Below are 57,671 nucleotides of genomic sequence, written 5' to 3'. Positions count from 1 at the left end.
GAATCCGTGCTCGATCCTGCCTATCGCGGCAAGGGTATCGGTCACCGGTTCTTTGACGAGCGCGAGGCGCACGCCAAACGCCTCGGTTTCACCCAGGCCGTATTCTGTGCCGTCATCCGCCCGGACGATCATCCTATGAAGCCCGCACACTACCGGCCGCTGGATGCATTCTGGGGCAAGCGCGGCTATGAGAAACTGGAAGGTGTGATCGTCCGGTTTCCCTGGCTCGATATCGGCGACAGTCAGGAAACCGAAAAGCCGATGCAGGTCTGGTCCCGGTTTCTGGAAAACGATCCGCCCTCACAGGGGGCACCATGAGGGCGGAAAGGTACTTGAAGCCGAATTCAGACACTCGTCGCGATTGATGTGCGACGTGGCCAGGCCTCTTACAGCAGCGACTGAGAAGCTTCCCTGACACTGCGGGTCGCAGCATCGATCTGGGCAGTTGCCGTGGAGATCGTCTGCATGTTCGTCGTGATAAAGTCGACGCCCTGGGCGGCGGTCTGCATGTTGGAGGAGATTTCGGTGGTGACCGAAGACTGCTCTTCGACGGCCGTGGAGATGCTGGTTGCGATTTCACCGATATTTGTGATGACCGACAGGATCGACTGGATTGCCTCCACGGCATTTTCGGTCGTTTCCTGAACCGAATTGACCTGGGCGGAGATCTCTTCCGTTGCCTTGCTGGTCTGGGAGGCGAGGCTCTTGACCTCCGACGCAACGACCGCAAAGCCCTTTCCGGCCTCTCCGGCCCTTGCTGCCTCGATGGTCGCATTGAGGGCCAGGAGATTTGTCTGGTCGGCAATGCCGTCGATCAGTTCGATCACGGAACCGATGGTCTTGGCATCTTCCGAGAGGCCGGACATGATTTCGCTGGAACGCTCCGCCTCGCCGATCGCATTGCTGGAGACTTCCATCGCCGTTGCAACCTGGCGGCTGATTTCCGAAATGGAGGCGACCAGTTCTTCGGCCGCCGCAGCGACGGTCTGAACGCTCGATGAGGTCTGCTCGGAAGCCGCGGCGGAGTTGGTTGCCTGTTCCGCGGCGGCGGAAATCGACTGGGAGATTTCAGACAAATCCTGATCGATCCCCTCCCGAATGCCCTTGCGTCTGTGGTCTTCCAGCACCCGCTCGGTGATGTCGCTTGCGAATTTCACCACCTTGAACGGGCGGCCGGAGGCGTCAAGGATCGGGTTGTAGGTTGCCTGGATCCAGATTTCCTTGCCGTTGTTGCCGATGCGCTTGTATTCGCCCGCCTGGAACCTGCCTGCGGCAAGATTTTCCCAGAACTGGCTATACTCGCTGCTGGCCCCATACTCGGGTTCCACAAACATGCTGTGCTTCTGGCCCCTGATTTCGTCCAGAGAATAGCCGACAGTGGCAAGGAAATTCTCATTGGCATCGAGAATGGTGCCGTCGAGATCGAAATGGATGACAGCCTGCGAGCGGTTGATGGCGTCCACCTGGCCTTCGAAATCCGCGTTGCGTTTTTTCTGTTCCGTGATGTCGGAGGCGATCTTGACGACCTTGACGACCTTGCCGCCGGCGTTGAGGACAGGATTGTATGACGCCTGGATCCAGACCTCCCGGCCGTCCTTGGAGAAGCGCAGAAACTCCGCTGACTTGAACTCGCCGCGCGCGAGAGAGCTCCAGAAATTCGTGTAGTCCGGGCTGTTGGCGAGCTCGGGATCGACGAACATCCGGTGATGCTTGCCCTGAATTTCCTCGAGCGTATACCCGAGGGCGTTCAGAAAGTTTTCGTTCGCGGTCAGGATCGTCCCGTCCGGTGTGAACTCGATCATTGCCTGCGAGCGACTGAAGGCTTCGACAATCGCTTTCCAGGAATTGGTGTTAAAAATGGACATCGGTTCTCTCCGGCCGGTTCCTGCAAAAAAATACTGCAGATAATTAAAGCAAAAAAAGTAAATAAAAGCCTCATGAGAAGGTAAGTGCAGTTACGTAATTAAAAGTGCATATCCAAATTTCATACTATAAGTTGAAGATTTGTCTCTGTAGATAAGCAGGGTTACAACAAGTACTGTCAAAAATTACCAATGAAAGAGATGGGTCTTGCAATCCAGGCTGGAAATTCCTGGTTATTCTTTAAATGGGCCAGAGTTGATGGCCGGTTGTTTTGGTTGGAAAAAGGCAAGCTTTCGAATTGATCCGGTTCAAGGATTCCGCCTGATCGGGCGGAGCGGATGCGGCTTGTGCCGCATCCGTTTGCGTTTATTTCAGCAACCAGCGAATGGTGACGTTGGCGGCGATGGTTTCTTCACCGGCCTCGACCGGCACTGGCGCACCCTTCGACATCAGCATGCCTTCCGCGCGCATCATCAGCGGCTGCGGCATCTGGATGCCGGTTTCGGCGATAGACGCGATCTGTCCGAGTTCGACACCGGCGGCAGCGGCGAAAATCTCCGCCTTGTGGCGTGCTGCTTCAACGGCTTTTTTGCGGGCCTCATCCAGTTTGTCCTGCGGGTCGCTGACTTCGAAGCGGATATTGTCCACCGAATTGGCGCCGCTTTCCACCACCAGGGTCAGAAGGTCGCCGAGGCGGTCAAGATCGCGCACATTGACCTCGACCCCGTTGCGGACCTCATAGCCGACGATATTTGGCTGGCGGTCGGATGCATTGTCGAACCGTTCATAACGAGGCTGGATGGAGAACCCGCGGGTCTGGATGTCCCTGGCCTCGATGCCATCGGCCTTGATCGCCGCGATGACCTTGGCGATGGCCGCCGAGTTCTGTGAAAGAGCTTCTGCCGCGGTGTCTGCGCCGGTGATCACGTTGGTGCTGATGACGGCCATGTCCGGCGCGACGGAGACTGTTCCCTGGCCTTCCATGGTGATGCTGCCCATTGTGATGCTGCCTGTGGCCGACGCCGTTTCCTGGGCAAAGGCCGGGGCGTGTACCGCAAGGGCAGCGGCAAGGCCGGCGGCGAGCGCGACACCGCGTGCAAAGCCGAAGCTGCGCCGCGGCAGGCGGGAGCGCGAAATGGTCATGATAATTTCCTTTTCCAGAAAGCCATATCGGGCGGAAACATTGTCCTGCTTTAAGGCAGGGTCAAGGCCTGACGGTTCAGCCTGCGTTCATGTTTCAAACGGTCTGCCGGGCGCGCCGGATCACTCGCCGGTCGATGGCTTGGCCACGTCGTTCAGACCGATTTCGCCCGTCTGCGACAGGAGCACGGCAACCGGCCGGGACGCCTCGAAACGGGCGCAGACGATGACGATCATCACGGTGAGCGGCACGCACAGAACCATGCCGACCACGCCCCAGATAGCGCCCCAGAAGGCCAGCGACAGCATGATCACCAGGCCGGACAGATTGAGGTTGGACCCCATCAGCCGCGGCTCGATAAAGTTGCCGACCGAGAACTGGATGAGGCCGAGCCCGGTGGCGATGGCAATGAAGGGGCCGAGCGTATCGTAGTAGACGATCGCCAGCAGACTCGGGAAAATCACCCCGATGAGGGACCCGATCGTCGGGATGTAGTTGAGCACAAAGGCAATGAAACCGAACAGGGCGGCGTAGGGCAGTCCGATGACGATCAGCACCAGACTGGTCAGCAGGCCGGTGGCGAGGGAGACCGTCGTCTTGATGGAGAAATAATGCATGATCGACCGGTTGATCTCGGCCCGCATCGCGAAGGCTGCCCGGGCCTTCTCCGGATTGGGGAACAGCTTTTCGAACTTCCTGTCGAATGTCGATTGTTCGAGAAGCAGGAAGAGAACGTAGATGAAGACGAGGCTGGCGGAGCTCGCAAGCGCGGTGACCAGACCGGCGCCGGCCGTGACCATGCGCGGCACGATGGAATCGGGAAACAGGTCCTTGAGCTCTATCGGATCGTTGAGCTTGAAATAGGAAGATGTCTGATTGAAGACATCCTCCAGCCGCCTCTGGTAGGTGGGAGCGTCCTGGGCCAGCTGGGTGAGGTTGACGGTGACGATATCCAGCACGAAGGTGCCGATCGCGAATATGCTCAAAAGGGCCAGCGGAAAGGCGATGAAGCCCGGCAGGCTCCAGCGGCCGATGGTCAAGCGTCCGAAGACATGTGAGAGGGCGTTGATCATGTACCAGACGATGAGGGCAATGACGAAAGGCAGCAGCAGCGAACGGCCGACGACCAGCAGCCAACCGATCATGCTCACAAGCATGAGGCTCAGCGTGAGGGAAAAGAGCGGTGATCGCATGAGGGCTCCGGCAGGTGATTCAGTCATTGCTTTCAACGCCATTTAGAACGGAAACCGCCGGCAAACGGAACCGGTTTTTGTCGCCGGACCCGGGCAGACGCGCCCGTCCACTGCCCCGCGTGCCGCTTTCCCGGACTTTTTCCCTCAAAGACCGCAAAGCTCTTGCCCCGGAAAACTGCCGTGGTATAGGAAAACCTGACGCGCAAATCGCCCCTTTCGGCGACGAAGCGCTCCGGAGTGTCCTGTCTTTCGCACGCGTGCAGACAAGATGCACCGGCACCTGAAAATCGATCAGCTCCCGCGCTTTCATATGGCTGCATATGAAGCGGAGTTGGTCCAAGGGCCTGTAGCTCAACTGGTTAGAGCCGTCCGCTCATAACGGATTGGTTGGGGGTTCGAGTCCCTCCGGGCCCACCACTCCACTTTTGGGGTGTTGATTTTCCTGCATTTTGTCTTACTCAATTTGTGGCCGGGAGAAGGTGGGACATTTTCTGTTTTGTTGAAACTTCGGGACGGTTAAAGGCGCCCTTCGCGTCCACCTCTCTTCAGCCTTTTGGTTCAGGTTCTGACCTATTCCCCAGCATGCCCTCGGCCAAATCAGGGGCCCGCACTCCCCCTTCGAACAAAGTCCGGGAGTTTGCGTGAACTTCCGGTAACCGCCTCTGCGTGCCAGGCCGCTGCAATCATGCTGTCATGCAACTGTTTTCTTGTCTGCGCCCGGAAGCCGGGATGGTTCCGGTGAGCAGGTGGAGAAGACAATGTTGAATGCGTTTCAGGCGCCGGGGCGTTTCCGGAAGGGCAATATTCATGGCCATTCGGACATGTCCGACGGTCGGGTGACGCCGGAAGAGGCCTGTGCCCGCTACAGGCAGGCCGGCTACGATTTCATCGCCCTGACCGATCATTTCATGGAAAAGTACGATTTCCCGCTGACCGACACGCGGCCTTTCCGGGACGAGGCCTTCACCACGATCATCGGGGCTGAGCTGCATGCGCCGGAAACGTCCAGAGGCGAGATCTGGCATGTTCTGGCGGTCGGCCTGCCGCTGGATTTCGCGGCGCCTGCCGAAGACGAGACCGGTCCCGAGCTGGCGCGGCGGGCGCGCGCGGCGGGCGCTTTCGTGGCGATTGCCCATCCGCACTGGTATCAGCTCCAGAAGGAGGACGGACTGGCTCTGGACGCCGCCCACGCCGTCGAGGCCTACAATCACACCAGTCATGTTCGCTGCGACCGTGGCGACGGTCTGGTGATGCTGGACACGCTGCTGTCCGAAGGGCGGCGGTTGTTCACTATTGCCGTGGACGACAGTCACTGGATGAGCAACGATGCCTTCGGCGGCTGGGTGATGGTCAAGGCGGAGGAAAACACGCCCGAAGCCCTGCTTGCCGCGCTCCATGACGGCGCCTTCTATTCCTCGCAGGGGCCCGAGATCCACGACATCCGTATCGAGGGGGATGAGCTTGTGGTGAAGACGTCACCGGCGGTTGCGGTCGTGGCGGTCGGGGCGGTCGCCAAAAGCCAGCAGAAACATGCGCTCTCCGAAGAGGAGTTGCTGACGGAAACGCGTCTGTCGCTGGAGCCCTTCCGGGGTGAATGGTGCAGGGTTGCGGTCGCGGACGAAAACGGTCGCCGGGCCTGGACCAATCCGCTGTGGCTCGACTGACGCGCCAAGGCCGGTATCATGAACAGGACCCCGCGAAGGATTTCGCGGGGTCCTTTCGTTTGCAGCGGTGAGAAACCGGCCTCAGGCGGACAGGGATTGCGGTATCCGGAGGGAGGCCGTCTCGTCTTCGCCACCGCGCAGATGAGTGCCGGCGGCTGCCAGCAGGCGCCGGGTGTAGGCGTTGGACGGGGTGTGCAACACGCTGTCGCGGTTGCCGATCTCGCGCAGCTGGCCTTTTTCGAGCACGGCGATGCGATGGGAAACGCGGGCGATCACGGCCAGATCATGGGAGATGAAGATGCATGTCATGGCCCGTTCGCGCTGGACCTTCAGGAAAAGCGACAGCATGTTCGCCTGGATCGTGACATCGAGAGCCGAAGTCACCTCGTCGCAGATCAGGAGATCCGGTTCGGCGGCCAGAGCCCGGGCGAAGCCGACGCGTTGCTGCTGTCCGCCGGAAAGCTGGCGCGGGCGCCGGGAGAGGAACTCCGGTCCGAGCTCCATTTCCTGCAATGCCGTGGCGGCCTTTTCGCGCGCGGCTGCCGGCGACAGACCGAAGTGGAGACGCAGGGGCCTGACGAGGATTTCCTCGACGGTATGCGCGGGATTGAGCGCTGACAGGGGATCCTGGAAAACCATCTGAATCCGGCGGCGCATGTCGCGCGAGCGCTTGCGTGCCGCCCCGGAGACAACTTCCCCGTCGAGAATGATCCGGCCCTCGTGACCGGAGACCGCACCGGCAATCAGCGAGGCGACCGTCGATTTTCCCGAACCGCTTTCGCCCACGAGACCCAGCGTTTCGCCCTTGCGCAGGGACAGGGAAATGTCATCGAGCGTCGGACGCGTGGCCGGGGCTTTCCGGAACGGGAAACCCGAGGGACGGTGATAGGAAAAGCCGAGGTTTCTGACCTCGAGCTGGATGGGCGATGCGGCTGCCGGCGGGAGAGGGCCTTCTACGTCGATCCGGGGAATCGCATGGATGAGCGAGCGGGTATAGGCATTGCCGGGCGCGTTGAAGATGCGCTCCGCATCGCCCTGTTCGATGATGACGCCATCCTTCATGACGACAATCCTTGAGCACAGCGCGCGGATGACATTGAGGTCGTGACTGACGTAGACCAGGGTTGCGCCGAGGTCCTTCTGAACATCGGCGACAAGCTGGAGCACTCTTGCCTCCACCGTCTTGTCGAGCGCGGTGGTCGGTTCGTCCAGGACGATCAGCTCGGGCTTGCCGATGAGGGCGGCGGCGATCACCGCACGCTGGCGCTGGCCGCCGGAAATCTCGTGCGGATAGCGCCTGGCAAGCAGTTCGGGATCGGGCAGGCCGGTCCGCTCCATCAGGGAAAGCGCATGCGCATGCACCGCCCTGCCGGTCAGGTCCGTCTGCAGCCGGACAAGCTCCTCCAGTTGCGCGCCGATTGTCATGTGCGGGGTCAGCGACGACATGGGGTTCTGCGGAACCATCGCCGCCCGGCCACCGCGGAAACGGCGCAGGTCCCGGCCCTCAAGGGCGAGAACATCGGTGTCGCCCAGGTGTACGGACCCGGTAGCGAACCTTGCACCGGCGCGCGTGTGCGCGAGAAGGGACCGGGCGAGCGTCGATTTTCCGGAACCGCTCTCGCCGACAATGCCGAGGGTTTCGCCCCGGGCCAGTTCAATCGTGGCGTCCCGAACCGCCGCGGTTTCCTCGCCGGCATCGTCACGATAGGTGATCGTCAGGCCGTTGATCTTGACATGGGCGCTCATAGGTCGGTCTCCGTTCCGGTCACGCCATAGGCGCGGGCAAGGCCGTCGACGGCAAAGTTGATGCCGATGATCAGCGACGACAGGGTGATCGCCGGCAGGATGAGGAACCAGGGGTCGGTGAACACCACCGACATCGCCTCCTGGACCATCAGGCCCCAGTCCGGCGTCGGCTGGCTGATGCCCAGTCCCAGAAAGGACAGGGCCGAGATCTTCAGGATCGCCGAGGAAACGCGGATCGCGAATTCGACGGCCAGCAGCCCCAGCAGGTTGGGCGCGATCTCCCGCATCAGGACAAAGCCCAGCCGTTCGCCGCGAAGCTCGGCCGCGCGCACGAAATCCAGGGATGCGATCATGATTGTCTTTGCCCGCACGACGCGCACCACACCGGGCGTGTAGACGATGGCGACGATCAGCGACAAGGAGCCTATTTCCTTGCCGAAGGTGAGCACGAGGATGGCGATCAGGAGCAGCTCAGGAATCGCCATCAGCGCATCCGTCAGGCGCATGATGGCATCATCGAGCCAGCCGCCCACATATCCGGCCAGAAGACCGAGGAAGGTTCCGATCAACACGGATCCGCTGACGCCCGCAAGGGCGACCAGCAGGGCCACCCTGCCGCCGGACATCAGCCGGGACAGGTAATCCCGCCCGATCTGATCCGTGCCCAGCCAGTGCTGGGCGGAAGGCGGTGTCAGACCGTCGGTCAGGATCGCGGAAATCGAGTAGGGCGCAATCAGCGGTGCGAAGAGGGCGAGAGACAGATGAAAGGCGACCAGCACCAGGCCTATCATCGTCAAAGGGGAGGCCAGGACGCGCCGCAGGGGACGGTTGCGGGCAATGGGAGCCGCTGGGGCGGCAAGGGGCATGGGAGCGAAGGATTCAACGGTCATTTCTGGCCCTCCGGACTCTCGGGTCGAGTGCAAGGATGGAAATGTCAGCCAGCAGGTTGCTGGCAATCACGGCGAAGGCGGCGAGAAAGGTGATCGCCTGGACGGTCGGAACCTCCCGCTGGGAGATGCTGCGGATCAGTTCGATGCCGATGCCGGGGAACTTGAAGACGGCTTCGATGACAACGACGCCGGAAATGATGCCGGCGACGAACTGGGCGGTGCCGTTGAGCATCGGAACGAGCGCGGCGGGAAGCGCATGGGTGATGACCAGCCGCCACTCGGGCACGCCGGATAGGCGCGCCCGTTCGATGAACTCGCTGCCGAGCGCCTCCACCATGCCGGCGCGGAGCAGGCGGAACTGATAGGCGACGCCGGAGACCGTCAGGGCGAGAACGGGCAGGACCGACACGGCGAGGATCTGGTACCAGGGGGCCGATTCCGTGATCATCAGAACCGCGGGGGCCAGGCCCAGCCAGATGGCGAAGACGATGACGAAGACGTTGCCGACCACGAAGTCGGGCATCGAATAGGCAAAGAGGGTCGCGCCGGAGACGGCGCCGTCGATGCGCCCGCCCGGTTTCAGGGCGGCCCAGACACCCAGAACCACAGAGACAAGCGGTGTCAGGACAATGGCCACGGAGGCCATGATCAGCGAGTTGAGCAACGGGTGAATGATGGAGTCGATCACGCTCTCCTGCGTCATCAGGGTGACGCCGAAATCGAAGGTGACCAGCCCCCGGAAAACGTTGACGAAGCGTTCCGCCGCCGACTTGTCGAGCCCGAGCTCGGCCCGCATGCGGGCAAGGTCGTCGTCGCTGTAATACATCAGCTCGTCAGCGGGAATGGTTGCGTCGAGTGCGTCGCCCGGCAGGATTTCCGTGCCGATGAACACCGTCCCGGACACAAGGACCAGGATCACACCGGACAGGAGCAGGCGCCGCACGATCAGGGCTAGAACCGCATACATCTCTTGACCTCGATTGGGGAAGGCGCTGTGGCAGCCGGGCTGCCACAGCAATCGTTCGAACTCAGGCGTCGATCCAGACGCTCTCGTACCGCGGGCCCTGCCAGAGCTGGGTGTGGGCGCGCAGGTTGTGGACATTGGCGGCGCTCACCACGTTGGTCCGCCGGCCGCCGATCATGATGCCCGGGACTTCTTCCTGCGCGATGGCCTGCATCTCTTGGTAGATCGCCAGGCGTGCATCGTCGTCCATTTCCGCGGCGGCCCTGGTCAGCAGCGCGTTGTAGCGGTCGTAGCCCGGACCGGACCAGCCGCCCGGCTCGGCATCGTTGAGCTGCGACAGGCGGCTCAGGTTGATGTTCGGGTTGCGGGCCCCGACCAGGTTGCGGCGCGGACGGCCGATCGGCTTGTTGACGGCCATGGTGAAGGGGTTGAAGCCGTCACAGGGACGCTCGGCGAATTCCAGGTTGATCCCGGCTTCCTTCAGGCTTTCGCCGACGACGGCCCACAGGCGCGGTTCTTCAGGATAGCCCGGGCAGTAGAAGATCGCGGGCAGATCGATGCCGTTCGGGTAACCGGCTTCGGCGAGCAGGCGTCTGGCTTCGGCCACGTCCCGTTCCACCGCGCGCGGCTGGAATTCCTTGTTGACGCCGTTCATGTGGGTGTCGTTTCCGGTCCAGCCCTCCGGATCGCCGTAGATGATCCTGTTGATCTTCGGCCGGTCGATCGCAAGGCTCATGGCCTTGCGGACACGGACATCGTTCCAGGGAAGGTTCATGTTTTTCGGCAGAACCAGCCAGAACTGGTCGCCGGACGGGGCGGAATTGACAACACCGCCGGCGGAGCCGAACTGGTCGAACTGGCCGGGATCGGCGTTGTAGATGGCGTTGAACTGTCCTGACTGGAAGCCGTTGATTGCACTCTGGCCCATTGCAAGGACGCCCTGCAGCTCCTCGATGTAGGGCTTGTTCGGCATCCAGTAGTTCTCGAAACGGGTGGCAAGAAACTGGCGCTTGTTGTCGATCTCGACCAGCTTGAACGGACCGGTGCCGATGCCGTCGTAGCCCATCTCCTCGAGATTTTCCCGGGCCGGCAGCATCATCGCCCGGTATTCGGCAGTGGCATGCGGGAATTCGACGTTCGGGCGGTTCAGGTGGAAGCGCACGCCATATTTGCCGCGGGCTTCGACCGACTTGATGTCCTGCTTGAAGAAGCCGACGCCGCCGAACTTCGGATGGGCGTGCAGGCGTGCAGAGGCTACCGCGTCCTCGGAGGTAAATTCCTTGCCGTCATGAAAGAACACGCCTTCGCGCAGCTTGTAGTCCCACACGGTCGCGTCGTCATTGGAGACAAAGCTTTCGGCCAGCTCGGGAACCACATTGAGATCTTCATCCACCCAGGTCAGCGCGTTCCAGATGCCGCGCGTCTGGATGTCCATGAAATAGTAGGGGTGCTGACCGCGGTCGGACTGGCCCAGCGCCCAGTTCGGCACCGGGTTGCCATAGACGAGTCTGCCGCCCTGTCTCGGGCTCTGACCCTCGATCAGGCTGTCGACAAAGTCGGTGAGCGGCTGCGCGGCTGCGCCTTTGGGAAGGGCGCCAACGCCGATGATGACGGCCGATCCGGCCAAGAAGTCGCGACGGGAAAGCATGGTGAACCTCGTTAGGGTTGATAGGGTTTCAGATGGGAACAGGGGGCGCGGCCAGGTCGCGCCCCCTTGAGGTCAGGCGTCGATCCAGACGTATTCGAAGCGGCTGGACCAGTTCTGGCTGTGGCTGCGAAGGTTTTTCACATTGGCCGCATGGGCCGCCATGTTGCGCCGTCCGCCGAGCATGATGCCCGGGACCTCTTCCTGGGCGATGCGCTGTGCTTCGGCATAGAGTGCCTGGCGGGCCTCCGGATCCTGCTGGCTGACGGCTTCAACGAGAAGACTGCCGTAACGGTCGGCCCGGGGTCCTTCCCAGGCACCGCGTTCCGCCGGGTTGCCGGTGGTCAGGCGCGACAGGTTGATGAAGGGATTGCGCGGCCCGACCAGGCTGCGCTTCGGCCGGCCATAAGGCTTGTTCACCGCTTCCGTGTAGGGATTGAAACCATCGCAGGGCCGTTCCTGGAATTCCAGCGTGATGCCGGCTTCCGCAAGGCTTTCGGCGACAATCGGATAGACACGCGGCTCTTCCGGGAAGGACGGACAGAAGGCGATCGCCGGCAGGGTGACACCCTCGCCGTAACCGGCCTCTGCCAGAAGGGCCCTGGCCTTTTCGACGTCGCGCTCGATCGGGCGGGCAACCCATTCGCCGTTGACGCCGTTCATGTGGGTGTCATTGCCGGTCCAGCCGTTCGGATCGTTGTAGATGATCCGGTTGATCTTCTGACGGTCGATGGCCAGCGACATGGCCTGGCGGATCAGCTTGTCGTTCCACGGGAAGTCGAGGTTCTTCGGCAGGGCGAGCCAGAACTGGTCGCCGGAGGCCGATGCATGGGTCCTGCCGCCGGCGTCCTCGAACTGGCCGACCTGACCGGGATCGATGTTGAAGACCGCGTTGAGCTGACCGGCGCGGAAGCCGTTGATGGCCGCGTTGCCCATCGTCAGGACGCCGCGCACCTCATCGAGATAAGGTCCGTTTTCCATCCAGTAGTTCTCGTTGCGTACGGCACGGAACTGGCGGGCATTGTCGATTTCAACGAGCTTGAACGGCCCGGTGCCGATGCCGTCGAAGCCGATTGTATCGACATCGTTCTTTTTCAGGATCATGGCGCGGTATTCGGCGAGCGAATGCGGGAATTCCGCATTGGCGCCGTTGAGATGAACGCGCACGCCGTATTTGCCGTTCGGCTCGACGCTCTTCATCTGGGTACGGATCAGGCCGACACCGCCCAGCATATGGAACTGCAGGGATGACACGACGTCCTCGGAGGTCATTTCGGTGCCATCGTGGAACATGACACCTTCTCGCAGGCCGATGTCCCAGACGGTCAGATCGTCGCTCGGGGCCATCGAACTTGCCAGGTCGAGCTGAACGTTCATGTCCTCGTCGACCCAGGTCAGGCCATTCCAGACGGAGCGAGTCAGGAGGTCGAGCCAGAAATAGGGATGCTGACCGCGGTTGGACTGGCCGAGCGCCCAGTTCGGGTAGGTCTGGCCATAAGTCAGGATACCGCCTGATTTCGGTGTCTGGCTTTCGATCATCCCGGCAACGATGTCGGGGGAGGCGGCCAGGGCCCTTGTCGGGTCGAGCAGGTGCGACAGGGTCAGCACGGTGGCGCCGGAGGCGGCGTAGGTGAGAAATTCACGGCGAGTGACGGACATTTCCAGCTCCTCATGGAGAAAAATCAGTGACGCTCACTCGAATGGGGGGCCTCTTTTGCAGTGCGATGACGGTTTTGCCGTCGTAACCAGCTATTCAAAAAAGCTTCGCGCACACCTGCCGGGTGTGCGCGCTGTCACGACTGTGCAATGGGCTCATGTCAAGCTATGCCTTGATGGAAACGGGTCAGGGAGATGCCTTGTGCTTCACTCGCCTCCTCTCGAGCAGGGCTGGCGCGCGCTCGTCAGCGAATTGCGCGAAAAGATCGAGACCGGCAGCCTGCCGGCCGGCAGCAAGCTGCCTTCACTGACGGCAATGGCCGAGAAGAGCGGGCTGTCGTTCTACGAGGTGCGCAAGGCGTTCGACCGTCTGAAATCAAGCGGTCACATCACCGGCTGGCAGGGACGCGGCAATTTCGTGTGCGAAGACCGCTTCGTCTACACCCTTGGCCGCCGCACGCGGTTCAGCGTGAACCTGTCGAGCGAAGGCAGGAGCACGCAACTGAACATGGTCGGCAAGCGCCGTCAGGCGGCTCCGGCCAATATTGCACGAGCCTTCGGTGTGAAGACCGGAACCCGTGTCCAGCGCGCCGAGTTCATCCGTCTCGTGCAGGGGCGGCCTGCGATGCTGGCGCGTCACTTCTATCCGCTGTCGCCCCGCTTTTCCGGCATTCTCGATCACATCGATACCGCAGGCGGCGTGACTGCCGCGCTGCGGGCTTGCGGAGTGGAGGACTTCTTCCGCCTTGAAACAACAATCATGACCCGCCTGCCGGGACCCCATGAGGCGCTGCTGCTGGAAATTCCTTCCTCGCAGCCGGTGCTGGTGACAACCGGCGTCAATGTCGACGATGAAGGCATGACCGTCGAAGTCTCCGAGGCGGTTTCTCGGGGAGACAGGGTCGTGCTGAGGACCTGATTGCCCGCTCCGATGAGCGGCCCCACGCTCCGGGGCAATTGAAGCCACACCCGTCCTGTGGCCTGGCGCATGCCGGGATCTCCGGCGTGTGCAGATCAGATCTTGAGGAGTTCGCGCAGGCGTCTTGTGCCGGTGCGGCCGAGGTCGACGGTTTCGCTGCAGGAGACGAAATGCAGGCAGCTGCCGCTTGTGGTGCCCCATTCCACTTTGTCTATGTGATCCTTGTTGACGATCAGTGACCGGCCCAGGCGGTGGAAGGGAGGGCTGGGGAGTTCGGGTTCGAATTTCCGCAGTAAACGGCTGACCAGATGGCTCTGGTCCGACTGCAGGAATATGCGTGTATAATCGCCTTCCGCCTGCAGCATGGAGATCGTGTGGGCAGCGACCATCATCGATGACGACGAGGTTTTTAGGTGGATCCTGTCGCCGGTGCCGTTTGCCGTAGGATCGACGCTCGCAGCCGGCCGACCGTTCAGGGAGTGCATTCTCTCGCGGAGCCGTTCGATCGTCGTTTCCAGGCGCTGCGGCGCAACCGGTTTCACCAGAAAGTCGATTGCCGCGATGTCGAATGCGCTGATCGCATAATTGTCGTGCGCGCTGACAATAATGACGGCTGTCCGGGGTGGCAGGGTGGGGGCCAGTTTGAAACCCGTTTCGCCGCTCAGTTCCACATCCAGAAAGACCGCGTCCGGTTCAAGCCGGCTGATCAGGCCCTGCGCGGCGGCAATGTCACCGGCTTCGGCAACGATCTCTATATCGTCATACTGGCCGAGCATTCTTCTCAAGCCGCGTCGTGCCGAAGGCTCATCGTCGACGAGGATCACACGGTGCATGCAGAACCTTTCAGGATGATCTGGGCGATCACGACCCCTTGAACTTCGCGGATGGAAAGCTCGTTCGCCTGCGGGAAATGGAGGTTCAGGCGCTGTTTGATGTTGGTCAGTCCGATTGATTGGCGTTTGTCGTCAGGCGCGGCCAGCACGCCAGAGTTCGAGACTCTAATCCTTACGGCAGCGGCATCGGTTTTCTCAACGTCAACCTTGACGTGGATACTGTCGGTGTCGTGTTTCAATCCATGTTTCACTGCATTTTCCACAAGGCCCTGCAGGATCATGTGCGGAATAAGGAGATTTCTGGCGGCAGGATCAACGGCGACGGTGCAGGTCAGCCTGTCCTCGAAGCGGATCTCCTGAATGTGGAGATAGGCCTGCATTGCCTCGATTTCCTCGGCCAGCGGATAGAGATCGCGGCCTCGCTGATTGAGGCAATAGCGAAGATAGCTCGCGATCTTGCGCACCATTTCCAGGGCGACATCGGGCCTTTCATGGATTTCAGCCGTAACGGAATTCAGGGCGTTGAACAGGAAGTGCGGAGCCAGCTGGAGCCTCAACTGCTCCAGTTCCGAACGCATGGTCTCCGTCTGGGCCTTGCTGCGCCGCAAGCGCTCCAGCCCTGCCTCGTAGTCCGCTCGCAAACAGTAATAGGCAAGGGCCCAGCCCAGGAGAACCGACGTGTAGAAAATCACCGGTGTGACAGGAGTGTTGAAGGTTTGAGCGAGTGGAAAGAACTGGTCACGCAGATGCCATGCCAGCCAGGTTTGCAATATGCCTCCCGAAAGACACAGGCCTGCCACGGTCAGAATAACGGGTGTCGCAGTGATTCTCCTCACCCGGGACAGGAAGAAAACATGCATCGACGCGGTGAGGACGAAGCCGACGCTATCCAGCGCCAGGGTGAGTATGAAAGCCGTTCCGGTGTCAGAAAACGCGACTGTTCTGGCGGAGAACCCGTACAGCGCTATGAAAGCCCACCCGGCAGTGTGCAGTTTCCAGAATGTGCGGTTGTTTCCGGACTGCCCTCCGGCGGCGGGCTGTTCACTTGACCTCGAGATTTCCCGCCAATACCGGTCGTGTGTCCGCGCCTGCGCAGGTGGGCAGCCTGTAACCTCCTCTACGTCAATCATTTTCCAACCGCTTGTTATTTTTCCGTACTCTGCAATAGCGGAGAGTTGTTCGCAAATTGTTTTCAAGAAGCCGTTTCATCGAAAATTTTAACAGGTTCATCGATTCCCGCGTGAGTCTGCGTTCGTCACCTGCAAGAAGTACCAAGTCCGTTCGCCGGTCCTTTTCGAGACCGACGGCTTCCGTCGGGTATTCGGCGATTGGAAGGACGGGCATATTTTTTTATCGGGAGTAAAATATTGAGTGGCAGCATTGCAAATGAACATTTTTTAATCCGCAAGGATGCCGTCTCCTCCTGCCTCCGCCGACACAGACTGGTTCTTCTGACGACTGTTTCCCTCTCCTGCCTGCTCGGGGCGGTGCCGGTGTTTGCCGACGACGGCTGCGATACCACGGGCGACCCATGGACCTGTACGTTTAATTTCGGGGAGTACAATTCACTTATCAACTTTACGGATTCCGGACAGTCATATGGCGCGGACGGCGTCGGGATGACGGTGAACAACTATTTCGAACAGGACATGGATGTCCCGACGAGCGGCGGACACGATCAGGTCTGGTTTCTGCAATCGTCGGGAGCGCAGGGCGATGATACAGGAACCGCTGGTAACGGCGGTGACATCAGAATTTATAACGACAGCTCCATCAGCTACCATGTCGGCAATACGTCCGACCTTGCGGTGGGCATGAATGCCCGTTCCCTTGGGGGCGATGGCGATCAGACCAATGGCGACAACGATTCAAATGGAGGAACCGGCGGCAACGGCGGTTCGCTCTATTTCACCAGCGACGGGATCGGTGGATATGAAGTGGATGGAGGTTCAAACGCCGGTTTCGTTATTTATCTTGGCGAGAGTTACGGTGGTATGGGCGGCAAGCAAAATGATTCCGTCCTGTCGGATCAGCGGGGCGGTCAGGGCGGGTCCGGCGGTGCAATCACGATCGTAAACAACAGTCTGGCCAGTTTTGATATCGGCTCGAGTTCCAGCCGCTTCACGGGAATGGGCAGCGGAGGCGGGTTCATCGCGAAATCCATCGGTGGACAAGGTGGCTTCAACAACGGCAATGCGGGGGCCGGTGGGGCGGTAAGCATTACCGGAGATATCGATGGCAGCATTTACTGGGATGTGACTGTGGGTGGCGGGACGGGTCTCTTCGGATTGTTGGGGCTGAGCCAGGGAGGCAATGGCACCACATCTACCGACAACAGCGATAATGGAGGCAACGGCGGCAACGGTGGGACGGTCACCATTTCGAACGGTGAATCGCTAGTTCTCGATGTGCTCGGCACTGTCGGGGAAATCAGTGCCGTCATGGCAGGCAAGAGCGCTGGCGGCAGCGGTGGCACCGGTCCTGCCGAGGATCATTATGGTGGGTCCGGCGGCACGGCCGGTGCCGTTTCCCTGTCGCTTAACAATGATGGAGACCTCACCGCCTCTGGTGATTACGTCTACGGCATTCTCGGTCAGAGCATTGGTGGAGAAGGCGGTGACGGCGGCGATGGAACCGCGCTGGCGGGAACCGGTGGTGGCGGCGGCTTTGGCGGCAACGCAGGCAATGTTACGGTTTCTGTCGACATTTGGGCTGGTTCCGTTTCGACCAATGGCGACTATGCCCCGGCTATCGCGGCCCACTCGATCGGTGGCGGCGGCGGCACGGGGGGAGATTTCGTCAGTGTCCTCGGCGGTCAGGCCGGCAACGGCGGCAACGGTGGCAATGCCGGGAATGTGCTTGTTTCCCTTGATGCCCAGGGACTGACGACGAGCGGCGATCACTCGTTCGGCATTGTCGCTCAATCGATTGCAGGCAGCGGTGGAACCGGGGGCATCGACACGTCGACCCTGGTGGGACTTGGGGGGGACGGCGCCGGCGGCGGATCAGTCGGGACCGTGACGATCAACTCCAGCACTCCGATCACCACGCAAGGGTTCAACGCACTTGGTATCATCGGCCAGTCTATCGGCGGTGGCGGTGGTGCGGCCGGTTCGGCCTCCGGTCTGGTGAGCGTGGGTGGCAACGCGCAGGGGAGTTCGACTTCCGACGGTGGCACGGCCGGCATCTCGAATACCGAAAGCGTCTTCACAAAAGGAGAGTCCTCAATCGCGATCCTTGCGCAATCCATCGGCGGCGGCGGCGGCTCCGGTGGAGATGCCAAGGGCATTGCCGGGGTTGGAGGACAGGGCGCAGCCGGTGGCGATGGCGGCATCATTGCGATACCCAATATCGGCGCAATCACGACGTACGGCGATTCATCGCCAGGTGCGGTGTTCCAGTCGATTGGCGGCGGTGGCGGGAACGGCGGCAGTAGCGTGACCCTGTCGGCCATTGCTTCCATCGGGATCGGAGGCTCGGCTTCAGGCGGTGGTGATGGCGGTCTGCTGTGTATAGACAATTCGGCTGTTTGCGGCGCCAACAATTCGTCCGGGACCTTCGTTCCCTATCTTTCAAGCCTCGCCAGTCCTGATGATGACGGCGATGCCCACGTCACCACAATCGGCGATTTCGCGCCCGGTGTGGTTGCGCAGTCTGTCGGTGGCGGTGGCGGCAACGGCGGCAGCGACAAGAATTACAGCGCCTTGTCGTTTTTCGCCCTTCAAATGGGCGGTTCGGCCGGTGCCGGTGGTACGGGCGGGACTGTCCGGTTCGTCCAGAACGAATTTGCGGTAAACACATCCGGTGCGCAGTCGCCAGGTCTGATCGCCCAGTCCATTGGCGGCGGCGGCGGCACGGGCGGAAGCGCCAGCTATTTTGACGCCACGATCGGCTTCAATGCCGCCTTCATCGTCGGGGGCAGTGGTGGCGCTGGCGGCAGTGGCGGAACGCTGAATCTCGATCTGACCGAAGCCTATATCGCGACAGGCCTGGTCACCAATTCCACCAGCCAATCCGCTCCGAACAATTCGGTCGGTATCCTGGCCCAGTCCATCGGTGGCGGCGGGGGCTCCGGCGGGGCTGTTTCGGCAAGCGATTTCGTTGTTGCCGCACCGACGGGAACCGGTGTGCCGGTCGCCTTCAATTATCAGGCCGCTGTCGGCGGAAACGGTGCGAATGCGGGCAATGGCGGTAGCGTTACCGTATCCTTCGACGACGAATCCGGGTTGACGACGATCGGCGATGCGGCACATGGCATCGTCGCGCAGTCGATCGGCGGCGGCGGCGGCAACGGCGGCGACGCGTCGGTGCTTTCCACCACGCTGGGCGACAAGGATACTGTCGAGGTCACCGCAGGTGTTGCCTTCGGCGGTGGTGCCGGCAACATCATGAGCGATTTCAATCCCGGCTACAGCTATACAACCTCGGGCGGTGGCGCTGGCGGCGTTGTTACCGTCACTCTGGGCACCTACGGAGAAGACAGCAATGCCACCGGCACCGGTGCCACTCGTTTGACCACATTGGCACCCGATGGGACCATGCTGACGGTCGGCGATGGCGCGCATGGCGTGCTTGCACAGTCCATCGGCGGCGGTGGCGGCAACGGTGGCGTGGGTAACAGCAACGCTTATGCACAAGGCGGCGTGGCGTCTCTGAAGGCCGATATTTCACTTGGCGGTCAAGGCGGTTCGGGTGGCAACGGCAACTCCGTCACGGTGCATAATTTTGCCGGCTACACGGTGCAGACCCAGGGATCGGGCGCCAGGGGCATCGTTGCACAATCGATTGGCGGCGGCGGCGGAAACTCACAGGGCGGGACTCTCTATCTTGCCGCGAATGCCGGCGGTTTCTCGGGAACGCTGAATGTGGGCGTCGGCGCGACCGGCGGAAGTGGCGGCAAGGGCGGCAGCGTCTATGTGGAAGAATACGGTGTCACCGAAACATTCGGCGGCGACGCGGACGGGATCGTTCTTCAGTCCATCGGGGGCGGGGGCGGCATCGGCGGTTCGCTCGGCAGCGATGCGTCGTCTCACAAGATCCTCGACCTGATCGGCAATACGGAAGACAAGATATCGCGTCTGACAGACGAGGGCAGTTCCTACCAGCTGACGGTCGAAGTCGGCGGAAAGGGCGGCAGCGGCGGCGACGGCGGCACGGTCAAATATTACCAGGCAGGCCGCGTGGCAACCTATGGTGACTGGTCGGACGGTGTCGTGCTTCAGTCCATTGGCGGCGGCGGTGGACAGGGCGGCTCTTCTGTCGCGACCGGCGGTGATGTGACCGCGAATATCGAAGTCAGCGTCGGGGGAACCGGTGGTTCCGGAGGGGCAGGTGGCGATGCCGCGCTCTGGGTATCCGGAGGAAGCAGCAGTCTCATTGAAACGCACGGTTATGGTGCTGCCGGTCTGCTGATGCAGTCGATCGGCGGCGGTGGCGGTCAGGGCGGTGACGGCTCCGACAGCCAGACCGGAACCATGGCAATCGGTGGTGATGGGGGCGGCAGCGGCGGTGCCGGCAACGACGGCGGGTCGGTCTACACCTACAATGACAGCGGCATCTTCATAAACACCTATGGTTCGGATGCTGCAGGGCTGATTGCGCAGGCCATCGGCGGCGGTGGCGGCACCGGAGGCGTTGGCAGCAGCGTGGAGGCAACACGGGCCGACGGCCATGAACTGAGTGTCTCCGTTGGCGGCAAAGGCGGGGTCGCGGGCGATGGCGGCACAATCAATCTCCAGGCCGAAACCAGCATTGTCACGCTGGGAAATCGCTCCCACGGCGTGCTCCTGCAATCCATCGGCGGAGGCGGCGGGCTCGGGGTGACCGGTTCGGTGGGAGACGATCTGGATCTGGCCATCGGAGGGACAGGCGGTGCCGCGGGTGACGGCAATACCGTCACCTATTCCCTCACCGGCGGCACCGGCGTTGCCACCGGCGGCATTGGTGCCCACGGCGTCATCGCCCAGTCGATTGGCGGCGGTGGCGGCCTGGGCGGCGATGCGACCGGAGGTGTGCTCAGTGTGCTGACTTCGGGCGAAAACGCTTCCGGCGGCGCAAGCGGCAATGGAGGCGCGATCTCGCTCGACATAGGTGCTCCCATCGCCGTAACCGGTCAGGATGCGATTGGCGTGGTTGCGCAATCGATCGGCGGTGGCGGCGGTCTGGGCGGTTCGGGAACCGGCGCGTTCGCCGGGGTTACCTCCTCCGACGGGTCGGGAACCGGTGGCGACGTTACCCTGACGATATCGGACAAGGTCTCGTCCACGGGCACGCGCGGCATGGGTGTCTTTGCGCAAAGCCAGGGACCGGACGGCAATGACCAGGTCACGATCACGGCCAGCTCCGGAGGTCTGATCATCGGCGGGTACAGCGACTCGTCTTCTGCTGTCATGGTGGCCGGCGGCAACGGCAACAGCCTTGTTCTCAATGGCGATTCGGTCGTCGAGTCCGGCTCCTATGTGACCGGCAACGATTATGGCGACAACTACGCCGTTCGCTATTCCGGCAGCGGAACGACCGCAGAGGGCGCCATCCTCAACGTGACGGTCAATGACACGGCTTCGCTTCACGGGGATGTTCTGCTGGAAAACGCCGATGGCAATACGGCAGGTACGATCACGAACAATTCGTCCTACACCCTTGCCGGCGGCTATTTCTACGGAGCGCATATCGTCAACAACGGCCGGTTTGTGCTGAACCGGGCACATGATACCGGAACGACAGTCCTGACAGGCAATTTCGTACAATCGGACGCGGGCAAGCTTGTCGCCGACATCGATCTCAACAACTATGGATCGGATCTTTTCGACATCCGCGGAGACGCCAGCCTCGACGGCACGCTCGGCGTCGAGGCGATCAGCTTGCTGCCAAACAGAAGGACGCGATTCCTGACTGTTGGTGGCGCGCTCAGCGGTTCGCTGTCGCCACAGGATTCGCTGATATTCGACTATGCGATCAACAAGATCGGGACAGATCACTATCTGTCAGTCGATGCCGCGGACTTCACGCCCGTGGACAAGACGCCAATGAACGACGATCAGATACGACTGGCGAAGAACCTGCAGTCCATCTGGAACCTTGGAGGCAATAACGCGTTCGGGTCGCTTTTCGGCGCAATAGCAAATGAAGTCGATAATGCGGGCCGCGATTATGGCGACACGCTCGACGAGTTGCGGCCGAGGGCGGCCCTTGCCCCGGCCGTCGAGCAGTCCTTCGAAATGCTCGCCTTCGGCAACAGTCTCATGAGTTGCCCGGTTTTCGAGGCCGACAACGCCTTCCTGTCGGAGGGATCCTGCAGCTGGGCGCGTCTTACGGCGGCTACGGGGCATCGGCAGTCGATGGGAACCGCGCCGAGCTACAACGCGGATGCGGTCACCTACACGATGGGAGCCCAGAAGGAAATCGCACCGGGCTGGTTCGTCGGCACTGCGGCTGCCTTTCAGCAGAGCTGGATTTCCCAGGCCTCCGAGTCCGTCTCGGGAGAAGGAATTGGCGGCTTCGCCGGTGTCAGCCTCAAACATGAAATCGGCGACTGGACACTGTCGGGAGCGGTGTCGGGCGGTTATGGGCAATATGACCTGGACCGAAGGATTTCGATCACCAACGTGTCGGAGACCGTTTCCAGCTCTCCCAATGTCTACAACGGTGCCATTCGCGCAAGAATCGCGCGGACCTTCGCGGCCACCGACTTCTATGCAAAACCGTATGTCGATCTCGATGCGGTCTACTCGCGCGTCGGCGAATACAAGGAGTCAGGCGTATACGGTCTGGAATTCGACGAAACCGATCAATGGAACTTCGCTGTCTCGCCATCGCTGGAATTCGGAAGCCGCTACACCTACGACAGCGGCGCAAGCCTGAGGTTTTTCGGACGGGTGGGGCTGACCGTTCTTGCCAACAGCGACTGGCAGACAAGCGCGCAATTCGCGTCAGCGCCCGCAGGCACCGGCAAGTTCACAACCACGCTGGATCATGAAGATGTGTTTGCCTCAATCGGAGCGGGCCTTCAGGTCACGTCGATCGACGGCTTCGATCTTCGGCTTGAGTATGACGGGCGCTTCTCCGACAAACTGGCGACGAACAGCGGCTCGCTTCGGGTAAGCATTCCCTTCTGAGCGCAAGCGGCAGTCAGGGAATGTCACGCAAGGCACGAGGATGGGGCGGAAACGCTCTATCCTGGTGGCTTTGCGATGATGCTCCCGGGCCTTTCACTCCGGTTTTGCCCGGCACAGTTCGATCAGGGCCTGGAGCATCAGGTTGGCGCCTTTCTCGATGTCCTGCCAGTCGCTGTGTTCTTCCGGCGCGTGGCTTATGCCGCCGCGGCTGGGGACGAAGATCAGGCCGGAGGGGCAGAAGGCCTGCATGGTCTGGGCGTCGTGGCCTGCGCCAGAGGGCATCCGCCTGGCGGGCAATCCATGCCGCGTGGCAAGCACCTGGAGGAGATCGGCGACATCCGGGTCGAGCAGGGCAGGGGGAAGCCAGCTCCGTTCGGTGGAGGTCATTTCAAGGCTGTGCTTTTTTACCCACTCTTGAGCATGAATTTTCATATTTTTGCACAGGCTACGCATCACCTCTTCGGAGGTGTCGCGAATGATCACCGAAAACACGGCCCGGCCGGGGATGGTGTGGGGGTGGTTGGGGGTGAGGGCGACATGGCCAATGGTGATACGGCTCTGATCCGTGCCGTGGGCCTCGATCAGGTCCGGGATGGAATGGGCCACGTCAGCAAGGCCGGCAAAGGCGTCGGCGCGCAGGTTCATGGGCGTGGTGCCGGAATGGTTCGCCGTGCCCTTGAAGTCCAGTTCCAGATAGCAGACGCCGGAAACCCGGTCGGCGATGCCGATCGGCACCGCTTCCTGTTCCAGGACAGGGCCCTGCTCGATATGAAGCTCCAGAAAGGTTGCAATCGAGCCAGGCCGCCGGGCGGCGGACAGAACGCTGTCGGCATCCAGACCGTGGGTTTGCAGGACTTCGCTCAGGCGATTGCCTTCGGCGTCCACGGCCCCGTCAATCCACTCCCGTGTGACCTGTCCGGTGATCGCCTGGGAGCCGAGCATGCCGCCGAAGCGGCCCTCTTCTTCGGACGTGGCGGCGATTTCGACAGCGGTGGCTGGCTCGATCCCGGCGTCCTTCATGGCGAGCACACATTCCAGCGCCACGCAGGCCCCTAGAGAGCCGTCATAAGCCCCGCCGTTGACAACCGTGTCCAGGTGCGATCCGGCCATGACGCAGGGACCGTCTCCGGGACCGAAGCGGCCGAACACGTTGAGCGCACCGTCGGTCCAGACAGACAGGCCTTCGTCGCGCATCCTGGCAGCGAACCAGGACCGGCAATCGATGTCTTCCGGTGAGAAGCCGGGACGGTTGTAGCCTCCTGTTCGAGGATCGAAACCGAAGCGGTTGACCCCTTCCAGGAGCGATTTCAGTCGCTCCAGATCGATGCGGGCTTGAGGCAGCGGCATCCGGATTCCTCCCTTTAATTCAGCGCTTAAGCATTCTTCTGGCACCGGGGCCGCAACCCTCAGGTGAAAATTAGTATTAAATAATTATTGCAGCTTCGCAATTAATCATGATTAATTAGTTTTCAGAATACAACGAGGGGAATGGTCATGAAAAAAGTCCTAGCCGCGGCGGTCGCTGCGGCCTTTCTCGCTTTCGCGCCCCAGGCGCAAGCGCAAACACCACCTGATGTGCTGGTAATCGGCCAGATCGCGGAGCCGAAGTCGCTCGATCCGCAGGCGGTCACCGCCGTGAACGATTTCCGCATCCTGGTAAATCTTTACGACGGACTGGTCCGCTACAAGGACGGAACGCTGGAGGTTGAACCGTCGCTCGCCGAAAGCTGGACGATCTCCGACGACGGCAAGTCCTATACATTCAAGTTGCGCGAAGGCGTGACTTTCCACGACGGGTCGCCGTTCAACGCCGAGGCCGTGAAATTCAACTTCGACCGCATGTTGAAAGAAGATCATCCGTATCACGATACGGGACCCTTCCCGCTGTCGTTCTTCTTCTCCACGGTCGAGGAGGTTGTCGCGGACGATGAGACGACGGTGACCTTCAAGCTTAGCGCGCCTTATGCACCGTTCCTGTCCAACCTTGCCTATCCGACCGGCCTGATCGTCTCGCCGGAAGCGGTCAAGCAGCACGGCAAGGATTTCGGCCGCAATCCGTCCGGCACGGGCGCCTACAAGTTCGGCGAATGGGATGCCAATGCCAAGATGGTTGCCGTCAGGAACGAGGACTACTGGGACGGCTCCCCGGATCTGGAAGCGCTGATCTTCCGGCCGATCACCGATGCCAACACGCGGATTGCCGAAATGCTGTCCGGCGGTCTGGATGTCATGGTCGAGGTGCCGCCCGACAGCCTGCAGCAGTTCAAGTCGGACGAAAGCTTCACGGTGCTCGAGCAGGCCGGACCTCACGTCTGGTTCCTGATCCTCAATGCCAAGGAAGCGCCCTTCAACAACAAGGCCGCCCGTCAGGCCGCCAATTACGCCATCAACAAGAAGGCGCTGGTGGAAAACATCCTGCAGGGCACGGCGGAAGTTGCAGCAGGCCCCACACCTCCGGCGTTCGCCTGGGCCTACAATGAAGGCCTGGAGCCTTATCCCTATGATCCGGAAAAGGCCAAGGAACTGCTCAAGGAAGCCGGTTACAACGGCGAGGAAATCACCTTCTACGTGACCGAAGGCGGCTCCGGCATGCTCGATCCGGTTGCGATGGGTACAGCGATTCAGGCCGATCTTCAGGCCGTCGGCATGAACGTCAAGATCGAGACCTACGAGTGGAACACTTTCCTCGGCAAGGTGAACCCGGGTCTGGAAGGCAAGGCAGCCATGGCGGAAATGGCCTGGATGACCAACGATCCGGACACGCTGCCGTTCCTGGCGCTGCGCACGGAAGCGATGCCCGACAAGGGTGGCTTCAACTCCGGCTATTACTCCAATGCCAAGGTGGACGAGCTGCTTGAAAAGGCCCGTCAGGTCACCGACCAGGGCGAGCGCGCCGCGCTTTACAAGGAAATGCAGGAGATCGTGCAGGAGGACGCCCCCTGGGTGTTCGTTGCCAACTGGAAACAGAATGCCATCACCAAGGCCTCTGTCGAAGGGTTCAAACTGCAGCCGTCCTTCTTCCTGATGCTACAGGACGTCAAGAAGCCCCAGTAGGCTGAAAACGCGGTCCCGGCGAACCGTCAGGTTTGCCGGGGCAGCCGTTTCCGGATCCGGGCAAGAGGGAGAGAACGTTGGCCGCTTATATCGTCAGGCGTTTGCTGGCTGCCATACCGGTGCTGTTCGGCCTGACCATCATCGTCTTCCTGATCATGGCGATGATCCCGGGTGATCCGGCAACCGCCATTCTCGGCTCCTACGCGACGCCCGAGAATGTCGCCAAGCTCAACCGGGATCTCGGTCTCGACAAGACGCTGTTCGAGCAATACGTCATCTGGATCGGCAATCTCTTCCAGGGCGATCTAGGCCGTTCCTATACGCTCAACCGGCCTGTGCTGGACGAGGTTCTTGAACGTTTTTCCGCGACGCTGATCCTTGCCGGGACCTCGCTTGTCCTGTGTTCGATCTTCGGTCTGCTGGCCGGGATCGTGTCGGCCGTGCGCCAATACGGCTGGGCGGACAAGGCCATCACGCTGCTGGTGCTGATCGGCATCTCGACACCGTCCTTCTGGCTCGGCTTGATCCTGATCCTGATCTTCGCGGTCAACCTGCGCCTGTTTCCCGCCTCCGGCATGTATGCAATTTATGGCGGCGGCGACCTGCCCGATCTCATTCATCACCTGACGCTGCCCGCGCTGACGCTTTCGGTGGTCGCGACCGGCGTGATCGCGCGGCTGACCCGCACCGCCATGCTGGAAGTGCTGCGCCAGGACTATATCCGCACCGCGCGCGCCAAGGGGCTTTCCGAGCGTAAGGTGATCTACAAGCACGCGTTCAAGTCGGCGCTGGTCGGCGTGGTGCCGGTGATCGGCATTCAGGCCGGTTTCGTGATCGGCGGGGCGGTCTATATCGAGACGGTTTTCCAGTGGCCGGGGATCGGCTCCATGCTGGTGACCGCCATTTCCACCCGCGACCTGCTTCTGGTGCAGGGCGGGGTGCTGGTTGTCGCCGCCGCCTATGTGCTCTTCAATCTGTTTGCCGATGTGGTGCAGACCCTTCTCGATCCGAGGCTGCGCTGATGACGGACACGGCTCACACTACAGAGGTAAAACCGAGGCGGACCTCCGCCCGCCCAGGGACACTGGCCCTTCTCCTGAACAACTCCCTGGCGACGGGCGGGCTGTTCGTGCTCGTTGCGATCTGCCTCATCGCGCTCGCAGCCCCCTTGCTGCCGCTGGCCAACCCGGACGTCACGGCTCCAGCGAACCGGCTGCTGCCGGTCTTCAGTGACGGTCATCTTATGGGCACCGATCATCTTGGAAGGGATCTCCTCTCGCGGCTGATCTGGGGGACGCGGGTATCGCTGGCGGTCGGCCTGTCGGCGACCTTCATCGCCGCGTTCTTCGGGTCGCTGCTGGGATTGGTTGCCGGATATGCCGGCGGGCGGGTGGATACGGTGATCATGCGCGGCATCGACATGGTGATGGCCTTTCCCTACATCCTGCTGGCGCTGGCCATCGTTGCCGTGCTCGGGCCGGGGTTGCTGAATGCGCTTTACGCCATCGCCCTGGTCAACATTCCGTTCTTTGCCCGCAACATCCGCGGCATCACGCTCGGCCTGTCACGCCGGGAGTTCGTCGATGCGGCCCGGCTGTCGGGCAAGTCGCCTGCGCAGATCCTGTTCATCGAAATCCTGCCCAACGTTCTGCCGGTCATCGTGATCACCATGTCGACCACGGTCGGCTGGATGATCCTGGAAACGGCGGGTCTGTCCTTTCTGGGGCTGGGCGCTCAGCCGCCGCAGGCCGATCTCGGCTCGATGCTGGGGGAGGGACGGAAGATCCTGTTCACCGCACCGCATGTCTCGGTTATTCCCGGCCTGATGATCTTCGCGCTGGTGATGAGCATCAATCTTTTTGGCGACGGGGTGCGCGATGTTCTCGATCCGCGCCTGCGCGCCGGTTCCCTGACCCGTCCGGTTGCCCGCACGGCGGTGGAACGCGGGGACGCGCCCGTGCCGCCACCTTCCGGGAAAGGCGTGCTGGATGTCAGGGACATGAGGACGGAATTCGAGATCGGCGGCTCGGTCTACAAGGCGGTCGGCGGCGTTGATCTCAACCTTGCGGAGGGCGAGTGCCTGGGGATTGTCGGGGAGTCGGGATCGGGCAAATCCGTCACCGCCATGTCGATCATGGGGCTGGTGCCAACCCCGCCGGGACGGATCGCGGGCGGGGCAGCCTATCTGGACGGCGAGGATCTGTTCGCGGTCAGCGACAGGCATATCCGCAAACTACGCGGCGGCGCGGTCGCCTATGTGTTTCAGGACCCGCTCTCCACCCTGCATCCGCTGTTCACAGTCGGGGACCAGCTCAAGGAAGCGATCGGCACGCATCAGCCATTGTCTTCCGCCGAAGTGAAAAAGAGAGCCATCGAGCTGCTGTCGCTGGTGCGTATTCCCAGTCCGAAGGAACGCCTGGCCGCTTATCCGCACGAACTGTCAGGCGGCATGCGCCAGCGTGTCTGTATCGCCATGGCGCTTGCCAATGACGCCAAGGTGCTGATCGCCGACGAGCCGACCACGGCGCTGGACGTCACCGTGCAATCGCAGATCCTGACGCTGATGAACGGCCTGCGCCGGGACCGGAACGCGGCGATCCTGTTCATCACCCATGATTTCGGCGTCGTATCGGCGATTTGCGACCGGGTGGCGGTGATGTATGCCGGGCGGATCGTAGAGACCGGCCGGACGGACGAGGTGCTGGCCAGTCCGCAACATCCCTATACGGCAAAGCTGATCGAATGTGTTCCCGTGCTGGGCGAGCCGGAGCGGCGACTGGATGCGATCGAGGGCCGCCCGCCCGTGGTCAACAACCTTCCCGATGGCTGCGCCTTCGCAGACCGCTGTCCGCGCGCCAGACCCGAGTGCCGGTCCGGCGATATCGCGCTGGTCATGTCGTCCGAAGAACGCGGCGTGCGCTGTCTCTACCCTCTGAATACGGAGGGAACTGCATGAGCGTGGTGAGTGCAAGACAGTCCGAAGGCGACACCTTGCTGGGCATTGAAGATGTCGAGCGGATTTTCGGCGGTGGACGCAAACTGTTCGGCGGGCACAAGCCTGCGGTCCATGCCGTTCAGGGGCTGACGCTGAACGTGCGCAGGGGGGAGACCCTTGGCGTCGTCGGGGAATCCGGTTGCGGCAAGTCCACACTGGCGCGGCTGGTGGTCGGGCTGGATCTGCCGACGGCCGGAACGATCACTTTCGACGGTGAGGATCTTGCCGGCCTTGCCAAACGGAACCGCAACGCGCTTGCCCGCAAGGTCCAGTATGTCTTTCAGGACCCGGTCGCCTCGCTCAATCCGCGCAAGACGATCCGCACCATCCTGGAAGCGCCGCTGAAGCACCTGAGCGATCTCGATGCGCGAGGACGGGAAAAGCGTCTTCAGGAGCTGCTGGAGGCGGTCAATCTGGCGCCGGAATTCCTGGAGCGCTATCCGCACGAGTTTTCCGGCGGCCAGGCGCAGCGCATCGGCATTGCCCGCGCGCTTGCGGCGGGACCCGAACTGATCGTGCTGGACGAACCGGTCTCGGCCCTGGATGTTTCCGTGCAGGCGCAGGTGCTGAACCTGCTGGATGCCCTGAAGGAACAATACGGGCTGACCTATATCTTCATCAGCCACGACCTGTCGGTGGTCGAAAGCGTGAGCGACCGGGTGGCCGTGATGTATTTCGGGCGCATGGCCGAACTCGGTCCGGCGAAGGAGATCTTCAGGCATCCCCTGCATCCCTATACGGACCTGCTGATGCGTTCCGCGCCGGCTCCCGGCCGGCACGATCTCGTGTCCGAGGACGCTGCGGCGGAACTGCCCGACCCCTACAATCCACCTCCCGGCTGCGCCTTCGCGGCAAGATGTGTGCGCAAAACCGATCTCTGTCATTCCGTGAGACCGGCGCCGGATGAAGCGCAGGGGGAGGGGGGCAACCATTTCGCGGCTTGCCATCACCCGCTGCCACGGGCATAGGCATTTGGAGCACCCTGTTTTCACCTGAAGACAGGGGGCTCCGAGACTTTAAGATCGATCGACATTCAGGCGCACAATCAATTCCGACTGGACGCCGCATGACCTTTAAAAGGATTAGCAGTTTATCCGGCCATGAGAATTCCAGAGGGCGCCAGCGACCCCAAAACCGGGAAACGGATGCGGCGGACGGATCTTACCGCTCTGCAGATCCGCGAGCAGATCGTCGAAGCCGGCCTTCAGCCGGGAGACCGGGTGCCGCAGGAATGGCTGTCGCCGGAGGCCGTCAAGGTTTCGCGGGGGACCTTGCGCGAAGCGCTGAAGGTGCTGGAGTATCAAGGTCTGATCTCGACCAAAAGTGGACCGGGCGGCGGGGTGTTCGTGGCTTCGGTGGAGCCGGGGGAAGCGATCCGGCTGCTGGATAATCTCTTCCTGTTCGATCAGCCGTCGATCACCGACATCTATACCCTGCGCAAGCAACTGGAACCGGAACTGGCCGCCTGCGTGGCGGGCAATCTGACGGAGCCTGCCTTCCAGTCGCTGCAGTCCTGTATCCGCCTTTACGAGGACGAGCCGAAAACGGCCGAGGAGGAATACGCGCAGCGGCTGGCGGAACTCGATTTCCATGAGGAGCTTGCCCGGCACTGCAGCAATCCCATCCTCGCCTTCACCTGTTCGTTCCTGCTCAGCCTGCTGCGCGACATGACCGTGTGCCGGTCGATCTACAAGGAGCCGAACCCGGGTCTCAGGGAAACCGGCCTGCATTACCAGGTCCGCCTTCTGAGAGCGATCAAGGCGGGTGACGCGGAACTCAGCCGCATGATCATGCGCGGTCACATGATCGAGGCGGAGAAATACATGCTGGAACGGGCGGCAATGCGCACGCGCGGGGACGGCAGAAGAAGGCATCCGGCGATTTGAGCGAAAGTCGCTAGTCCGGCAGAAAATCCCGGGATCACTCCGTGTTTTTTAGGGCCGGCAAATTGCTTGTAAATCCCCATGCGAGCGAAGCAGGACGTGAAAAAACAGGAAGTGTTCATGTCATTCTGAACTCTGCTCAGGCACGGAAAACTTGAGTTTTCTGCCGGATTGTAGTACCTACTAAGGGTTGCCAGAATTGGCGGAGTGTTATTATGAGAGTTTTGTTTCTTATTTTGGTTCTTACGGGGTTTTTCCCGACTGCAATTTCCGCACAAACCGCGTGTAACCCGGCTGTGCAGCAATGCCGTTAGGATATTGACCTAGCTTGTGAAAATTAATCATGACGAACTTATTGGCACTGGTCTTCGGGGCGGTGATCGTCCTGCTGTTTTCTTTTGAACGTTTTAACCGGACAACAGATGAAGCCGGGCAGAAGCTTCAACGGCTGGTCGATCTGTTGTCGCCGGACAAGTTGCGTTCAAGGCGCGTTGTTCTGAACGCCTATGGTTTTTATGCGGCGACCTTCCTGCTCATTTATGTGTTTCTTTGTGCGTATGCCGAACTGATACCGGCGCTGGGTGGACCGAACCTGGCTGTCGGCGCGAGCAAACTTCCGGTTCCGGTGGGTGGTGAAGTTTCCGGTCCGACCACAGGTTTCTCTCCGGTTTCCTCCGCTCAGGGCGCCGGCGCGGCAGGCGGACAGCAGACGCTGTCGTCCGCAACGGCCTCTGCCCAGAACGCAGGAGGCTACGATATCGGCATCGATGCAAAGATTTCCATGGCCGTCGCGTTGATGATCATCGGATTGGCTCCGGCCTTTCCGGTGCTGCAGCGTTTTGAGACCTGGATGCGGGCGTCCGCGCATCGGCTTGCCGGAATTCCCACGCGCGTTCTGAGCATCCGGGACGATCTGCGCGCCGAAATCCTGACCCTGCCCAACGATGCTCCGGATGGCCAGGCGCCCAAAGAAAGTCTTCTTGTGTCCCGCACAGACTGGCGCCGCATGAATCATTACAGCGTCAAGACGAAGGGTCTGCTCGATGCACCGGAGGACTTTCATAACGATATTGCCCTGATCTTTGCAATTTCCGCTTGGGTGCTGAAAGGAAAACTGAAACTGAACAATCCTCACGAGCGGGAGCGGTTTCACGAACTTGAAGAGGCGTTGACCAGGCGCAGGAACGAGCTTGTCCACGCGCTCGACGAGAAGACAGATTTTTTTGCCGGCCGAAAAGACCAGACAACGACGGCGGACGAGGAGGAGGTGGCATCGGCGGATGACGCAAATCTCGATGAAAGCCGTTCGACGAGCTGGGAACGGCTTTCCGTCGAAGTGGATGAGCTTGCGGACGATTTCTGCATTCTGCTTGCGTTATACGCTGAACACGAAATCATTATCAGCGAGCAGCCTGAAGGCCATCGCAGTCCGCCGGAGGGCCCGGTCACCTTGCAGAGGGAACTCGCAAGACGGAAGCTGGAAGGGTTTCTCAAGGATCATCTGGGCGATCAGACCGGCCCGGCGCGTTCGCGTTCCTTCGGGATGATCACCGGTCTGTGGACCTTCGGCGTTGTCATGTCCATTGCGCTGCTCTGGAGCCTGTTCCCGGGCCGTTTCGAGAGCCACCTTCAGCGCGGTGCGGAAGTCGGAACGTTCTGGCGTGTTCTCACCTATACCTTCACGAACTTCCTCGCCTTTTGCATTCCCATCACCGTGGCGCTTGCCATACGCGATGGGGGGAGGCAATTGCACCGCTGGCGCAACATGCGGCTGGCGCTTGGCAACTGGACGGTGCTTCTGCCGCAAGCGATTTTCGTGCTTGCGGTGTCCTGGGCGCTGGGCACGGCGTGCATCCTCGCCGCTGCCCTGTGGGAAGCGGGCGCCGGCCGCGGCTGGAATACGAATGCCTACGATGTCTGGGCCACGTTACAGTTTTCGCTTGCCTATAACGGACCGATTCCCCTGCGTGGCGCCCTGCTTGCGCTGATCATCATCCTGCTTCTCGATGCCTGGCGTGTGCCACGTTCGATGAAGGCCTGGCAGCCGACCCACAAGACGAGCTTTGCATGGGCCACATGCACAGCGGTCTTCATGGCGTTCGTCGGGGGAATAACGCGCTACATGTCTTCCTGGGCAGGGGCTGTACAGGCGGCTGTTCCGAGAGAAAGCCTGGACGATATCGATCGCGGGCTTATTGCCTATGCGGCCATCTTCTCGGCCACGATCGGTTTCTGCGTCATCTTCGCCGTTTCCGAAGTGCTGCTTTATCAGCGGCGCATTCCAGGATCGGTAAATTTCAAGGCCTTGAAGGTATAGTCATGCGTGGACGCAATCCGATCTGTCTTTTGTTCCTCGCCTGTCAGTTGCTGATGGTCAGCGGTGACTGGTCCCTTGCCGGGCCGGAAGAGACCGTCCGGATCGCGGCGCGCGACGACGCCCGGCCATTTATCTGGAAAGACGCCGAGACCGGGCATTATCTCGGGTTCTTCTGGGACATCTGTACCGAGGCGGTTCAGAGAGCCGGGTTCCGGTTTGAAACTGAATCAATCGACGCGACGCAGCGAAGCGCGTTCTTGAGTTCCGGGACCGAACATATCGACCTGCTCTGTGACCCGACGACCATAACGCTGCAAAGGATGCGGAATTTCACCCAGGCGGGGGGCGGACAGGCTTCGCATCTGGTCTTTTCGCCGATCATCTTTGTGGCAAACGGAACGCATGCGGTCCAGAGGTTCGGTCGGGAGGGATGGGGTTGGGGAGAGATCCCTGAGAACATTCAAAATGATGAAGATCCCTGTACCGCGCTGAAGGAACGCCCTCTCAGCGGAGGGGAGGAGACAGAGCCGCCGGAAGATGACGATAGCAAAAAGGCGGAAAAACCCTGGATCACGTTTTTTCCGCCGAAAAACGATGGGGCTGAAAACAGCACATTCGAGTTTCGTGGCTATGTTGAAGGAACGACGATCGGCAAAAAGGTGGAACTGGAAGCAAAGCTTCGTTCAAGCGGCGACAAGACCGGGCCGGTGATTTGCACCAGTCCGATGAAGTCGCATCACGATGCGGCCAAGGCCTTTTGCGAAGGCCGAATGTCGCGGTATTACGGCGATGCCGATATCGTCAGGGCGTCTATTTCGGCCTATCGGGCCAAGCCCGGTGTTTCCTGCCTGAACAGCTATACGATTGCGCCGGGAGGAACGTACGAGCCTTACGCCTTCGTCGCGTCTTCCCGCAATGTTTCCGAATTTCCGGAGCTCCTGGCATTCTCGCTCTACAGCATGTTCTCGGATGGAACGATGGAACGGCTGTACAAAGGGCATTTTCCCGAAACGCAGAAGTCGCAACATCTCAACACGTTGTTCGGCGTGAATGCCATACCCAAAGGCAGTGCCGAGCCCGGGAAATCTGTCGAAGCACCGGAAGCTGATGCATCCACCGCGCCCGGGAATTCGAAGGTTGTTTCACAATAGCGGGATAGAAATCCGGGAGCGCCGAGGTGGATCGGATCTCTCAGGGCGTCGCCCCTCGGGCCTTTACGTAGATCGACCGGATCGAGGTCGTTGCGCAGATGAAGAGGCGGTTGCGTTTCGGGCCGCCGAAGCAGAGGTTGGCGACGACCTCATCGATCAGGATCTTGCCGAGCAGGGTGCCGTCGGGCGCAAAGCAGTGAATGCCGTCGCCGGCCGAAGACCAGATGTTGCCGTTCGTATCGACGCGGAAGCCGTCGAAAACGCCCTGCTCGCAGAAGACAAAATCCTCGCCCGCCCCAAGAGCCGTGCCGCCTGCTTCGACCGGATAGCGGCGGATTCTGGGTGTGTGGTCGGGGAAGTGGGATCTGCCTGTATCGGAGACATACAGAAACGCCTCGTCCGGCGTGAAGGCGAGGCCGTTGGGCTGTTTCATGTCTTCGATGACGCGGGTGATGTTGCCGCCCGGATCGATCCGGTAGACATGCCGCCCGTCCTGCTCCATCGGGGCGGCGTCGCCCTCATAGTCGCTGTCGATGCCGTAGGACGGGTCGGTGAACCAGATAGAGCCGTCCGATTTCACCACGACGTCGTTCGGTGAATTGAAGCGTTTGCCGTTGAAGCTGTCGGCAAGGATTGTCTTCGAGCCATCGACCTCGTAGCGGCTGACACAGCGGCCCCGGTGCTCGCAAGCGATCAGCCGGCCGAGACCGTCAACGCAGTGACCGTTATGATTACGACAGGGCTGTTCGAAGGTGGCGACCGCGCCGTTCATCTCGTCCCAGCGCATGAGCCGGTCGTTGGGAATGTCCGACCACACAAGATACCGACCGGCGGCGAGATAGGCCGGACCTTCCGTCCAGCGGCCGCCCGTCCAGAGCGTCTCCTGCCCGGCGTTCTTGTGGATCAGTCCGGCGAACCGGTCGTCGCGGATTTCGTAGTCTTTGCCGCTCATGATGCCTCCCTCAGGACGTGACGCGCTGATTGCGCCCGTAGACCAGCAGCATACCGATGATCACGCTGCCGTAAATGATCTGCCGTCCAGCTTCCGGCATTTGCATGATCGACAGGACGGAATTGAGCAGCACGATGAGTATGACGCCGATGAGTGTGCCGATATAGCGGCCCTTGCCGCCGAGAATATGCGTGCCGCCGAGAACGACGGCGGCAATGGCGGGCAGCAGGAAGGCGTTGCCCATGCCCTGGTAAGCCTTTGCCGAATACCCGGCCAGAAGCACGCCGGCGATGGCGGCGCACAGGCTGGAGACTACGAAGGCACCGATAATGACCGAGCGGGTGCGGATGCCGGAAAGATAGGCCGCGCGCTCACGCGAGCCTGTGGCGTAGATCGAGCGGCCGAAGCCGGTTCGTGTCAGCACCAGCATGATGATCAGCGAAACTGCCGCCCAGACGACGATTGCGGCCGGGATGCCGAGGATCTTGTCCTTGGCGAGAAACAGCATCAGGGGCGTGGCCTTGTCCTGCGGCGCGAAACCACCGGTCTGGGCGACCATCAGGCCGCGCAGGACCGTATCGACGCCCAGGGTGAAGATCATCGAGGGAATGCGCAGATAGGCGACACCGAAGCCGTTCAGCAGTCCGACCGCGAGCCCGACCGCAAGAGCCGTCGGCAGGGCAAGGTCACCGCCGACGGCCGTTGCCGTCATTGCGGCGGCGGTCAGCGTCCAGGGAATCGAAAGGTCGATATGGCCGAGCAGGATGACCATCATCATGCCCGCGGCGCAGATGCCGAGAAAGGACCCGGTCTGCAGTTGCTGCAGAAGGTAGTTCGCGGACAGCAGCGGTGCGGTTCCGGTGGTCGAGAGCGTATAGGCGGTTCCCGCGATCAGGATGACCACGATGAAGAGCGAGGCAATGACGATCGGCCGGTTTTCGGTAGAAATAGACATGCGCATTCTGGGTCGGTTCCTCATGACCAGGCTATCTGAAGAGATCGAGCTGGTTCTTTACCCTCAGCGTCCGGAACGCTCCGAAGGATACGGCTGTGAGCAGGACGAGACCTTCGATCAGGGGCTGCAACAGCGGGTCGATGTCGAGAATCCGGAAGTAGAACGAAATCACGCGCAGGATCATTGCCCCTATCAGGCTGCCGATGGCGCCGCCCGTGCCGCCCAGCAGGGAGGTGCCCCCCAGAACCACGGCGGCGATCGAATTCAGCGTGTAGGCGCCCGCCTGCTGGATATCCGCATTGCCGGACGAGGTCTGGATGGCCAGATAAAGACCGCCACAGGCTGCGAAAAAACCGCCAAGCGTAAACGCGGCGATCTTGGCCCGGTTGATCGGAAGGCCGGACATATAGGCCGCGCCTTCCGCAGAGCCGATGGCGTAGACCGTGCGGCCGGTCACCGATCGGCGGAACGGCAGCCAGACGAAGATCGCAACGAAGAGCACCAGCAGGAACGGGACGGGGATATCGGCGAAGGGACGCAGCCACCAGGCATCGCCGCCGTCCGCGAAGCCGTAAGTGTCGGCCAGGTCCCAGACCGAATTGGTGAGCGCCCAACCCAGGTCGTCATCCACGTTGCCGCCGGGTTGCGGTCTGATCAACAAGGCAAGGCCCATGGCGATGGCGCCTGTCGCGAGCGTCGCGATGATCGGCTGGATGCGGCCATAAACGACGATCAGGCCGTTCATCAGTCCGAACATCGTGCCGGTGAGCAGGGTGAGACCCATGCCGAGCAGGATCTGCGCCGGCGAACCGTTCAGCAGCAAGGAAGCGACACAGTTGGTCAGGGTCATCACCGCGCCGACGGACAGATCCAGCCCGCCCAGAAGAACCGGCAGCGTCTGCGCCATGGCGACAAAGGCGATGGCAACGGTCTCGTTGGAGTTCTGTATCGCTACAGCGGAAGAAAAGCCGCGCGGGTGCATCATGTTGTAAGTGAGATAGAGGACAAGCAACAGGAGGACCGCGGTGGCAAATCCCATGTTCTGCGACACGCCGCGTTTCAAGGATACCATCTGCATCAAGCTGCCTCGATCCCGATGTTGAGCGAAGCGGCGACCAGGCTTTCCTCGGTGATCGCGTCACCTTCCTGCTCGCTGACGACACGGCCGGCGTAAAGCACGGAGACCCGGTCGCAACAGCCGATCAGCTCCGCGTAGTCGGACGAGTAGAAGAGGATCGCCTTGCCCTCGTTTGCGAGGCTGCGCATGAGTTTGTAGATCTCCTGTTTGGTGCCGACATCGATGCCGCGCGTGGGGTCGTTGAGCAGGATGACGTCCGGATTGATCATCAACCATTTAGCGATCACAACCTTCTGCTGGTTGCCACCGGACAGCGTCATGACGGGATCGGCAGGAGATCCGGCCTTGATCTGCAGTTTCGAAATTCCGGAAAGGATCTCGGCCTGAGCCTTTTTCGGGTTGATGAACGGTCCGCTGGAAATATTGGCAAAGCTGGCGGCCAGAAGATTGTCCGCGATCGACATGCCCAGCATCAGGCCTTCGGTTTTGCGATCTTCCGGCACCAGCGCCAGGCGCGTCGCCGCGGATTTGGCGGCGGCAGGTGAGGAGGGGATGCCTTTTGCGTCTCCGATGCGGACGTCGCCCTCCACATCGCGCAGCACTCCAAAGAGCGCCAACAGCAGTTCCTTCTGGCCCTGACCGTCCAGTCCGCCCAGACCGACAATCTCGCCGCGCCTGACATCCAGGTCGATACCGTTGAGACGCTTGCCCCACTTCAGACCCTTCACGCTCAAAAGCGGTGCGTCGCGCAGAGTTTCCGGCGGCTGCGGCGGCCTGGGTGGGAACTGGGCCTCAACGTCCCGGCCGATCATCAGGCGCACGATCTCGCCTTCGCTTCTTTCGCCCTTGGCGAAGGTTTCGATGTGCTGTCCGTTGCGGAAAACGGACAGGGTGTCGCAAAGGGCGTCGACCTCATGCATCCGGTGGGAGATGAAGAGGCTGGCCACGCCCTTGTCCCGGAGATCGCCCAGAAGATCATAGACGGTCTGCACGTCACGGGTGGTCAGGGCAGACGTTGCCTCGTCGAGAATGAGCACTTTGGGATCGCGGCCGAGTGCCTTGGCGATTTCCACCATTTGCCGGCGCGACAGAGACAGTTCGCGGACAAGTGCGTTCGGATCGATATCCTCGCAGCGGACCCGGGCAAGGAGCTCTTCGGCGCGGCGGACCTGCGCCCGTCTGTCGATCAGGCCGAAACGGCGCGGCGGGTGGGAGATGGAAATGTTGTCGGCCACCGAAAGATCGGGAACCAGCGAAAGCTCCTGGAACATGCAGACGATCCCGGCTTCGTTGGCGGCCTGCGGAGAGGAAAAGGTTACCGGTTTGCCCTCCAGAAGGATCGTCCCTTCATCGGGTTGCAGGACCCCCGACATGATCTTGATCATGGTGGACTTGCCCGCACCATTCTCACCCAGAATGGCGTGAATGGAGCCGGAGCGGCATTTGAAATCAACACCTTCCAGGGCACGGATTCCGGCAAAGAATTTCGAGATGCCGCGGTATTCAACTATTGCTTCGGTCATGCGTTCAGGCCCGCCGGGTCTGGAGCAGCCTTCGTTCAACTGAACGTGGACAGGGCGCTCTACCACTTTGAAACGATCGACTATCGGATGGTCAGCCGGTTATGACCCCGCATCCGCAGATCTGGTTCAACCTGCATTCATGCCGCCGGCATGAAGACAGAAAATGTGACCGGATCCCGTCAGGGAACAGGCCCCCTGCTTCAGGGTGCGTACCCCGAAAAGCGGTTCCGGCGAGAAGACCGGAACCGCCTCAGCAGTGGTGTGTTATTTCACGTCTGCTTCGGACTGCGACATGATCGCAGGACCGGAGATGTTCACGTCACAGGGCGGGAACTCGTTGACCGTGAAGAAGTTGTCGGGCAGGTCGGACCAGTAGTTCTTGCCGTCCTCCAACTCGTCGTAGGTCGCCATCGGCAGCGGCACCGAAATGAGCTGCGGCATGACGTTGCCCTCGAGCGCGGAGATGGCCGCCTTCATGGAGATCGCCACGAGACCGGGGGACTGGCCGATGGAAATGCCCTTCAGGCCCTTGTCCGCATTTGCGGCCATCAGCTTGCGGAAGCCGTTTTCAGCTTCCCCGGAAACCGGAATCATGGGATGTTCGGCATCGAGCAGTGCCTGGACAACGCCGGTGGTACCGCCCTGTGCCAGAACAGCGTCGAATTCGCCGTGAACGGCGATGGCATCGGCCACCACCTTCTGGGCGGTTCCGTCATCCCAGTTGCCGACGACCGACACCCGTTCCCAGTTGCCGCCGGATTCATCAAGCACCTCGTTGATGCCGATCGAGCGGTCACGGTCGACGGAATTGCCGGCCAACCCGCGGACTTCCAGCACCTTGCCGGAGGTTTTGCCGATGGCAGCAAGCTCTTTCAGGACATGGGTTGCGTAGGCGCGCCCCATTGCAAGCTGGTCTTCGTTGACCTGCATCACCTTGTCCGTGTCGAGCACGTTGTCGAAGGGAACGATGACGACATCGTTCTTGTCGGCCAGCCGGATCACGCGGTCGAAACCTTCCGGCGAGACGGCAATGGTGATGATCGCGTCATAGCCCTGGTTGATGAAGTCCTCGATGGCGCCAAGCTGCGCGGGAGCATCCGTGCCGGTCGAGACGACCTTGAATTCCTTGATCTTGTCCTTGATCGAAGGGTCTTCAGCATAGGCCTTTGCCGTCTTGATCATCTGGATGCGCCAGGTGTTGCCGACGAAGCCGTTCACCACCGCGATCCGGTAAGGCCCTTCTTTTGCGTCCCACTTGAAGAACTTGGTAGTCTCGGACCAGGGTGCGAAGCACTCCGGGTTGGCTCCCGGTCCGGAAACGACTTCCGGTCCGGCCAGAGCCATGTTTGCAGACAGGACGAGCGCCGATAGAGCCGTCGTCAGTTTCAGCAAGGTTTTCATTTCACTTCCTCCCATTGATACGCCTGCCAGCGCATCTTGCGGCCATTTGACCGCCGAATGCGCCAACACTTCAGAAACGACCAACTTCTGGATGGCCGGCCGATTTCGACCGGTCATCCGTTGATCATGCTGTGCCCTTGTGGCCGGTCGGCGCTTCCGGCCTGCCGTAGTCGGTTCCGGGCAAACGGTTTTTCAGGCGGATTCCTCCATCTCCTCGCTGAAAAACCGGAATCCAATCATCAGGTGGCTGCGCAGCCGGTACTGAAAGGCCAGCCGGTCGCGCGCCGCGAGCGCGTCGACGACGCCCTGATGCTCGCTGAAGGTTTCGGTCTTGAAAATCCTGCGGGTCTTGCCCTTCTGCATGATCCGTAGAATGACGGGTTTCATCACCGCGTAGACGTCGAGGACAGCGTGATTGTCCAGGATGGAGACCAGGCGCATATGGAACGCATAGTCGATTTCCGAGGCCTCGTTCAGGTCGTGAATCTCGGCCAGTTTGGCGTTGATTTCGGATAGATCGTCCAGATCCTCCTGCCGCAACCGGTCGAAAAACAGATCCGCCGAGCCGACTTCGACCAGACTGCGGAAGTCCTGCACATCGCTGAAGGTCTTGCGCGAAATTTCCATGGTGTTGAAGGAAAACAGTTCAAACGCCCGCGTCATGCGGTTGTCGGTAATGGTGGCGCCGATCTTTGGGCGGACATCCACCAGCCCATAGGCCTTCAGGATACGCATGGCCTCGCGGACGGTGTTGCGGCTCGCATTGAACTGGGCGCACAGGTCGCGCTCGGTCGGAAGATGGTCGCCGACCTTCAACTTGGAGGTTGCGATCAGGTTGCGAATTTGCTGCACGACAACGTCGACCGCGGATTCGCCCGCAGATCCCGTCTTGCCGGATTCGCTGCTTCCTTCTGTACTCATTGCCGAACTCAAAATCCGTATTCTGCGTGGTGCGGAGCCAAATCTTTATTTGTTGGACCAAGAAACACCTAATCGGAGTTTTTGTGGCTGTCAATGGCGAGGCTGGATTGAGGTGTCGAGAGGGTGAAAGTCGGAAAACGGCAGAAATCTTACTATTATTTCGATATTGGATGCTGGTGCGGAGAATTTTAACTCTCGACGAAAATGTAAGAAATTTTATTTGTCCAACCAGAGATGGTTTGGCTGATTGCCGGAGAAGTCAGTCGGCAACGCGGACCCGGATGCCTGCAAGTCTGCCGTTCAGGCGCTCCGAACTGTAGTCGGACCAGTTTTCGTCAGAGAGAACGTTTTCTTCATCGGGTTCAATATCCGGCCCCGTTTCCGGAAAGGCGGCGGCCAGGATGTCTGTGGTGATATCGTTGCACCAGCCTTCGGCGGGATTGGTTTCCAGGATGGCCTGGATGTTTTCGATCTGGCCGCTGCGGATATCGCCGATAATTCGACGGAGAGACATGCCCTCCAGATCCGCCTCCGGCAGATAGAGGGATCCTTCCAGTTCGCAAATCACCCAGAAGAACGACATGTCCAGGTTCAAGGGCATCTAGATACTCCTCTCCAATACAATCGAAAGTTATACGCATTATGCGTACATGTCAATAATTTGGAGGGTATTTATACGCTGCAAACATACGTTTGCCCTTGCTGTGTATTCCGATCAGAAGGGTGCAGGTGCCTGGCGTGTCGTTCAGGTTTGGTGAGGTTCTGTGTGATCTCTTCTGAATATCGATGGCTGAATGCGTTGAGTTGCTTTCGCCATTTCATCTTCATACATGAAGCTGTGGCCTAGACGATCTGGCGGATGACAGAGAGGATCTTGGCGATGATGCGGACTTCCGTTGCTTCTTCATCATGCTCGTTAAAGATGATCGGCTCCTGGAAGCGTGGGTCGTCGGATTCCGGGCGCAGTTCGATCCCGCCATTGCGGTGAATGATGCGCTTGGCGGTGCGTTCGATCGTGTGTCCGCCGTCTCTTGAACGTTCCACGACAGCAAGGTCGCCCGACCTGATGTCAATTCCGGCTTCTAGATAATCGAGGCAAAGGACAAAATCGCCGTCGCGCGCAATGCGGTTAAGGCTCTCTCCGTTGATTTCCAACAGGTATTGGTACTCATTCGGGTAGCGCAGATCGCCGGCCATCGTTGCTTTTCTGGTCGCGTCCGTCTCGAAGAGGCCTGCTTCCATCCACAGGCCCGCGGCAACCTGACCTTTGATATCCAGTGGCATTGCCGCTTGCGGCGAAGCGTGGGCGGCCTCCAGATCCGTGATGGACTCCGGGGCCAGAGCCAGAATCTCGTCCCGTGTTACCGGCTGCTCGCCCTTGCCGGTAAGGACCGGCAGCAGCTTGGCGACGAAGTCTGCCGGCAGGGCAGGTTTGGAATAGTCCTGACTGAAATAGCGCTGGATGGAGGATGCGTTCTGGTAACCCATTGCGCGTGCAATGGCGCGTATGGACAGTCCGCTGCGGTTTTTCAGATCCGCAAGCTGCCTGGATACGGCGGATTGGGTGGTTTCTTCCATGTTCGTGCCTGCCGTGCGGATTTGGGTGCGTGCGTAGTAGCAGTAGAAAACGTATGATTTCCACGTTGACATGTATACGCATAAAGCGTACGAATTTGCAAGCAATGAGTTTGGTGAGTGGAAGGCATGATGGAAATACAGATGTGTCCTGGGGGGCCGGCCCACCTGCCGGTAACGGGATGGTTTAAAGCCGGCGCGGAGGAGAGCCTTTATGAATGAACTCAAGGACGAGATCGAGGCGGCACGCGAGAAAGTCGCCTATTGCCGTATCCGGGCGGAGCGGCCGAGCGCCCGGCTGGAAGACGAATTCGCGCTGGAAAAGGCGCGCACCCGGTTGCTCACTCTGGAACTCCGGCTTCTGAAGCTTGGGCAAGGCCAACGCGCAGGGGGCAACCAGAAAGTGTCTGAGGGCAGGGTCTTGAGAACAAAACGTGAACATAAAGTGTCAACGGCCCGAGAAAGAGCCGAAGCGGCTTTCGGATCCCTGCAACGGGTGCCCGATAGCAAGCACAGCCCTCGTATCCTGGAAGGCAATGAGTGATGGCGTCGGGTGGGCATGTGGACAGGATTGCCGCCGAATATGGCGTGCAATTCGTCAATCACACGAGGCGGGCGGAGGGGCGTCACCAGTCCAAGGCGCGGCGCACGTGCCTGACGCTGCTGAAAAAGCATGGGCCGGAGCACCTGCGTCTGGTCTTCGGCCTGATCAATACCGCGCAGAACCGCGGCAACTGGTCGGCGCCGTGCCTGACAGCGGTCTCTTGGCTGGTGTCCAGCAAACCGGAGTGGATCGATCGCACTGGATTTCTGGATCTCTTCGATCAGCTCGACCTGGAAGAGCTTCTCAAACGCGCCAAACACATCAATCCATCCGCTCCGACTCTCACCCTGTCGGTCCTGCTTTCTTATGAGCTGGACCGGTTGATGGTGGCTGAGGTGCGGGCGGTATGAAGGCAGGCGGGACATGAGAAGAATGGCATATTTTCGCGGGGTGGCACCCGCGAAGGCCAGCTTGAAGATTTCCATATTCTTCTTCGTCGAAACCAAAACCTTGCGGGGGCAGCCTGGTGAAACCTGAAACACCTGAAGATGTGATGGCCCGTTTGACCGAGGCGGTGGAAGTGATTGCCGTGACGGGGAAGGCGGACGGGCCGCGCGCGGTTCTGGCGGCCTGGCCTGACTACAAAGGCAAAATTGCAAAACGGAGGCGTCATTTTTCTCCTGCGCAGATCAGCAGGGCAGAAGAAGCGCTTGGCTGGTTTTTCCTGATCAGGGACGCGGACGCCCGCCGGGCGCTGCAGTTCGAGGTGATGTGCAAGGCCGGGGGAGGGAAGTTCTCCGCAGTCTGTCGGAAATACGGCTGGAAGCGCTCGACGGTGACGAGCCGGAACCGTGTTGTATTGAAGAAGCTGGCGGAAAGGCTGCGTCCAGTTTCACAAGAATAGCTTCTGCCCGAAACGAGAAATGTTCCAAAGAATGCAGAAAACTTCATCCAGAGCGGTGCTGAAAAGCAGGTTCCGGTCACTGTGGTCACAGGCAAAAGAAAATGGTATCTATTTGAGGGTGTATATTCCGAAATTTCGCGGAATTGATTGTTATCAGATCAAGTTTCCTTGAGTTATGTCATGAAGCTGAAAATATTTTTCTTTAGTCTGTTTGTTCTGGGCGTATCGATCGGTGGGATACAGGCACTAACTTTGTCTTCCACTTCCGCAGCTATTCTGCAAATTCTCGGTGCTATTGTGGCGGCAAGTCTCGCGTTGATCGCCGGGTCGGATGCGATCGTTGGCGACAAGCAGGCCATGCGCCAGACCCTGCCTTTGATGGGAAGCATCGTATTGCTGCTGCTTGCCGGCTACTGGGCTGGTTGGGGAGTAGGTAAAGTTGGTTTGGATTCGCATTTCAAACTGGGATCCAGGTTTTCGCATCTGACAAGCGGTGAGATAGTGGACGCCCACCGGCTTCTGGCTATCAACGAAGCGCTTGGCGTGCCACGCGCGGTGACCCGGGAACGTATTCTGGAGATACGTCCGAATGAAGAGGACGGCAAGTTTCCCTGCATTCGCTTGACGGATGAAAATGTTCTCGACATCGCAATGACTGCCACAGGGCTTGCGAAGGCCTGCTCGGTCGAAAGCCTGGCGCTTTTGAGCTCGAAGGCAGCGCAAATCCACCAAGAAAAAACAGCAGGAAACGAGTGGCATGATCGTTTCCGGAGCTTGCAGATTGATCTCCGAATTCTCGATTTTCAGGGCGCGATTTCCCGTCTCACGCAAAAGCTGGAAGAGGCGCAATGCGCGGGGCCTCCCTTGTTCAGAGAGCGGCTGATTTTGCTTTCCAAGAACTTGAAAAACTGCGTTCCCGATCTGGATACTGAAATCGGGCGTGTGCTTCGTGCCGCGCCGGAATTGAAAGCCGAGAGCCTGACCCGTATCCGCACCGTAAACGAGAGTGGGGAAAGTCAGAAGAAGGAGCAGGAACAATGAGCGGCATGTATCTGATAGCGGCCTTTGTCGCAATTGCGGTCGGTCTTCCCGCCCATGCTCAAGGCCAAATGCAGGTAGAGCAATTCAACAATGGCAGTGCAGAGGTGATGCGCGGCTTTCTCAAGCAGGCGATCCGAAAAAGTCAACTGACGGGTGACATCAAGGCCTTGGCTGGGCAGGTTCCCGCAGAACATTTGAACGGATTGAACCGGTCGGTGGTCTCAAGATGGTCACTTGAGATGAATCCCGGGCAGTGGGACACATTTCAGGATGCAGTCAATCAGGTTCAATCACGAAGGTTTCTCTATTCAGGCTCCTCACCTTTCGAACAGCCGGTGTCGCCTGATGCAGCCACGGGAACCTACGGCAGCGGTCCTGATGGCGGAGGAGCATGGAGCAAACGGGTCGCGTCCTGGGAAAGGGCCAAAGCCGACGCCGGGAGGCTAACCTGCCAAGCTGCCATGTCACAGCTTTATACCCTCGTTTGTCCGCAAGATGGCGATTGCGATATTGAAACCGCATATGAAAACCGGTGTGTACGAACCCTGCAGGACGACGACTACAAACAATGCCTAGCCGTGGAAAAAGACTATGTTGCCAGCTGTTTCGATGGCCAGAACCTGCGCGCCGAACTGCCATACGCTTCCATTAGCGCCGGGGGAACGCCCGAGGACGAAGTCATGTGCAACGCCGTATCTTTCCGCTTCAGGGGAGACGTTTTCGCGGCGAGCGCGGGGCACTGTTTGAAAAACGGGTCGCTTTTCTCCGAGTTGCACAGGAGCTTTCCGGGGCTGGTCTTTCGACTGGAAGAGCAGAAAAGCGATTTACCGTTTGCGGTCGGCGGCGATTTCGCGTTCCTGACCGATTTGAACAATGGGCTGGGAGGCCTGGCTGATCAACAATTGCTGGATGTCGCGCCACCCGTGTTGTTCGCTCCAACCATCTTTGCCGCAGGTAACAAGATTTCATTGCTGCGGCATCTCATGGCGAAGAAAAACAGCCATAGCGAGGATATGCACCGGTACTGGCTGGTGGATCGCAGCCCGCTTTGCACGATTGTCAGCTATGGCGAAGATACGGGCCGGATGAGCCACACCTGTCAGTCCAGTCGGGGAAGCAGTGGCGGAGCTCTAATTCAGCAAAAGGATGGGCGGCCCGTGCTTGTAGGGGTCCATGTCGGTTATTCGGAAACGAATTCGAATGCTTCGAATCTCGGGCAATTCGGATCAAAATGGGTGCTGCAATAGGACCGAATGATCTTCGGTATCTTGTTTATGTTTGCCAAGAAGGACTATGGCTGACGCGGCTTGAGCGTATTGACAGCCGATTGCTGCTCCTCTCTGCAAAACAAGGTCGCTGATCAGCCTTCACTTTGTACGTCAGTCATCTCCGCCAGCGCCTCTTCAACTGCCTTGCCGCAGGCCAGCAAAGCCTCGTCCCGTCCGCCGGTTGCGATGAGCATGGCGCTCAGGACGTTGCCCGCGTGCCGATAGGGCAGGGCAAGGCTGCAGGCGTCGGCAATGTTTGCGAGGGTCGGATTGCGCAACGCCAGGAGGTTCATGCGGTTGAAGGTGTCGTCGTCGGCGAGAGCGTCGATATCCGGAGGCAGGATAGGGGTGGTCGGCAGCAGGAGCATGTCGTTGCCCAGTTCCTCGCGGAAAGCTGCGATGAAGGCCGCGCGCCGATTGACGGTGCGGCGGTAGTCGATTGCGGTTATTTCATTGGCCCGTGCCATGCGGGCGTGAACGCGCGGATCAAAATCTTCGGGCGTGCCCTGGAAATGATCCTCGTAATGGGCGCGCGATTCCACGGACGTCATATGCCAGGGCGGCACGTCGCCGTAGAGTTCCATCGAGGTAAGGTCCTTGCGGAGCACATCGAAGCCATTGTCCTGCAGATGCCGGACGACGGCTTCGAAGCCCTCGGCAACCTGAGGGTCGATCTCGTCGAACCCGAAATTGCCCGGAATGACCAGACGGGCGCGCGCGGTAGACGATGGCACGGTGGGACGATCGGCCATCACCTGCCAGGCGAGTTCACAGATACCGACGGTTTTTGCCATCGGTCCGAAACTGTCGAGACTGTCCGACAGCGGTTTGCCGCCTGCCATCGGCACGGAGGCCTGGGTGGGTTTGAAACCGGTGATGCCGGTGAAGGCTGCCGGGATGCGGAGCGAACCGCCGGTGTCGCTGCCGATTGCCACGTCGCAAAGGCCGAGAGCGACCGAGACCGCCCCACCGCTGGTGGAGCCGCCCGGAGCGCCGCCGGGATAGGCCGGGTTGCGCGGCGTGCTGTAATGCGGATTGAGGCCGAGCCCGGAATAGGCGAATTCCGACATGTTGGTCAGTCCGACGAAAACGCCGCCGGCGGCATCCAGCCGGGCGATCGCGGGTGCATCAGCTTGTGCGGGCGGATCGTTGCGCAGAACCTTGGTGCCGGAGGTTGTGATCTCTCCCTTGACATCGAACAGCGCCTTGACGCTGACGAGAGCACCGGCCAGCGGCGTTTTCACACCTGCTGCCGCCTTTGTCTGGCCGCGGGCCCGGTCTTCGAGCAGTCCGGTGAAAACCGCCTTCGCCGCAGGGTCGCCGGAGGCAGCCTGAAGAGCAGACTCCAGCCGGCTTTCCGCGGTTTCAGCGGTCCAGGGAAACGGTGCGCTCATGAATCAGAATCCTCGTAAACTTCAGGCCAATAGAAATGAACCGGATTTGCCGCGGTCATCAACCCCGTTTCCGCCGGAGCCGGAAGTTTCCATCACCGTTCGATGCCCTGGTCCCGGATCAGGTCCGGGACCGCCAAGGAGGGGCAAGATGTCGAGAAACCCTGCAAAACCGGGGTGTGCCGGACGACAGCAGCCACACCTTTGCTTTAATTGGTCCGAGAGATATCACGAAACGATTTCAAGAGAAGCGCTGGTGTAGCTCGATGAGATCGACAGGCCGGTAACGGGATCTTCCAGTTTCATCCTGAATTCGGAGGAAGGCCGGACACCGCCGATGGCGGGAAGGGTGCCGCACAGCATTGCCGTGCCGTCGCGGAGGTCCGCCCCGGTGATCAGCTGCTGCAGTGGCAGGATCGAGGCCAGCGTGCCGTCCTGGTAGGCGATCCAGTCACCTCCTTCCCGGATCCAGGATTGCAGCTTCAAGCTGTCGAGATGCTCTGCGACGTCCTCGAAGGGCCAGATCGTTTCGGCGACAGGCTTGGCGCAGGCCTGTTTGGACCAGGCGACCGAATAGGTTTCCAGCGACCGATCGGTATGATCCGAGGCAAGCCCCAGCCAGAGCCGGCCGTCCTGTTTCAGGACAAAGGGTTCTGCCTCGCCGGAGGATTGGTCGCCCAGCACCTGAATGGAAGCTTCCTGTGTCAGGAGTGCCGGCGCGCACTGGTAGTAGAGCGGGACGGAGGAAGGCGCGGGGACGCCGATGGCGGCCAGTTCCTCGATATGATGGTCAACCGCGGCCCGGTCCCGGCCGGTCCAGCCGGCGACGATGAGCCGGTCCGGAGTGCAGGACAGCACTCCTGTCGCCGTTTTGAATTGCATGGGATGTCTCTCTCAGAGGGTTGAGGGGAGGAAGAGGGCCAGTTGCGGCATCAGGATCAGCAGTCCGACCATCGCCAGCATTGCCAGCGCATAGGGAATGCAGCCCAGCATCACATCGCTGAAGCTTCCGGATTTGCGCGCGGCCTGGACCACATAAAGGTTCAGCCCGACGGGCGGCGTGATCAACGCCATCTCCACCAGGATGATCATCAGGATGCCGAACCAGATCTTGTCGTAACCGAGCTCGACGATGATCGGTACGACGATCGGGATGGTCGCCACCATCAGCGACAGGGTTTCGATGAAGAAGCCGAGGATGATGTAGATCAGGATGATCACGAGCAGCGTTTCAAGCGGGCCGAGGCCGAGGCTGCCCAGAAGATCCTGCAGCGCCCGGCTGACACCGGCTGCCGTCAGCGCGAAATTGAGGACATAGGCGCCGATGACCACCAGCATGATCATGGAGGACGTCTTCACCGAACCGCGCAGGGCGTCGGACAGCATCGCCCAGGTCAGCGCCTTCTGGTGTGCGGCGATCAGCAAGGCAATGGCGACACCGACAGTGGCTGCTTCCGTCGGTGTCGCCCAGCCGGCGTAGATCGAGCCGACGATCGCGGCAAAGAGGCCGAAGATCGGCAGCAGATCGGCAAGTCCGGCCAGTTTTTCCGACACTGTGCTTGCGCGCCGGGGGCCGCCAAGGGAAGGCCACAGGACACACAGGATGATTGTCGTCACCATGAACAGGACTGCCAGAAGCAGGCCCGGGACAAGGCCGGCGAGAAAGAGCTGCGGGATCGAGCTTTCGGTCAGAAAGCCGTAGACGATCAGGTTGATCGACGGCGGGATCATGATGCCGAGGGTGCCGCCGGCGGCAATCGCGCCGGAGAAGAGTTTCTGATTGTAGCCGAGCTCCTGGGCCTGCGGCATGGCGACGGTCGCAACCGTCGCCGCGGTGGCGACGGAGGAGCCGGAGGTCGCCGAAAACATGGTCGAGGTGGCGATGTTGGCGTGAATCAGGCCGCCCGGCATCCAGGCAACCCATTTCTCCAGCGCAGCATATGTCCGCCTGGCCACACCGCTGCGCACCAGTATTTCACCCAGCAGAACAAAGAGCGGAATGGCAATGAGCGTGGCGCTGTTGGAGGACGACCAGACGACCTGACCGAGACCGCGCATCAGGGGGAACGGGCTGAAGAAAGTGTCTATGCCGAAGGCCAGCAGAAAGAGAACGATGCCGACGGGAATAGACAGCGTCAGCAGGCCGAGAAGGCCGAAGGATGTAAAGGAAATCATGCTTCCCCCCGCGCACCGGCGATTTTATCGACCGACTGGTAGTCCGCCGACAGGAATTTCACCAGGACGGCAACGAGCAGGATGCTGGCCGAAACCGCGAACCAGACCCAACCCGCCCACCACAGGGACTGCGGGATCCACAGCGGGGTTTCAAGCGGGGTATTGGCGCGCGCGCCGGTGGCTAGGGTCTTTTCTACGACAGCCCAGCCACGCCAGGCGACGACGATGGCCGTTGCCGCCAGGCAGAGGATGGAAATGATGTCGAAGACCGCCCGGCCGAAGGGAACGAGGCGCTGACGGAGCAGGTCGATGCGCACATGCGCTTGCTCCGTCAGGGCGTAGCTTATGCCCCAGCTCGTGGTGACGGCCATCACGTAGCCGGAGATTTCGTCGACGCCCCCGAGTGAGGCCCCCAGTCGTCGGGTGACGATCTCCACCAGGGTGAATGCGACGCATGCCATCAGCACAAGGCCGACGCCGATCGCAAGACGGTCATTCAACCGCCGGATGAGAGATACCAGGGACATCATCGGAGTTGCGCCTCAGTTTGCTTCGAGTTTGACGCCGGTGACTTCGCCGACCGTGTCGCTCCAGCGCTTCGCCCAGTCGCCGCCCGCGCGTTCCGCCCATTCCGGCAGAACTTCGGTGATCAGCACCTCCCTGGCTTTCGCCAGATCCGCGTCACTGGCTTCGACAAGCACCAGATCTCTGGCTTCACCGTAGGGACATTCGCCGCTGCCGGTCAAACAGATGATGTCATTCTCAAGGGCGTTCTGGGCGCTTTCCCAGGCGGGTGCCTCGATGTACTCCTGAACGCCTTTTTCAAGAGTGGCCTTCTGCTCGTCGCTGAGCGTGTTCCACTTGTCCAGATTGATCGCGGTGACGACTGGGTCCCAGCCACCGAGCGGGATCGGCATCAGGTGGGTGGAAACTTCCCACCAGCCGGCGTTGTAGCCCGAGCCGGCGCCGGTGATGGCGCAATCGACAACGCCGCGCTGCAGGGCGCCGGGAACTTCACCAAAGCCGACGTTCACACCTTCCGCGCCGAGGGCTTCCAGAAACTTGGCGGTCATGCGGCCGGAGGCGCGCACCTTCTTGCCTTTCAAATCGTCCAGCGAGGTGATGTCGGCGTTACAGAAAACCACCTGCGGTGGGTAGGGAGCAATTCCGAGGACCTTGGCGTTGAAGACGTCCTTGTAGATGTCGTCAACCATCGGTCTTGCGGCATCGACGGCCTTTTTTGCCGTGGCGGCATCGGGTGCGATCAGCGGCACGTCCAGAGCCTCAAGCGCGGCGCTGTCGGATACGGCATAGTCGGCAACGGTCATGCCGACATCGAAGACGCCCTGCGACAGCAGGCGGAAGACGTCACCGCCGCCGATGCCCATCTGGTCGTGGGTGGTGAGCGATGCGGTCAGATCGCCATCGGAGATTTCCGGAAGTTTTTCGCTCCAGAACGGGGCTTCATATTGCTTGTGCAGCGGCAGGCCGCTCCAGCTGCCGACCACGGCGAGTTCCTCGGCCTGGGCAAACGTCCCGGTGGAGAGCGCAATCATGGAGACGGCGGAGAGCTTCAATAGGGTTTTCATATCCAGTTCCATCCTCTGTTTTCTTGGTATTTCAATCAGTCATCTGTGTAGGGGTAGATCGGTGTCGTGCGTTCATCGACATCGGCGATGAGCATGGCTCCGGGGGCATGGGTGATCGACAGGGGCAGTTTGGCCCTCATTATGGCGACCTGCGGGGTCACGCCGCAGGCCCAGTACACGGGGACTTCCCCCTTGCGGATCTCGACCGGCTGGCCCCAGTCCGGGGCCTCCAGATCGGCGATGCCGATAGCTTCAGGGCTGCCCGTATGAACCGGTGCGCCGTGGGCGAGCGGGTAGTTGCCGCAGATTTTCCGGACTTCCTCCAGCCGGTCTTCGGGCACCGGCCGCATGGAGACCACCATGCCACCGCCGAAGGGGCCGCTCGGTACGGTTTCGAGCGTCGTCCGGTACATGGGGACTGTGACATTCTCATCGATATGGCGCATGGCGATGCCGGCGCGGCGCAGAGCATTCTCGAAGGTGAAGGAGCAGCCAATGGCGAAGGCGACAAGATCCTCCTGCCACATGTCCGACAGATCGGTGACCTGCTTTTCCAGTTTGCCGAAACGATAGATGTTGTAGCGGGCCGCGTCGGTACGGATGTCGACATCGCCGCCGAGCCGGGCGATGCCGGTTTCCCCGGGAGCTGAGATGCCGGCAAGGGGGCAGGATTTGGGATTGTTGCGGCAGAAGGTGTGAAAATCGGCCGCATAATCACCCGGCACGATCGCCAGATTGCACTGCAGCATGCCCTTGGCAAGACCGGCCGTGTGCCCGCTGTAGCGGCCGTCGCGGATCGCCCGGCGCACGTCCGCCGGGGTCATGTCGGCCATCTGGGAAAAATCTGCAGGCGCAGGCGTCATGTCCACCTCGAAAGTAAGTGAAAAAATCCTGCGGCGGATCTAGTATCAAGTCAAATCGTGAATTTCTGTCCAAAGTGATCAGCTTCTCTGATCACCTGAAAGAGGTATTTCTTCATGACGCTTGAGCAGCTCAGGACATTTCTGGCCGTGGCGAGGATGGGAGGTGTCAGGCGCGCCGCCGAGCAGATGAATATCTCCCAACCGGCTGTTTCCGCACGTATTTCCAGTCTGGAAACCTATCTCGGCACCGAGCTTTTCAGCAGGGTCTCGACCGGTGTGGTGCTGACGCGAAAAGGGGTGCTGCTGCGGCAGCATGCCGATCAGATGATGGCGACCCTGGAACGGATCAAGGGGGATGTGATGTCGGAGGACAGTATCAGCTCCCTGTTGCGGCTGGGCGTCGCTGAGACGGTCGCGCAGACATGGCTACCGGAATTCCTGCGCGAACTGCATCGCAACTTTCCCAGGCTCAAGATCGAGGTCTCGGTCGACATCTCCCTGAACCTGAGGGAGATGTTGCTGGACCGGTCTCTGGATCTGACGATCCTGATGGGCCCGATTTCGGAATACAGTGTCGACAATCTGGATCTGCCGCCCTTCGAGCTGGCCTGGTATCGGCCAGTGGATCTTCCGAACCCGGATCTCAGTGTAACGCCCGTCATCACCTATAACCGCAATTCGCGGCCCTATCGTGAACTGATGCAGCAGCTTCGCGATCGGCACGGCATCGCGGCGCAGATCTTTCCGACCAATTCCCTGTCGACGGGGTTTGAAATGGTGGCTGCGGGGATCGGTGTCGGCATTCTGCCGCAGGAACTCGGACGCCGGCTGGTGGAGGAAGAGCGGATCGCGACGTTCAATCCGGGCTGGCTGCCGTCACCGCTGCGGTTCACGGCGACCTACGTTGGTGAGCCGCGTAACGAGCTGATCACCCGGGCGGCCAAGGTTGCGCAGCAGGTCGCGGACGCGCATCACGCTGCGATCTACGCGTGAGGAGAGCGGCTTAGGCCAGTCCGGTCAGATCCGTGATGAGAATTGTTCGGCTTCCGGTGAGCCCTGATCAGCCATCCGCCGGACCGTAAAGCCATCTTGCACCGGCAATATCGCCCGGTTGAAGGGAGCGGAAGGTCTCGCGGTATTTGAAATGCATGATCGAGCTTCCACGCAGATAGTGGTCTAGGCCGATCGCGTGACCGATTTCATGGGCGAATGTGTATCTGAGATCATAGGATTTCAGATCGCCGTCAAAGCCGATTTTCCACTTGTGCGCCGGATTGAGGCAAACGGCCGAACGGGTGATTTCGGCGATCTCGAGTTCGCCGGAGAGATCTTTCTTCTCCGCTGTTTGCATTCCGGGCCTGTTGAGGCCCCTGTCGGCACCCATGGATCTTGTCGGGAAAGGCGGAACCGTCTTTGCGTATCGAACGCTTGTGAAGGCATAACCGCGGGGCAGCGACTGCGCGCCGACGACGATATCGGCTTCACTGACGCTTGCGACCTCCGTGAAGGATACACCGCTTGCGTCCTCCCAGAGCCGGAACGCCGCCGCCGCCTCCTTGCGGATGGCAGTCGGGGTAAACCCGGAGAGCCGTGCAAGGCGGTCCAGGCTGTCCATCGCTCGGCAGTTGCGGCTGTTGTTGCGAGCAAGGGGGGCTTCGGCAAAGGCATAGGTGACATGTGCCGGTGTGCCGAGTAGCGCCGGTCCCCATTTCACCAGACGACCGTCAAGCTTGAGCGGAGAAAATTTTCCGTCTTCAGCGGCATGCGCTGCGGCGCCCGGGGTGAGGCTCAGGCTCGCAAGAATTAAAAACCAGATCACGAACTTCAACATCAGGCCCTTTGCAGTCGAGAGGGGCAGGCATGAAATGCGGCAGTCTTTATGAGTGAGAAAGTTCAGATATCCCTGGCAGATCCGATAGACGAACCATCGGAAAGGATCGGAGATGTTCTGACCTGTGCGCGTGTTACTCCGGTACCTTGCGCAGCAATACTGTCTCATCCAGTTTCTTCATCACGATAACGCCAATTTTAGTTCCCGAGAACCCGTTCGAGCAAGGGATACCCAGTTTTCTGGAAAGGTCCGGACGAGTATCGGGAGCCGGGGAGTTGCCGACCCGCATCGGGCTCGTCCGGTCAAACAGGTTTCGGGTGATGCCCGGTCGAGCGGCGGGACGATGATGTGTTGATTGTTGTCCCGATGCAGGGGTGACGGCTCCGCACATTGCTGTCGTTGCGGGCAAGACCTTCAGGTCGGCCCAGGGCGTGTGGAGAGGTGGCGGATGCCGAGTGAGGATATTTGGGCAATTAGCTGATTTTCTTTGGAAAATTCAAGATTTCGAACGTGGGTTTTTCTAAACTGATTGACGTATGTCAGATGTCTGCGCAATTTTATCGTCTCTGGAGGCGCAATGGTCAAACCCACCGTACACGATATCGCGCGCGAGGCCGGCGTCAGCCTGTCGACGGTCGACAGGGTGCTGAACGGCCGGACCGATGTGCGACCCAAAAATGCCGAACGGGTCAGGGCCGCAGTCGAAAAACTCGGCTATGTGCGCGACACCTATGCGGCCAATCTCGCCAAGCAGCGGCGCTACAGGTTCCTCTTCGTTCTGCCGGAAGGGCCGAACCATTTTGTCGAGACGATAGCCTCGGCCGTTCACGAGGCCGCAAGCGCCCAGGTTGCCGACCGGGTGGATGTAGAGGTGATGTTCGTCAATGCCGCTGATCCGCATGCACTTGTCGAGCATCTGAAACGGTTGAACCTTGCCACCCTGGACGGGGTGGCGATCATGGTGCCGGAAACGCCGCAGGTCCGTGACGCCATTGCGCATATCAAGAGCGCCGGCGTTTATGTGGTCGCCTTCGTCTCGGACCTTCCGAACAGCAATTGTCACCACTTCGTCGGAATCGACAACTTTTCCGCCGGCAAGACGGCAGGGGCGCTGCTCGGCAGATTTTTGCGTAACGAAGCCGGAAGCATACTGGTCGTCACCAATTCCATGGTGGCGCGCGACAGTATCGAGCGGCGTTTCGGGCTGGATGAAATTCTCTCTCGCGATTTTCCGCAGCTCAAAGCTCTGCCGACCGTCGAATTTCATGACGATCCGCAGCGGATCCGCGCAACGCTGGACCATGCTGTTGCGGACCAGGCCGACCTGAAGGCGATTTATTCCATGGGCTCAGGCAATGCGGCGATGCTGGAGGCGCTGAGGGAAAACGCGCAATTGAGCCATCTCGTCGTGGTCGCGCACGATCTGACCGCCGTTACGCGCCAGGCGCTGCTCAATGACGAGATCGATGCGGTGATCGCGCAGAATGTCGGTCATCTGGTGCGCAGCGCCCTCAGGGTCCTGCGGGCCAAGTGCGACAGGACCCTGATTTTCGAGGCTCAGGAGCAAATCCGCATCGAAATCATTGTCCGCGAGAATCTTTATTAAAGTCGTTTCGGGCGGCTCCAGAATTCTGAAAGCATCTAAAAAACAGTAATTTGACCGCTTCTCGCCAAGTGTGAAACACCTCCTTTGGACTGAAAAGAAATACGTATGTCAGAAATATAATTGACGTGACATACGTATGTCAGTTAGTCTTCTTGCGCACTTGGAGGAGTGCTGCCGCCCGGTGGAAGCCGGTGCGCGACCAATTCGGGAGGAAATCACCCATGAAATATGCGAAACTTCTTGCTGCGACGGCTCTTGTGGCGTCAAGCGGACTGGCAGTGTCGAGGGCTCAGGCCGATGATCTGACCCTGTGCTGGGCGGCCTGGGATCCGGCCAATGCACTTGTCGAACTTTCCAAGGAATTCGAAGCCGAATACGGGCATACGATGAACTTCGAGTTCGTGCCCTGGCCGAACTTCGCGGACCGCATGCTGAACGAGCTGAATTCCGGCGGAAAGCTGTGCGATCTGCTCATCGGCGACAGTCAGTGGATCGGCGGCGGTGCCGAGAATGGCCACTATGTGAAGCTGAACGACTTCTTCGACAAGGAAGGCATCAGCATGGACGATTTCGCTGCGGCGACCGTCTATGCCTATTCCACCTGGCCGAAGGGGACGCCGAATTATTACGCCCTGCCGGCCATGGGCGATGCCAACGGCTGGTTCTACCGCAAGGACTGGTTCGAAAAGCCCGAAATCCAGGCTGCGTTCAAGGAAAAGCACGGCCGCGATCTGGCTCCGCCGAAAACGCAGGCCGAGCTTCTGGAAGTCGCGCAATTCTTCCAGGAGCGCGAAATCGACGGCCAGAAACGCTATGGCGCGGCGATCTTCACCGAACGCGGTTCGGAAGGCATCACCATGGGGGCGACCAGCTCCATGTATCCGTTCGGTTTCAAATACGAGATGACACCGGGCAAATACGACATGGAAGGCGCGGTGAATTCGCCTGAAGCCGTTGCAGGTCTCGAGTTCTACAAGGAACTCTACAAGACCGCGACGCCCCCGGGCTATACCGACAGCTACATGGAACAGTCGCTTGACGCGTTCAAATCCGGTCAGGTGGCCATGGCGATGAACTGGTTCGCCTTCTTCCCGGGTCTCTACGCGGATCCGGATGTCGGCGGCGAGAAGATCGGGTTCTTCGTCAATCCCGGCCAGAATGTCGAAGCCTCGACACTTGGCGGGCAGGGGATCTCCGTCATCTCCTATTCCGACAAGCGGGATGCGGCGCTGGAATATGTCAAATGGTTCGCCCAGCCTTCCGTCCAGAAGAAGTGGTGGGATCTCGGCGGCTATTCCTGTCATGTCAGCGTTCTGAACGACCCGGGTTTCGCGGACAGCGCCCCCTTCGCGTCGGACTTCCTGCTGGCCATGGATAACGTGAAGGACTTCTGGCAGGAGCCGGCCTATGCCGAACTGCTGCTGGCAATGCAAAAGCGCCTTCATGATTACGTCGTGGCGGATGTGGGCACAGCCAAGGAAGCGCTCGACAAGCTGATCGAGGACTGGAACGAAACCTTCGAGGACGAAGGCAAGCTCTAAAGAGCCTTTCCAGAAATCAAAGTGCGGCGGCCCTCCCGAATGGCGGGCCGCCCCGACCTGAAAGCCCGTTCGGGCTGCCGGGTCAGCCTGACCCGGAATTACCGGTGGCCGGGATCTATCCGGGTCTGTTTCTCCAGAAGAGCGTCATATGTCCGACACCCCAATCGACCGAGTGGCAAAAGCAACGCCGCCTTCCGTTGCCGGCAAAATCAGAGGGCTTTCCGACCGTACGATTGCCTGGCTTTTTGTCGCGCCGACCATTTTTCTGCTACTCGCGGTGAACATCTTCCCGCTGATGTGGACGATCAACCTGAGCTTTACCAACTTTCGCGCCAACCGGCCGAACAGGGAAGTCGATTACGTCGGCCTGCGCAATTACGAGCGCATCCTGACCGATGGCGATATCTGGCTGACGATGCAGGCGACGGCGCATTTCCTGTTCTGGACGATTGTCCTGCAGGTGCTGATCGGTTTCACGCTGGCCT

47 protein-coding genes and 1 tRNA gene (2 of these 48 only partly in view) are annotated in these 57,671 nt (G+C 60.4%); 22 read left to right on the top strand and 26 right to left on the bottom strand.

Translation table 11 applies throughout. The features are described from left to right. On the top strand, positions 1-318 hold the 3' portion of the coding sequence (locus tag Q1B40_RS18865) for a GNAT family N-acetyltransferase (RefSeq protein ID WP_299817662.1). 300 nt of this gene lie to the left of the window's left edge; 318 of the gene's 618 nt are visible here — the last part of the coding sequence; its start codon lies beyond the left edge, outside the window; the stop codon is at positions 316-318. A 68-nt stretch (positions 319-386) separates the two neighbouring features. Here Q1B40_RS18865 and Q1B40_RS18860 read toward each other — a convergent pair whose 3' ends face one another. From Q1B40_RS18860 to Q1B40_RS18850, 3 genes are all read right to left on the bottom strand, one after another. After that, positions 387-1,865, bottom strand: coding sequence for a PAS domain-containing methyl-accepting chemotaxis protein (locus Q1B40_RS18860; protein ID WP_299817660.1), 1,479 nt, complete (start codon positions 1,863-1,865; stop codon positions 387-389). A 364-nt stretch (positions 1,866-2,229) separates the two neighbouring features. Further along, on the bottom strand, positions 2,230-3,006 hold the full coding sequence (locus Q1B40_RS18855; RefSeq protein ID WP_299817658.1) for an SIMPL domain-containing protein: 777 nt from the start codon (positions 3,004-3,006) through the stop codon (positions 2,230-2,232). A gap of 120 nt (positions 3,007-3,126) precedes the next feature. Beyond that, complete coding sequence (locus Q1B40_RS18850) at positions 3,127-4,197, bottom strand: AI-2E family transporter (RefSeq protein ID WP_299817656.1); 1,071 nt, start codon at positions 4,195-4,197, stop codon at positions 3,127-3,129. 340 nt (positions 4,198-4,537) lie between these two features. Between Q1B40_RS18850 and Q1B40_RS18845 the strand changes: the two genes are divergently transcribed. Continuing rightward, positions 4,538-4,614: transfer RNA gene (locus Q1B40_RS18845), tRNA-Ile, on the top strand. Positions 4,615-4,955: 341 nt separating this feature from the next. After that, complete coding sequence (locus Q1B40_RS18840) at positions 4,956-5,861, top strand: CehA/McbA family metallohydrolase (protein ID WP_299817654.1); 906 nt, start codon at positions 4,956-4,958, stop codon at positions 5,859-5,861. Positions 5,862-5,942: 81 nt separating this feature from the next. Here the strand turns inward: Q1B40_RS18840 and Q1B40_RS18835 are convergent, their stop codons facing one another. From Q1B40_RS18835 to Q1B40_RS18815, 5 genes are all read right to left on the bottom strand, one after another. Next, the gene (locus Q1B40_RS18835; RefSeq protein WP_299817652.1) at positions 5,943-7,607 is read right to left on the bottom strand and encodes an ABC transporter ATP-binding protein; all 1,665 of its coding nucleotides are present in this window, start codon (positions 7,605-7,607) and stop codon (positions 5,943-5,945) included. Further along, the gene (locus Q1B40_RS18830) at positions 7,604-8,497 is read right to left on the bottom strand and encodes an ABC transporter permease (protein WP_299817650.1); all 894 of its coding nucleotides are present in this window, start codon (positions 8,495-8,497) and stop codon (positions 7,604-7,606) included. The genes Q1B40_RS18835 and Q1B40_RS18830 overlap by 4 nt, the downstream gene beginning before the upstream one ends. Continuing rightward, positions 8,487-9,464, bottom strand: coding sequence for an ABC transporter permease (locus tag Q1B40_RS18825; RefSeq protein ID WP_299817648.1), 978 nt, complete (start codon positions 9,462-9,464; stop codon positions 8,487-8,489). The genes Q1B40_RS18830 and Q1B40_RS18825 overlap by 11 nt, the downstream gene beginning before the upstream one ends. Before the next feature lie 61 nt (positions 9,465-9,525). Next, entirely contained in the window at positions 9,526-11,109 is a 1,584-nt protein-coding gene (locus Q1B40_RS18820) for an ABC transporter substrate-binding protein (RefSeq protein WP_299817646.1), read from the bottom strand. A 72-nt stretch (positions 11,110-11,181) separates the two neighbouring features. Further along, a complete protein-coding gene (locus Q1B40_RS18815) occupies positions 11,182-12,765 on the bottom strand; it encodes an ABC transporter substrate-binding protein (RefSeq protein ID WP_299817643.1) in 1,584 nt (527 codons plus the stop codon). A 199-nt stretch (positions 12,766-12,964) separates the two neighbouring features. Here Q1B40_RS18815 and Q1B40_RS18810 point away from each other — a divergent pair, with 199 nt between their 5' ends. Next, positions 12,965-13,681, top strand: coding sequence for a GntR family transcriptional regulator (locus Q1B40_RS18810; protein WP_299817641.1), 717 nt, complete (start codon positions 12,965-12,967; stop codon positions 13,679-13,681). 95 nt (positions 13,682-13,776) lie between these two features. Here Q1B40_RS18810 and Q1B40_RS18805 read toward each other — a convergent pair whose 3' ends face one another. Continuing rightward, positions 13,777-14,514: a LytTR family DNA-binding domain-containing protein gene (locus Q1B40_RS18805; RefSeq protein ID WP_299817639.1), complete on the bottom strand. Its 738-nt coding sequence runs from the start codon at positions 14,512-14,514 to the stop codon at positions 13,777-13,779. Further along, complete coding sequence (locus Q1B40_RS18800; RefSeq protein WP_299817637.1) at positions 14,502-15,284, bottom strand: sensor histidine kinase; 783 nt, start codon at positions 15,282-15,284, stop codon at positions 14,502-14,504. The genes Q1B40_RS18805 and Q1B40_RS18800 overlap by 13 nt, the downstream gene beginning before the upstream one ends. 84 nt (positions 15,285-15,368) lie before the next feature. Here Q1B40_RS18800 and Q1B40_RS18795 point away from each other — a divergent pair, with 84 nt between their 5' ends. Next, on the top strand, positions 15,369-15,563 hold the full coding sequence (locus Q1B40_RS18795) for a hypothetical protein (protein WP_299817635.1): 195 nt from the start codon (positions 15,369-15,371) through the stop codon (positions 15,561-15,563). A 570-nt stretch (positions 15,564-16,133) separates the two neighbouring features. Further along, a complete protein-coding gene (locus tag Q1B40_RS18790; protein WP_299817632.1) occupies positions 16,134-22,628 on the top strand; it encodes an autotransporter outer membrane beta-barrel domain-containing protein in 6,495 nt (2,164 codons plus the stop codon). A gap of 93 nt (positions 22,629-22,721) precedes the next feature. Here Q1B40_RS18790 and Q1B40_RS18785 read toward each other — a convergent pair whose 3' ends face one another. Next, positions 22,722-23,975, bottom strand: coding sequence for a Zn-dependent hydrolase (locus Q1B40_RS18785; RefSeq protein WP_299817630.1), 1,254 nt, complete (start codon positions 23,973-23,975; stop codon positions 22,722-22,724). Positions 23,976-24,122: 147 nt separating this feature from the next. Here Q1B40_RS18785 and Q1B40_RS18780 point away from each other — a divergent pair, with 147 nt between their 5' ends. The 7 genes from Q1B40_RS18780 to Q1B40_RS18750 all read left to right on the top strand — a co-directional run bounded on the left by Q1B40_RS18780 (position 24,123) and on the right by Q1B40_RS18750 (position 34,028). Continuing rightward, a complete protein-coding gene (locus Q1B40_RS18780; protein ID WP_299817628.1) occupies positions 24,123-25,682 on the top strand; it encodes an ABC transporter substrate-binding protein in 1,560 nt (519 codons plus the stop codon). A 77-nt stretch (positions 25,683-25,759) separates the two neighbouring features. Continuing rightward, entirely contained in the window at positions 25,760-26,704 is a 945-nt protein-coding gene (locus Q1B40_RS18775; RefSeq protein ID WP_299817626.1) for an ABC transporter permease, read from the top strand. Then, complete coding sequence (locus Q1B40_RS18770) at positions 26,704-28,638, top strand: dipeptide/oligopeptide/nickel ABC transporter permease/ATP-binding protein (RefSeq protein WP_299817624.1); 1,935 nt, start codon at positions 26,704-26,706, stop codon at positions 28,636-28,638. Before Q1B40_RS18775 ends, Q1B40_RS18770 begins: the two co-directional genes overlap by 1 nt. Then, complete coding sequence (locus Q1B40_RS18765) at positions 28,635-29,645, top strand: ABC transporter ATP-binding protein (protein WP_299817622.1); 1,011 nt, start codon at positions 28,635-28,637, stop codon at positions 29,643-29,645. Before Q1B40_RS18770 ends, Q1B40_RS18765 begins: the two co-directional genes overlap by 4 nt. A 132-nt stretch (positions 29,646-29,777) precedes the next feature. Further along, positions 29,778-30,563 (top strand): FadR/GntR family transcriptional regulator, encoded by a 786-nt coding sequence (locus Q1B40_RS18760; protein WP_299817620.1) that lies wholly within the window; start codon positions 29,778-29,780, stop codon positions 30,561-30,563. 340 nt (positions 30,564-30,903) lie between these two features. After that, complete coding sequence (locus Q1B40_RS18755; protein ID WP_299817618.1) at positions 30,904-32,877, top strand: hypothetical protein; 1,974 nt, start codon at positions 30,904-30,906, stop codon at positions 32,875-32,877. A 2-nt stretch (positions 32,878-32,879) separates the two neighbouring features. Further along, a complete protein-coding gene (locus Q1B40_RS18750; protein ID WP_299817616.1) occupies positions 32,880-34,028 on the top strand; it encodes a transporter substrate-binding domain-containing protein in 1,149 nt (382 codons plus the stop codon). A 40-nt stretch (positions 34,029-34,068) separates the two neighbouring features. Here Q1B40_RS18750 and Q1B40_RS18745 read toward each other — a convergent pair whose 3' ends face one another. From Q1B40_RS18745 to Q1B40_RS18710, 8 genes are all read right to left on the bottom strand, one after another. After that, positions 34,069-34,980, bottom strand: a complete 912-nt coding sequence (locus tag Q1B40_RS18745) for an SMP-30/gluconolactonase/LRE family protein (protein ID WP_299817614.1) — start codon at positions 34,978-34,980, stop codon at positions 34,069-34,071. 10 nt (positions 34,981-34,990) lie between these two features. Continuing rightward, the gene (locus Q1B40_RS18740) at positions 34,991-35,941 is read right to left on the bottom strand and encodes an ABC transporter permease (RefSeq protein WP_299817612.1); all 951 of its coding nucleotides are present in this window, start codon (positions 35,939-35,941) and stop codon (positions 34,991-34,993) included. 25 nt (positions 35,942-35,966) lie between these two features. Beyond that, the gene (locus Q1B40_RS18735) at positions 35,967-37,007 is read right to left on the bottom strand and encodes an ABC transporter permease (RefSeq protein WP_367279159.1); all 1,041 of its coding nucleotides are present in this window, start codon (positions 37,005-37,007) and stop codon (positions 35,967-35,969) included. A 5-nt stretch (positions 37,008-37,012) separates the two neighbouring features. Further along, positions 37,013-38,536, bottom strand: coding sequence for a sugar ABC transporter ATP-binding protein (locus Q1B40_RS18730; protein ID WP_299817608.1), 1,524 nt, complete (start codon positions 38,534-38,536; stop codon positions 37,013-37,015). Positions 38,537-38,800: 264 nt separating this feature from the next. Continuing rightward, positions 38,801-39,937: a sugar ABC transporter substrate-binding protein gene (locus Q1B40_RS18725; RefSeq protein WP_299817606.1), complete on the bottom strand. Its 1,137-nt coding sequence runs from the start codon at positions 39,935-39,937 to the stop codon at positions 38,801-38,803. 192 nt (positions 39,938-40,129) lie between these two features. After that, positions 40,130-40,858 carry a GntR family transcriptional regulator gene (locus tag Q1B40_RS18720; RefSeq protein WP_299817605.1) on the bottom strand — a complete coding sequence of 243 codons (729 nt, stop codon included), beginning with the start codon at positions 40,856-40,858 and terminating at the stop codon, positions 40,130-40,132. 259 nt (positions 40,859-41,117) lie between these two features. Then, a complete protein-coding gene (locus Q1B40_RS18715; RefSeq protein ID WP_299817603.1) occupies positions 41,118-41,459 on the bottom strand; it encodes a hypothetical protein in 342 nt (113 codons plus the stop codon). A gap of 242 nt (positions 41,460-41,701) precedes the next feature. Then, positions 41,702-42,436: a LexA family transcriptional regulator gene (locus tag Q1B40_RS18710; RefSeq protein ID WP_299817601.1), complete on the bottom strand. Its 735-nt coding sequence runs from the start codon at positions 42,434-42,436 to the stop codon at positions 41,702-41,704. A 211-nt stretch (positions 42,437-42,647) separates the two neighbouring features. Here Q1B40_RS18710 and Q1B40_RS18705 point away from each other — a divergent pair, with 211 nt between their 5' ends. From Q1B40_RS18705 to Q1B40_RS18685, 5 genes are all read left to right on the top strand, one after another. Next, complete coding sequence (locus Q1B40_RS18705; RefSeq protein WP_299817599.1) at positions 42,648-42,977, top strand: hypothetical protein; 330 nt, start codon at positions 42,648-42,650, stop codon at positions 42,975-42,977. Next, positions 42,977-43,387, top strand: a complete 411-nt coding sequence (locus Q1B40_RS18700; protein ID WP_299817597.1) for a hypothetical protein — start codon at positions 42,977-42,979, stop codon at positions 43,385-43,387. Before Q1B40_RS18705 ends, Q1B40_RS18700 begins: the two co-directional genes overlap by 1 nt. Positions 43,388-43,530: 143 nt before the next feature. After that, positions 43,531-43,881 (top strand): DUF6362 family protein, encoded by a 351-nt coding sequence (locus Q1B40_RS18695; RefSeq protein WP_299817595.1) that lies wholly within the window; start codon positions 43,531-43,533, stop codon positions 43,879-43,881. Positions 43,882-44,061: 180 nt separating this feature from the next. After that, positions 44,062-44,922, top strand: coding sequence for a hypothetical protein (locus tag Q1B40_RS18690; protein WP_299817593.1), 861 nt, complete (start codon positions 44,062-44,064; stop codon positions 44,920-44,922). Continuing rightward, positions 44,919-46,169 (top strand): hypothetical protein, encoded by a 1,251-nt coding sequence (locus tag Q1B40_RS18685; protein ID WP_299817591.1) that lies wholly within the window; start codon positions 44,919-44,921, stop codon positions 46,167-46,169. The genes Q1B40_RS18690 and Q1B40_RS18685 overlap by 4 nt, the downstream gene beginning before the upstream one ends. A gap of 113 nt (positions 46,170-46,282) precedes the next feature. Here Q1B40_RS18685 and Q1B40_RS18680 read toward each other — a convergent pair whose 3' ends face one another. From Q1B40_RS18680 to Q1B40_RS18655, 6 genes are all read right to left on the bottom strand, one after another. Beyond that, entirely contained in the window at positions 46,283-47,584 is a 1,302-nt protein-coding gene (locus tag Q1B40_RS18680) for an amidase family protein (protein WP_299817589.1), read from the bottom strand. A 225-nt stretch (positions 47,585-47,809) separates the two neighbouring features. Further along, positions 47,810-48,463 carry a DUF2848 domain-containing protein gene (locus Q1B40_RS18675; RefSeq protein WP_299817587.1) on the bottom strand — a complete coding sequence of 218 codons (654 nt, stop codon included), beginning with the start codon at positions 48,461-48,463 and terminating at the stop codon, positions 47,810-47,812. Between the two features lie 12 nt (positions 48,464-48,475). Further along, positions 48,476-49,756, bottom strand: a complete 1,281-nt coding sequence (locus Q1B40_RS18670; protein ID WP_299817585.1) for a TRAP transporter large permease — start codon at positions 49,754-49,756, stop codon at positions 48,476-48,478. Further along, a complete protein-coding gene (locus Q1B40_RS18665) occupies positions 49,753-50,286 on the bottom strand; it encodes a TRAP transporter small permease subunit (RefSeq protein WP_299817583.1) in 534 nt (177 codons plus the stop codon). Before Q1B40_RS18665 ends, Q1B40_RS18670 begins: the two co-directional genes overlap by 4 nt. Positions 50,287-50,298: 12 nt before the next feature. Beyond that, the gene (locus tag Q1B40_RS18660; RefSeq protein WP_299817581.1) at positions 50,299-51,345 is read right to left on the bottom strand and encodes a TRAP transporter substrate-binding protein; all 1,047 of its coding nucleotides are present in this window, start codon (positions 51,343-51,345) and stop codon (positions 50,299-50,301) included. A gap of 35 nt (positions 51,346-51,380) precedes the next feature. Further along, a complete protein-coding gene (locus tag Q1B40_RS18655) occupies positions 51,381-52,208 on the bottom strand; it encodes a putative hydro-lyase (RefSeq protein WP_299817579.1) in 828 nt (275 codons plus the stop codon). Between the two features lie 114 nt (positions 52,209-52,322). Here Q1B40_RS18655 and Q1B40_RS18650 point away from each other — a divergent pair, with 114 nt between their 5' ends. Beyond that, positions 52,323-53,201 (top strand): LysR family transcriptional regulator, encoded by an 879-nt coding sequence (locus tag Q1B40_RS18650; protein ID WP_299817577.1) that lies wholly within the window; start codon positions 52,323-52,325, stop codon positions 53,199-53,201. Between the two features lie 67 nt (positions 53,202-53,268). On the opposite strand, the gene Q1B40_RS18645 is transcribed toward Q1B40_RS18650, so the two are convergent. Further along, positions 53,269-54,039, bottom strand: a complete 771-nt coding sequence (locus tag Q1B40_RS18645) for a matrixin family metalloprotease (RefSeq protein WP_299817575.1) — start codon at positions 54,037-54,039, stop codon at positions 53,269-53,271. A 577-nt stretch (positions 54,040-54,616) separates the two neighbouring features. Here Q1B40_RS18645 and Q1B40_RS18640 point away from each other — a divergent pair. From Q1B40_RS18640 to Q1B40_RS18630, 3 genes are all read left to right on the top strand, one after another. Beyond that, entirely contained in the window at positions 54,617-55,645 is a 1,029-nt protein-coding gene (locus Q1B40_RS18640) for a LacI family DNA-binding transcriptional regulator (RefSeq protein ID WP_299817573.1), read from the top strand. Between the two features lie 221 nt (positions 55,646-55,866). Then, positions 55,867-57,186: an ABC transporter substrate-binding protein gene (locus Q1B40_RS18635; protein ID WP_299817571.1), complete on the top strand. Its 1,320-nt coding sequence runs from the start codon at positions 55,867-55,869 to the stop codon at positions 57,184-57,186. A gap of 148 nt (positions 57,187-57,334) precedes the next feature. Continuing rightward, a protein-coding gene (locus tag Q1B40_RS18630) for a carbohydrate ABC transporter permease (RefSeq protein WP_299817569.1) crosses the window boundary here: on the top strand, positions 57,335-57,671 show its start. Its footprint extends 611 nt past the window's final position; the window shows 337 of its 948 coding nt (coding positions 1-337); the start codon lies at positions 57,335-57,337; the stop codon falls past the right edge of the window.

The organism is uncultured Roseibium sp. (genome assembly GCF_947496995.1).
Classification (GTDB): domain Bacteria; phylum Pseudomonadota; class Alphaproteobacteria; order Rhizobiales; family Stappiaceae; genus Roseibium.
This window is presented reverse-complemented; position numbering and strand designations above follow the sequence as displayed.

Coding starts and splice junctions, on each gene's coding strand:
- Q1B40_RS18860 (WP_299817660.1), bottom strand. CDS start 1,865: ATGTCCATTTTTAACACCAATTCCTGGAAAGCGATTGTCGAAGCCTTC.
- Q1B40_RS18855 (WP_299817658.1), bottom strand. CDS start 3,006: ATGACCATTTCGCGCTCCCGCCTGCCGCGGCGCAGCTTCGGCTTTGCA.
- Q1B40_RS18850 (WP_299817656.1), bottom strand. CDS start 4,197: ATGCGATCACCGCTCTTTTCCCTCACGCTGAGCCTCATGCTTGTGAGC.
- Q1B40_RS18840 (WP_299817654.1), top strand. CDS start 4,956: ATGTTGAATGCGTTTCAGGCGCCGGGGCGTTTCCGGAAGGGCAATATT.
- Q1B40_RS18835 (WP_299817652.1), bottom strand. CDS start 7,607: ATGAGCGCCCATGTCAAGATCAACGGCCTGACGATCACCTATCGTGAC.
- Q1B40_RS18830 (WP_299817650.1), bottom strand. CDS start 8,497: ATGACCGTTGAATCCTTCGCTCCCATGCCCCTTGCCGCCCCAGCGGCT.
- Q1B40_RS18825 (WP_299817648.1), bottom strand. CDS start 9,464: ATGTATGCGGTTCTAGCCCTGATCGTGCGGCGCCTGCTCCTGTCCGGT.
- Q1B40_RS18820 (WP_299817646.1), bottom strand. CDS start 11,109: ATGCTTTCCCGTCGCGACTTCTTGGCCGGATCGGCCGTCATCATCGGC.
- Q1B40_RS18815 (WP_299817643.1), bottom strand. CDS start 12,765: ATGTCCGTCACTCGCCGTGAATTTCTCACCTACGCCGCCTCCGGCGCC.
- Q1B40_RS18805 (WP_299817639.1), bottom strand. CDS start 14,514: ATGCACCGTGTGATCCTCGTCGACGATGAGCCTTCGGCACGACGCGGC.
- Q1B40_RS18795 (WP_299817635.1), top strand. CDS start 15,369: ATGCATCGACGCGGTGAGGACGAAGCCGACGCTATCCAGCGCCAGGGT.
- Q1B40_RS18790 (WP_299817632.1), top strand. CDS start 16,134: ATGACGGTGAACAACTATTTCGAACAGGACATGGATGTCCCGACGAGC.
- Q1B40_RS18785 (WP_299817630.1), bottom strand. CDS start 23,975: ATGCCGCTGCCTCAAGCCCGCATCGATCTGGAGCGACTGAAATCGCTC.
- Q1B40_RS18780 (WP_299817628.1), top strand. CDS start 24,123: ATGAAAAAAGTCCTAGCCGCGGCGGTCGCTGCGGCCTTTCTCGCTTTC.
- Q1B40_RS18770 (WP_299817624.1), top strand. CDS start 26,704: ATGACGGACACGGCTCACACTACAGAGGTAAAACCGAGGCGGACCTCC.
- Q1B40_RS18765 (WP_299817622.1), top strand. CDS start 28,635: ATGAGCGTGGTGAGTGCAAGACAGTCCGAAGGCGACACCTTGCTGGGC.
- Q1B40_RS18760 (WP_299817620.1), top strand. CDS start 29,778: ATGAGAATTCCAGAGGGCGCCAGCGACCCCAAAACCGGGAAACGGATG.
- Q1B40_RS18755 (WP_299817618.1), top strand. CDS start 30,904: ATGACGAACTTATTGGCACTGGTCTTCGGGGCGGTGATCGTCCTGCTG.
- Q1B40_RS18750 (WP_299817616.1), top strand. CDS start 32,880: ATGCGTGGACGCAATCCGATCTGTCTTTTGTTCCTCGCCTGTCAGTTG.
- Q1B40_RS18745 (WP_299817614.1), bottom strand. CDS start 34,980: ATGAGCGGCAAAGACTACGAAATCCGCGACGACCGGTTCGCCGGACTG.
- Q1B40_RS18740 (WP_299817612.1), bottom strand. CDS start 35,941: ATGCGCATGTCTATTTCTACCGAAAACCGGCCGATCGTCATTGCCTCG.
- Q1B40_RS18735 (WP_367279159.1), bottom strand. CDS start 37,007: ATGGTATCCTTGAAACGCGGCGTGTCGCAGAACATGGGATTTGCCACC.
- Q1B40_RS18730 (WP_299817608.1), bottom strand. CDS start 38,536: ATGACCGAAGCAATAGTTGAATACCGCGGCATCTCGAAATTCTTTGCC.
- Q1B40_RS18725 (WP_299817606.1), bottom strand. CDS start 39,937: ATGAAAACCTTGCTGAAACTGACGACGGCTCTATCGGCGCTCGTCCTG.
- Q1B40_RS18720 (WP_299817605.1), bottom strand. CDS start 40,858: ATGAGTACAGAAGGAAGCAGCGAATCCGGCAAGACGGGATCTGCGGGC.
- Q1B40_RS18715 (WP_299817603.1), bottom strand. CDS start 41,459: ATGCCCTTGAACCTGGACATGTCGTTCTTCTGGGTGATTTGCGAACTG.
- Q1B40_RS18710 (WP_299817601.1), bottom strand. CDS start 42,436: ATGGAAGAAACCACCCAATCCGCCGTATCCAGGCAGCTTGCGGATCTG.
- Q1B40_RS18705 (WP_299817599.1), top strand. CDS start 42,648: ATGAATGAACTCAAGGACGAGATCGAGGCGGCACGCGAGAAAGTCGCC.
- Q1B40_RS18700 (WP_299817597.1), top strand. CDS start 42,977: ATGGCGTCGGGTGGGCATGTGGACAGGATTGCCGCCGAATATGGCGTG.
- Q1B40_RS18695 (WP_299817595.1), top strand. CDS start 43,531: ATGGCCCGTTTGACCGAGGCGGTGGAAGTGATTGCCGTGACGGGGAAG.
- Q1B40_RS18690 (WP_299817593.1), top strand. CDS start 44,062: ATGAAGCTGAAAATATTTTTCTTTAGTCTGTTTGTTCTGGGCGTATCG.
- Q1B40_RS18685 (WP_299817591.1), top strand. CDS start 44,919: ATGAGCGGCATGTATCTGATAGCGGCCTTTGTCGCAATTGCGGTCGGT.
- Q1B40_RS18680 (WP_299817589.1), bottom strand. CDS start 47,584: ATGAGCGCACCGTTTCCCTGGACCGCTGAAACCGCGGAAAGCCGGCTG.
- Q1B40_RS18675 (WP_299817587.1), bottom strand. CDS start 48,463: ATGCAATTCAAAACGGCGACAGGAGTGCTGTCCTGCACTCCGGACCGG.
- Q1B40_RS18670 (WP_299817585.1), bottom strand. CDS start 49,756: ATGATTTCCTTTACATCCTTCGGCCTTCTCGGCCTGCTGACGCTGTCT.
- Q1B40_RS18665 (WP_299817583.1), bottom strand. CDS start 50,286: ATGATGTCCCTGGTATCTCTCATCCGGCGGTTGAATGACCGTCTTGCG.
- Q1B40_RS18660 (WP_299817581.1), bottom strand. CDS start 51,345: ATGAAAACCCTATTGAAGCTCTCCGCCGTCTCCATGATTGCGCTCTCC.
- Q1B40_RS18655 (WP_299817579.1), bottom strand. CDS start 52,208: ATGACGCCTGCGCCTGCAGATTTTTCCCAGATGGCCGACATGACCCCG.
- Q1B40_RS18650 (WP_299817577.1), top strand. CDS start 52,323: ATGACGCTTGAGCAGCTCAGGACATTTCTGGCCGTGGCGAGGATGGGA.
- Q1B40_RS18645 (WP_299817575.1), bottom strand. CDS start 54,039: ATGTTGAAGTTCGTGATCTGGTTTTTAATTCTTGCGAGCCTGAGCCTC.
- Q1B40_RS18640 (WP_299817573.1), top strand. CDS start 54,617: ATGGTCAAACCCACCGTACACGATATCGCGCGCGAGGCCGGCGTCAGC.
- Q1B40_RS18635 (WP_299817571.1), top strand. CDS start 55,867: ATGAAATATGCGAAACTTCTTGCTGCGACGGCTCTTGTGGCGTCAAGC.